Annotated in this window: 53 protein-coding genes and 1 pseudogene (2 of these 54 cut by a window edge); 53 read left to right on the top strand and 1 reads right to left on the bottom strand. The window is 36.8% G+C overall.

All coding sequences use genetic code 11. From position 1 onward, the window contains the following. The 45 genes from ACQKNZ_RS06750 to ACQKNZ_RS06970 form a co-directional block, all read left to right on the top strand. A protein-coding gene (locus tag ACQKNZ_RS06750) for a YlxQ family RNA-binding protein (RefSeq protein WP_144538092.1) crosses the window boundary here: on the top strand, window positions 1-300 show its 3' portion. The gene continues 21 nt to the left of window position 1, outside the view; 300 of the gene's 321 nt are visible here — the last part of the coding sequence; its start codon lies beyond the left edge, outside the window; the stop codon is at window positions 298-300. Between the two features lie 4 nt (window positions 301-304). Further along, on the top strand, window positions 305-2,680 hold the full coding sequence (gene infB, locus ACQKNZ_RS06755; protein ID WP_144538093.1) for a translation initiation factor IF-2: 2,376 nt from the start codon (window positions 305-307) through the stop codon (window positions 2,678-2,680). Then, window positions 2,680-2,958: a DUF503 domain-containing protein gene (locus ACQKNZ_RS06760; protein ID WP_144538094.1), complete on the top strand. Its 279-nt coding sequence runs from the start codon at window positions 2,680-2,682 to the stop codon at window positions 2,956-2,958. Before infB ends, ACQKNZ_RS06760 begins: the two co-directional genes overlap by 1 nt. A 22-nt stretch (window positions 2,959-2,980) precedes the next feature. Next, a complete protein-coding gene (gene rbfA / locus ACQKNZ_RS06765) occupies window positions 2,981-3,325 on the top strand; it encodes a 30S ribosome-binding factor RbfA (RefSeq protein ID WP_144538095.1) in 345 nt (114 codons plus the stop codon). 71 nt (window positions 3,326-3,396) lie between these two features. Continuing rightward, window positions 3,397-4,317: a tRNA pseudouridine(55) synthase TruB gene (truB, locus tag ACQKNZ_RS06770; protein ID WP_144538254.1), complete on the top strand. Its 921-nt coding sequence runs from the start codon at window positions 3,397-3,399 to the stop codon at window positions 4,315-4,317. A gap of 1 nt (window position 4,318) precedes the next feature. Further along, window positions 4,319-5,263: a riboflavin biosynthesis protein RibF gene (gene ribF, locus ACQKNZ_RS06775; RefSeq protein ID WP_144538096.1), complete on the top strand. Its 945-nt coding sequence runs from the start codon at window positions 4,319-4,321 to the stop codon at window positions 5,261-5,263. A 228-nt stretch (window positions 5,264-5,491) separates the two neighbouring features. Further along, complete coding sequence (gene rpsO, locus ACQKNZ_RS06780; RefSeq protein ID WP_053589935.1) at window positions 5,492-5,761, top strand: 30S ribosomal protein S15; 270 nt, start codon at window positions 5,492-5,494, stop codon at window positions 5,759-5,761. A gap of 343 nt (window positions 5,762-6,104) precedes the next feature. Further along, window positions 6,105-8,222 (top strand): polyribonucleotide nucleotidyltransferase, encoded by a 2,118-nt coding sequence (pnp, locus tag ACQKNZ_RS06785; protein WP_154311101.1) that lies wholly within the window; start codon window positions 6,105-6,107, stop codon window positions 8,220-8,222. Between the two features lie 210 nt (window positions 8,223-8,432). Further along, window positions 8,433-9,701, top strand: coding sequence for a pitrilysin family protein (locus ACQKNZ_RS06790; RefSeq protein ID WP_342578322.1), 1,269 nt, complete (start codon window positions 8,433-8,435; stop codon window positions 9,699-9,701). 432 nt (window positions 9,702-10,133) lie between these two features. Next, window positions 10,134-10,406 (top strand): YlmC/YmxH family sporulation protein, encoded by a 273-nt coding sequence (locus tag ACQKNZ_RS06795; RefSeq protein WP_144538099.1) that lies wholly within the window; start codon window positions 10,134-10,136, stop codon window positions 10,404-10,406. Then, window positions 10,403-11,200 carry an NAD(P)-dependent oxidoreductase gene (locus ACQKNZ_RS06800; RefSeq protein ID WP_340862894.1) on the top strand — a complete coding sequence of 266 codons (798 nt, stop codon included), beginning with the start codon at window positions 10,403-10,405 and terminating at the stop codon, window positions 11,198-11,200. The genes ACQKNZ_RS06795 and ACQKNZ_RS06800 overlap by 4 nt, the downstream gene beginning before the upstream one ends. Then, the gene (locus ACQKNZ_RS06805; RefSeq protein WP_151110509.1) at window positions 11,200-11,787 is read left to right on the top strand and encodes a dipicolinate synthase subunit B; all 588 of its coding nucleotides are present in this window, start codon (window positions 11,200-11,202) and stop codon (window positions 11,785-11,787) included. The genes ACQKNZ_RS06800 and ACQKNZ_RS06805 overlap by 1 nt, the downstream gene beginning before the upstream one ends. A gap of 80 nt (window positions 11,788-11,867) precedes the next feature. Next, window positions 11,868-12,905: an aspartate-semialdehyde dehydrogenase gene (locus ACQKNZ_RS06810; RefSeq protein WP_154311098.1), complete on the top strand. Its 1,038-nt coding sequence runs from the start codon at window positions 11,868-11,870 to the stop codon at window positions 12,903-12,905. 267 nt (window positions 12,906-13,172) lie between these two features. After that, entirely contained in the window at window positions 13,173-14,054 is an 882-nt protein-coding gene (gene dapA / locus ACQKNZ_RS06815; protein ID WP_340844320.1) for a 4-hydroxy-tetrahydrodipicolinate synthase, read from the top strand. 117 nt (window positions 14,055-14,171) lie between these two features. Then, window positions 14,172-15,839: a ribonuclease J gene (locus ACQKNZ_RS06820; protein ID WP_154311096.1), complete on the top strand. Its 1,668-nt coding sequence runs from the start codon at window positions 14,172-14,174 to the stop codon at window positions 15,837-15,839. A gap of 119 nt (window positions 15,840-15,958) precedes the next feature. Further along, window positions 15,959-18,268, top strand: a complete 2,310-nt coding sequence (locus ACQKNZ_RS06825; protein ID WP_404814863.1) for a DNA translocase FtsK — start codon at window positions 15,959-15,961, stop codon at window positions 18,266-18,268. A gap of 494 nt (window positions 18,269-18,762) precedes the next feature. Further along, window positions 18,763-19,491, top strand: a complete 729-nt coding sequence (locus ACQKNZ_RS06830; protein ID WP_144538105.1) for a GntR family transcriptional regulator — start codon at window positions 18,763-18,765, stop codon at window positions 19,489-19,491. A gap of 42 nt (window positions 19,492-19,533) precedes the next feature. Beyond that, window positions 19,534-20,610, top strand: a complete 1,077-nt coding sequence (locus tag ACQKNZ_RS06835) for a BMP family lipoprotein (RefSeq protein ID WP_144538106.1) — start codon at window positions 19,534-19,536, stop codon at window positions 20,608-20,610. 132 nt (window positions 20,611-20,742) lie between these two features. Next, window positions 20,743-22,290: an ABC transporter ATP-binding protein gene (locus ACQKNZ_RS06840; RefSeq protein ID WP_340844321.1), complete on the top strand. Its 1,548-nt coding sequence runs from the start codon at window positions 20,743-20,745 to the stop codon at window positions 22,288-22,290. Continuing rightward, window positions 22,280-23,326, top strand: coding sequence for an ABC transporter permease (locus tag ACQKNZ_RS06845; RefSeq protein WP_154311093.1), 1,047 nt, complete (start codon window positions 22,280-22,282; stop codon window positions 23,324-23,326). The genes ACQKNZ_RS06840 and ACQKNZ_RS06845 overlap by 11 nt, the downstream gene beginning before the upstream one ends. Beyond that, window positions 23,327-24,286 (top strand): ABC transporter permease, encoded by a 960-nt coding sequence (locus ACQKNZ_RS06850; RefSeq protein ID WP_144538109.1) that lies wholly within the window; start codon window positions 23,327-23,329, stop codon window positions 24,284-24,286. It begins immediately after the preceding gene. Window positions 24,287-24,503: 217 nt separating this feature from the next. Further along, complete coding sequence (gene yfmF, locus ACQKNZ_RS06855) at window positions 24,504-25,781, top strand: EF-P 5-aminopentanol modification-associated protein YfmF (RefSeq protein WP_144538110.1); 1,278 nt, start codon at window positions 24,504-24,506, stop codon at window positions 25,779-25,781. Then, window positions 25,774-27,078: an EF-P 5-aminopentanol modification-associated protein YfmH gene (gene yfmH / locus ACQKNZ_RS06860; RefSeq protein ID WP_427658689.1), complete on the top strand. Its 1,305-nt coding sequence runs from the start codon at window positions 25,774-25,776 to the stop codon at window positions 27,076-27,078. Before yfmF ends, yfmH begins: the two co-directional genes overlap by 8 nt. Then, window positions 27,071-27,802, top strand: a complete 732-nt coding sequence (gene ymfI, locus ACQKNZ_RS06865; RefSeq protein ID WP_427658691.1) for an elongation factor P 5-aminopentanone reductase — start codon at window positions 27,071-27,073, stop codon at window positions 27,800-27,802. Before yfmH ends, ymfI begins: the two co-directional genes overlap by 8 nt. A gap of 119 nt (window positions 27,803-27,921) precedes the next feature. After that, complete coding sequence (locus ACQKNZ_RS06870; RefSeq protein ID WP_144538113.1) at window positions 27,922-28,728, top strand: DUF3388 domain-containing protein; 807 nt, start codon at window positions 27,922-27,924, stop codon at window positions 28,726-28,728. Window positions 28,729-28,744: 16 nt separating this feature from the next. Then, a complete protein-coding gene (locus tag ACQKNZ_RS06875) occupies window positions 28,745-29,608 on the top strand; it encodes a helix-turn-helix domain-containing protein (protein WP_427658693.1) in 864 nt (287 codons plus the stop codon). A gap of 50 nt (window positions 29,609-29,658) precedes the next feature. Further along, complete coding sequence (gene pgsA, locus ACQKNZ_RS06880; protein WP_144538115.1) at window positions 29,659-30,237, top strand: CDP-diacylglycerol--glycerol-3-phosphate 3-phosphatidyltransferase; 579 nt, start codon at window positions 29,659-29,661, stop codon at window positions 30,235-30,237. A gap of 15 nt (window positions 30,238-30,252) precedes the next feature. Further along, window positions 30,253-31,509, top strand: a complete 1,257-nt coding sequence (locus ACQKNZ_RS06885) for a competence/damage-inducible protein A (protein ID WP_342578327.1) — start codon at window positions 30,253-30,255, stop codon at window positions 31,507-31,509. Between the two features lie 172 nt (window positions 31,510-31,681). After that, window positions 31,682-32,749, top strand: a complete 1,068-nt coding sequence (recA, locus tag ACQKNZ_RS06890; protein ID WP_225215853.1) for a recombinase RecA — start codon at window positions 31,682-31,684, stop codon at window positions 32,747-32,749. 601 nt (window positions 32,750-33,350) lie between these two features. Beyond that, complete coding sequence (rny, locus tag ACQKNZ_RS06895; protein WP_144538257.1) at window positions 33,351-34,904, top strand: ribonuclease Y; 1,554 nt, start codon at window positions 33,351-33,353, stop codon at window positions 34,902-34,904. A gap of 76 nt (window positions 34,905-34,980) precedes the next feature. Then, a complete protein-coding gene (locus ACQKNZ_RS06900) occupies window positions 34,981-35,778 on the top strand; it encodes a TIGR00282 family metallophosphoesterase (RefSeq protein ID WP_151110486.1) in 798 nt (265 codons plus the stop codon). Between the two features lie 86 nt (window positions 35,779-35,864). Further along, the gene (locus ACQKNZ_RS06905; protein ID WP_144538118.1) at window positions 35,865-36,131 is read left to right on the top strand and encodes a stage V sporulation protein S; all 267 of its coding nucleotides are present in this window, start codon (window positions 35,865-35,867) and stop codon (window positions 36,129-36,131) included. A 264-nt stretch (window positions 36,132-36,395) separates the two neighbouring features. Continuing rightward, on the top strand, window positions 36,396-38,150 hold the full coding sequence (locus ACQKNZ_RS06910; protein WP_154311087.1) for a 2-oxoacid:acceptor oxidoreductase subunit alpha: 1,755 nt from the start codon (window positions 36,396-36,398) through the stop codon (window positions 38,148-38,150). Then, the gene (locus tag ACQKNZ_RS06915) at window positions 38,137-39,003 is read left to right on the top strand and encodes a 2-oxoacid:ferredoxin oxidoreductase subunit beta (protein WP_144538120.1); all 867 of its coding nucleotides are present in this window, start codon (window positions 38,137-38,139) and stop codon (window positions 39,001-39,003) included. Before ACQKNZ_RS06910 ends, ACQKNZ_RS06915 begins: the two co-directional genes overlap by 14 nt. 1,081 nt (window positions 39,004-40,084) lie before the next feature. After that, window positions 40,085-41,632 (top strand): tRNA (N6-isopentenyl adenosine(37)-C2)-methylthiotransferase MiaB, encoded by a 1,548-nt coding sequence (gene miaB / locus ACQKNZ_RS06920; protein ID WP_144538121.1) that lies wholly within the window; start codon window positions 40,085-40,087, stop codon window positions 41,630-41,632. Next, window positions 41,632-42,066, top strand: a complete 435-nt coding sequence (locus tag ACQKNZ_RS06925) for a RicAFT regulatory complex protein RicA family protein (protein ID WP_144538122.1) — start codon at window positions 41,632-41,634, stop codon at window positions 42,064-42,066. Before miaB ends, ACQKNZ_RS06925 begins: the two co-directional genes overlap by 1 nt. A gap of 230 nt (window positions 42,067-42,296) precedes the next feature. Then, window positions 42,297-43,286, top strand: a complete 990-nt coding sequence (locus ACQKNZ_RS06930) for a TAXI family TRAP transporter solute-binding subunit (RefSeq protein WP_151110482.1) — start codon at window positions 42,297-42,299, stop codon at window positions 43,284-43,286. A gap of 72 nt (window positions 43,287-43,358) precedes the next feature. Further along, a complete protein-coding gene (locus tag ACQKNZ_RS06935; protein WP_229654108.1) occupies window positions 43,359-43,874 on the top strand; it encodes a DUF1850 domain-containing protein in 516 nt (171 codons plus the stop codon). Beyond that, window positions 43,858-45,882: a TRAP transporter permease gene (locus ACQKNZ_RS06940; protein WP_144538124.1), complete on the top strand. Its 2,025-nt coding sequence runs from the start codon at window positions 43,858-43,860 to the stop codon at window positions 45,880-45,882. The genes ACQKNZ_RS06935 and ACQKNZ_RS06940 overlap by 17 nt, the downstream gene beginning before the upstream one ends. 108 nt (window positions 45,883-45,990) lie before the next feature. Then, entirely contained in the window at window positions 45,991-47,028 is a 1,038-nt protein-coding gene (locus ACQKNZ_RS06945; protein WP_154311085.1) for a LytTR family transcriptional regulator DNA-binding domain-containing protein, read from the top strand. A 140-nt stretch (window positions 47,029-47,168) separates the two neighbouring features. Then, window positions 47,169-48,017: an ABC transporter ATP-binding protein gene (locus ACQKNZ_RS06950; protein WP_427658699.1), complete on the top strand. Its 849-nt coding sequence runs from the start codon at window positions 47,169-47,171 to the stop codon at window positions 48,015-48,017. Further along, window positions 48,014-48,721: an ABC transporter permease gene (locus ACQKNZ_RS06955; protein WP_427658701.1), complete on the top strand. Its 708-nt coding sequence runs from the start codon at window positions 48,014-48,016 to the stop codon at window positions 48,719-48,721. Before ACQKNZ_RS06950 ends, ACQKNZ_RS06955 begins: the two co-directional genes overlap by 4 nt. A gap of 337 nt (window positions 48,722-49,058) precedes the next feature. Continuing rightward, a complete protein-coding gene (locus tag ACQKNZ_RS06960) occupies window positions 49,059-50,252 on the top strand; it encodes an MFS transporter (protein WP_427658703.1) in 1,194 nt (397 codons plus the stop codon). A 119-nt stretch (window positions 50,253-50,371) separates the two neighbouring features. Further along, entirely contained in the window at window positions 50,372-50,827 is a 456-nt protein-coding gene (locus ACQKNZ_RS06965) for a helix-turn-helix transcriptional regulator (RefSeq protein ID WP_427658705.1), read from the top strand. Window positions 50,828-50,881: 54 nt separating this feature from the next. Then, the gene (locus ACQKNZ_RS06970; RefSeq protein WP_151110470.1) at window positions 50,882-51,658 is read left to right on the top strand and encodes a hypothetical protein; all 777 of its coding nucleotides are present in this window, start codon (window positions 50,882-50,884) and stop codon (window positions 51,656-51,658) included. Window positions 51,659-51,768: 110 nt separating this feature from the next. Here the strand turns inward: ACQKNZ_RS06970 and ACQKNZ_RS06975 are convergent, their stop codons facing one another. Then, window positions 51,769-52,221 carry an NUDIX domain-containing protein gene (locus ACQKNZ_RS06975; protein ID WP_427658708.1) on the bottom strand — a complete coding sequence of 151 codons (453 nt, stop codon included), beginning with the start codon at window positions 52,219-52,221 and terminating at the stop codon, window positions 51,769-51,771. 160 nt (window positions 52,222-52,381) lie between these two features. On the opposite strand from ACQKNZ_RS06975, the gene ACQKNZ_RS06980 reads away from it, so the two are divergent. The 8 genes and pseudogenes from ACQKNZ_RS06980 to ACQKNZ_RS07015 form a co-directional block, all read left to right on the top strand. Further along, window positions 52,382-52,708: a hypothetical protein gene (locus tag ACQKNZ_RS06980; RefSeq protein ID WP_144538132.1), complete on the top strand. Its 327-nt coding sequence runs from the start codon at window positions 52,382-52,384 to the stop codon at window positions 52,706-52,708. An 18-nt stretch (window positions 52,709-52,726) separates the two neighbouring features. Next, window positions 52,727-53,425: a class I SAM-dependent methyltransferase gene (locus ACQKNZ_RS06985; RefSeq protein ID WP_427658710.1), complete on the top strand. Its 699-nt coding sequence runs from the start codon at window positions 52,727-52,729 to the stop codon at window positions 53,423-53,425. Between the two features lie 53 nt (window positions 53,426-53,478). Then, window positions 53,479-54,315, top strand: coding sequence for an alpha/beta fold hydrolase (locus ACQKNZ_RS06990; RefSeq protein ID WP_427658712.1), 837 nt, complete (start codon window positions 53,479-53,481; stop codon window positions 54,313-54,315). A gap of 68 nt (window positions 54,316-54,383) precedes the next feature. Beyond that, window positions 54,384-55,184 (top strand): class I SAM-dependent methyltransferase, encoded by an 801-nt coding sequence (locus ACQKNZ_RS06995; RefSeq protein ID WP_427658714.1) that lies wholly within the window; start codon window positions 54,384-54,386, stop codon window positions 55,182-55,184. Between the two features lie 8 nt (window positions 55,185-55,192). Next, complete coding sequence (locus ACQKNZ_RS07000) at window positions 55,193-55,669, top strand: AraC family transcriptional regulator (RefSeq protein WP_427658716.1); 477 nt, start codon at window positions 55,193-55,195, stop codon at window positions 55,667-55,669. Window positions 55,670-55,805: 136 nt separating this feature from the next. Further along, window positions 55,806-56,476 (top strand): annotated as a pseudogene (locus tag ACQKNZ_RS07005) (AlkZ-related protein). 96 nt (window positions 56,477-56,572) lie between these two features. Continuing rightward, the gene (locus tag ACQKNZ_RS07010; protein ID WP_427658718.1) at window positions 56,573-56,926 is read left to right on the top strand and encodes a VOC family protein; all 354 of its coding nucleotides are present in this window, start codon (window positions 56,573-56,575) and stop codon (window positions 56,924-56,926) included. A 447-nt stretch (window positions 56,927-57,373) separates the two neighbouring features. Then, on the top strand, window positions 57,374-57,671 hold the start of the coding sequence (locus ACQKNZ_RS07015; protein ID WP_427658720.1) for a protein adenylyltransferase SelO. It continues 1,172 nt past the right edge of the window; the window shows 298 of its 1,470 coding nt (coding positions 1-298); it begins with the start codon at window positions 57,374-57,376; its stop codon lies beyond the right edge, outside the window.

The following is a 57,671-nucleotide window of genomic DNA, read 5'->3' on the forward strand; positions in this document are numbered from 1 at the left end:
ACTCAATTATTAGGACTTGCAACTAGAGCTAGAAAAACTATATCTGGTGAAGAGTTAGTCGTAAAAGAAATTAGAAGTAAAAAAGCAAAGTTAGTTATATTAGCTAATGATGCTTCACAAAATACGGCAAAAAAATTGAATGATAAATGTGCATCTTTTAACGTTGAGCTGCATGTCTTTGGAGACCGGCACGATCTCGGACATGCGACGGGAAAAGAGGCCAGGGTGGCAATAGCCATTATGGATGACGGTTTCGCTAAAAAACTGTCCGGCCTTCTCAACGAATATAACCGGGGGTGAGCTAATGACTAAAATCAGAGTTCATGAATACGCGAAACAAATTAATAAATCAAGTAAAGAAGTTATTGAGCAACTAGGAAAAATGAATATTACAGTTACGAATCATATGTCTACGCTTGAAGGGGATGCTGTAAGTAAATTAGACGGCGTTTATAAAAAAGGTGGCGCTGGAAATAATTCAGCTTCACAACAGACTAAACCTTCTAATCAAGGGCAACAAAGACCAAGTAACCAGAACCAATCTAGACCGTCTTCACAAGGACAACAGAGACCAAACAACCAGAACCAATCTAGACCGTCTTCACAAGGGCAACAAAGACCAAATAACCAAAATCAATCTAGGCCATCTTCAGGGGGACAATCACGTCCTTCAACCAATGGTCAATCACAACAAAGACCTGCAAATACGTCGAATAATCAAGGATCTAATTCTCAAGGTTCAAATAATCAACCAAAAGAGAAAAAAGTCTTTAATAATAATAACCGACCTGGAGGACAAAATCGTCCGGGTGGTCAAAATAGACCAGGGGGACAAAATCGTCCAGGCCAACGTCCAAACAAGCGTAGAAAAGGACCGACAACTCCTGTTCAACCACCAGTGCCAAGAAAAGAAAGAGAACTTCCAGAAAGAATTACTTTTACGGAATCTCTTACTGTAACAGAACTTGCGAAAAAATTAGGTCGTGAACCTGCAGAAATTATTAAAAAATTGTTCTTACTTGGTGTAATGGCAACAATTAACCAAGAGCTAGATAAGGATGCAATTGAACTTATTTGTGCAGACTACGGTGTAGAAGTGGAAGAAGAAATCAAAATCGATATTACTGATTTAGAAGTTCATTTCGAAGCTCCTGTGGAAGAAGATTCTACACACACAGTAGAGCGTCCACCAGTAGTAACAATCATGGGACACGTTGACCATGGTAAAACTACTCTGTTAGACTCTATCAGACACACTAAGGTGACAGCTGGAGAAGCGGGTGGTATCACTCAGCATATTGGTGCATACCAAGTAGTGGATAACGGTAAAAAGATTACTTTCTTAGATACTCCAGGGCATGCTGCGTTTACAACGATGCGAGCGCGCGGAGCAAAAGTAACTGATTTGACCATTTTAGTAGTTGCAGCAGATGATGGAGTAATGCCTCAAACGGTTGAAGCTATTAACCATGCGAAAGCTGCAGAAGTTCCAATCATCGTAGCAGTTAACAAAATGGATAAACCAGGAGCAAATCCTGATCGTGTAATGCAAGAACTTACAGAGCATGGTTTAGTGCCAGAAGCTTGGGGTGGAGAAACAATTTTCGTACCAATCTCTGCATTAAAAGGCGATGGTATTGATAACCTGCTTGAAATGGTTCTACTTGTTTCAGAGGTTGCTGAGCTAAAAGCTAACCCTAAACGTCTTGCTTTAGGAACAGTAATTGAAGCACAGTTAGACAAAGGTAGAGGTTCTGTTGCTACGTTATTAGTTCAAGATGGAACTTTAAAAGTTGGAGATCCAATCGTAGTAGGTCATGCATTCGGCCGTGTCCGTGCAATGGTTAATGACCTTGGCCGACGTGTGAAAGAAGCTGGTCCTTCAACTCCGGTTGAAATTACTGGATTAAACGAAGTTCCACAAGCAGGAGATCGTTTCGTTGTATTTGAAGACGAGAAAACTGCTCGTCAAGTTGGTGAAACACGTGCATCTCAAGCACAAGTGAGCCAACGTTCTGAAAAAGCACGTGTTACTTTAGACAACTTGTTTGATCAAATGAAACAAGGGGAAATGAAAGAACTAAACCTAATTGTGAAAGCAGACGTTCAAGGTACTGTAGAAGCAATGGCTGCTTCATTGATGAAAATTGAAGTTGAAGGTGTAAATGTTCGAATTATCCATACTGGAGCTGGAGCAATCACTGAGTCAGATATTAGCCTTGCAGCTGCTTCCAATGCAATTGTAATTGGATTTAACGTACGTCCTGATACAAATGCGAAACGTGCCGCTGAACAAGAGGGCGTAGATATTCGACTTCACCGTATTATTTATAAAGTAATTGAGGAAATCGAAGCAGCTATGACTGGACTACTTGATCCAGAATTCCAAGAGAAAATCATTGGTCAAGCTGAGGTTCGTGAAACATTCAAAGTATCTAAAGTGGGAACTATTGCTGGTTCGTATGTAATCGATGGCAAAATCACTCGTGATAGTGGCGTTCGCGTAATCCGTGATGGAATTGTTATTTTCGAAGGTGAGCTAGATACGCTTAAACGCTTCAAAGATGATGCTAAAGAAGTTGCAAAAGGTTATGAATGTGGTATTACGATTAAAAACTTCAATGATGTCAAAGAAAGCGATATAATCGAAGCTTACATTATGGAAGAAATTAAACGATAATGATTGTGTATGCAGAGTGTGAATTTCTCATCCCTACTGCACATTCATTGAAAGAAAAAAGAGCAGTATTACAGCGTATGCTCACTAGAACAAAACAAAAATTCAATGTTTCAATATCTGAGTTAGATCACCAAGACGTTTGGCAGCGTACTAAAATCGGAATAGTTGCCATTGCCTCTGACAAGCGTGCAGTGGAACGCGAGTTAACACTTGCCATTCGTTTTTTGGAATCTAACCCAGAATGGGAATGTATTGATATCAACAAAGAATATTTATGATAGAAGATGAGGTGTAGCAATTATGTCAATGCGTGCTAACCGAGTTGCCGAGCAAATGAAAAAAGAGTTAGGCGAAATCATAGGACGAAAATTAAAAGATCCTCGTATCGGTTTTGTCACAGTAACCGATGTAGCAGTTACAGGCGACTTACAACAAGCGACGATTTATATTACAGTGTTAAATGGTAACCGTAACGATACATTAAAGGCTTTAGAAAAAGCAAAAGGCTTTATCCGTTCAGAAATTGGGCAGCGTATCCGTTTACGAGTTACTCCTGAGTTATTGTTTGAATATGATGAATCTGCTGCTTATGGCAATCATATTGACGATTTACTAAGACAGATTAACAAATCTTCTGAGGAATAAAACACAAAAAAGAAGTCTGCTTATCCAATGAGCAGACTTCTTTCTTGTATTTTGAATATGGGGTGAATAATATGTACGAAGGCATACTTCCTCTATGGAAGGAAAAAGGGATGACCTCACATGATTGTGTCTTTAAATTACGGAAAATCTTGAAGATGAAACGAATAGGTCATACTGGAACACTAGATCCAAGTGTTGAAGGTGTGTTACCAATTTGTCTTGGTCAGGCAACTAAGGTGTCTGAATATGTAATGAATGAGGGAAAAACTTACGTGGCTACTGTTGCTATTGGAATTTCAACTACAACAGAGGATGCTGATGGAGATATAGTTTTAGAGGATAACTCGGAAAAGAAATTTTCTCGTGAGCAAATATTAAATGTACTGCAGCAACTTACGGGAGTCATTACACAAACACCTCCGATGTATTCTGCAGTTAAAGTAAATGGGAAAAAATTATACGAGTATGCAAGGGAAGGGAAAGAAGTAGATCGTCCCAGCAGACAAGTAACTATTAATGATTTAAAATTACTTGATGATGATTCCGTATTTTCTGGCCAACAAGTGTTATTCTCTATTGAGATTAACTGTAGTAAAGGCACCTACATCCGTACACTTGCCGTTCAAATAGGCGAGCTACTTGGATATCCGGCCCATATGTCATCGCTAGTGCGCACTGCTTCTGGAAATTTTACAAAATTGCAGTGTCTAACTCTTTCAGAAGTACAACAATCTTTGGAAAATGATGCTCTGGAACAAAGTATTTTACCGTTTAAACACGCATTATCCAAATGGCCATTCGAGGAACTAGATAATTCATTGAAAAAATGGATTACAAATGGCTCTGTATTGGAAATACATCCACTGCTGAATACAAATGACAAAATGGTCTTCACAGACAATGGGGAGCCAATTGCGGTATATATTAAACATCCAACAAAAAGTGGTATGATGAAACCAGAGAAAATGTTTTCATCAGATAAAGGAGAATAATATGAACGTATATCACTTATCTTATCCCAATCATTTATATAATGTTACTAACAATGAAGCTTATTCCCTAGCAATAGGATTTTTTGATGGTGTCCACACCGGACACCGTGCAGTTATCCAAGAGGCTTTAAATAAAGGTAAAGAAAAGAGTATCAAGACAGCTGTTATGACGTTTGATCCTCATCCTTCTCTTGTTCTAGGTGGGAGAAAAGAGCAAGTATTCTATATTACACCTTTGGAACAGAAAATCGAGATACTGGAACAAATGAATGTAGATGCTTTATTTGTCGTAAGGTTTACTTCAGACTTTGCGAAGCTCTCGCCTGCTCAATTTATTGACTCATTTATTAAGCATGCAAATGTTAAACATGTGACTGCAGGGTTCGATTTTACGTTTGGATCTTTTGGTAAAGGTACGATGCAGGATATGGAGGAGCTTTCTAACGGAGAATATTCCGTTTCTATAGTTGGCAAGCAAGAGCTTGCTGGCGATAAAATAAGTTCTACTAGAATACGTGAGGCACTAAAAGAGGGCAAAGTGGAAGTGGCAAAAGAGCTTTTAGGTCGTCCTTTTATGCTATCTGGTGTAGTTGTCCATGGTGATAAACGAGGTAGAACAATAGATTTTCCTACTGCTAATATCCAACCAAAGGAAGGACAATTTACTCCGGCTATTGGTGTATATGCAGTGAAGATACAGGTCCAGGAAATCTGGTATGAGGGAGTATGTAACGTTGGGTATAAGCCAACATTTAATAACCCGGAAGAAAAGAAATTATCGATTGAAGTACATATTATAAATTTCGACCAATCTATTTATGGAGAAGAAGTATCCGTGCATTGGTACAAGCGTATACGTGCCGAACAAAAGTTCAATGGGATTGACGAACTTAAAAAACAAATCGGGAAAGACAAAAATTACGCTATGGAATACTTTAAAATGTAAGCTTTTTATAATTTCTAATATCCAGAAGATAAATTTTTATGGTTATTAACCCTCTCGCTATTATTTTAAAGTAACAAATGGAATACCTTTCATAAAAGTTGCTTCGTATAAGAGATTATGCTATTCTTTATAAGTACAAAAATGTACTTAACCTTTCCTTGGCTTTCTCGATTCTCCAACGGCTGCTCAGGAACAGGGGATATTAAGATTTTTAGGAGGAAACCTATAATGGCAATTACACAAGAACGCAAAAACGAACTAATCGCTGAGTTCAGAACTCATGAAAGCGATACAGGATCTGCAGATATCCAAATCGCAATCCTTACTGAAGAGATTAACTCTTTAAACGAACATTTACGTACACATAAGAAAGATCATCACTCACGTCGTGGTCTATTCAAAATGGTTGGACGTCGTCGTAACTTATTAAAATACTTACGTGAAAACGAAGTACAACGCTACCGTGAACTAATCGCAAAACTTGGTTTACGTCGATAAGATACACCTAGGAAAGCGGGATTTATCCCGCTTTTTCTATTGGTATAAAATTTATTTCTAAGGGAAATTGTTATATATTAGTATTAGCGAGTAATTTTTGTTTTTTTTAGTAAAATATTTCGCATAGTTTCGATATTTTTGATACACTACTTATGATACATATAACCATTAGAACGTCCTTTTTTAAAGGCCGTGTTATATTTCAATTTGTACAGAAATAGCAGATAGTGAGCAAAAGAGCTTACATATACCTTTGGATATGAAAGATTTTGCGAAAATCATAGTAGAAAATAATCATCGCCTTATTTAAGGAGTTTTTTGAAGTCGAGAGGAGTCCAGAGCAATGAGTGAAAAGAAAGTATTTACACACGAATGGGCAGGCCGTCCATTGCAAGTAGAAATTGGACAACTTGCAAAACAAGCTAATGGAGCAGTATTAGTAAGATACGGAGATACTAGTGTATTATCTGTAGCTACTGCTTCTAAACAACCAAAAAATCTTGATTTCTTTCCATTAACAGTGAATTATGAAGAGAAGTTATATGCGGTTGGTAAAATTCCTGGTGGATTTATTAAACGTGAAGGACGCCCTTCAGAACGAGCTATTTTAACAAGTCGCTTAATCGACCGTCCAATTCGTCCATTGTTCCCAGATGGTTTCCGTAATGAAGTTCAAGTAATTTCTATTGTTATGTCAGTAGACCAAAACTGTTCCTCTGAAATGGCAGCGATGCTTGGCTCTTCCTTAGCACTAAGTGTATCGGATATTCCATTTGATGGACCGATCGCAGGTGTACAAGTTGGCTTAATTGGGGACGAGTTTATCATTAACCCAACAGTTGAGCAAATGGAAAAAAGCATGTTAGATCTAACTGTAGCTGGGACAAAAGATGCGATTAACATGGTAGAGGCAGGAGCTAAAGAAGTTTCTGAGGAAGTCGTTCTAGAAGCTATTATGTTCGGACACAGTGAAATCGTTAAGCTAATTGAATTCCAAGAAAAAGTGGTTGCAGAAATCGGGAAAGAGAAAAAAGAAATTCCTTTATTTGAATTAGATAAGGAGCTTTTTACGGAAGTAAAAGGGCTTTGCGAAGCTAAGCTAGTTCAAGCTATTCAAGTACAAGAGAAACATGCCCGTGAAGATGCTATATCTGAAGTGAAAACTGAAGTATTAGAACAATATACTGAAAAAGAAGCAACCGATGAAACTTTGAAGCAAGTGCGTGAAATTTTAGATGCTATGGTCAAAGAAGAAGTTCGTCGTTTGATCACAGAAGAAAAAGTACGTCCAGATGGTCGTGGCGTAGCTGAAATTCGTCCATTGTCTTCTGAAGTTGGTGTTTTACCTCGTACACATGGTTCTGGTCTATTTACGCGTGGACAAACTCAAGCTTTGAGTATTTGTACATTAGGGCCACTAGGTGATGTTCAAATTATTGATGGTATCGGCTTAGAGGAATCTAAACGTTTTATGCATCATTATAACTTCCCTCAATTTAGTGTAGGGGAAACGGGCCCAATTCGTGCTCCTGGTCGTCGTGAAATCGGTCACGGTGCTTTAGGTGAACGTGCATTAGAAGCAGTTATTCCAGATGAGAATGATTTCCCGTATACTCTACGTTTAGTTGCTGAAGTACTGGAATCTAATGGTTCTACTTCGCAAGCAAGTATTTGTGCTTCTACACTTGCTATGATGGATGCAGGCGTTCCACTTAAAGCTCCAGTTGCTGGTATTGCTATGGGACTTGTAAAAAAAGGTGAACATTATACAATCTTAACAGACATTCAAGGAATGGAAGACCATCTTGGAGATATGGACTTTAAAGTAGCTGGTACTTCTAAAGGTATAACAGCACTTCAAATGGACATTAAAATCGATGGATTGTCTAAAACGATTTTAGAGGAAGCTCTTGAGCAAGCTAAAATTGGACGTATGCAGATTCTTGAAAGTATGCTTGCTACTATTAGTGAGCCACGTGGAAAATTATCTAAATACGCACCAAAAATTACTGTTATCAAAATCAATCCTGATAAAATTCGTGATGTTATCGGACCTGGTGGTAAGCAAATCAACAAAATCATTGATGAAACTGGCGTAAAAATTGATACTGAGCAAGATGGTACAATTTATATCGCTTCACCAGATGAAGATATGATTGCTCGTGCAAAACAAATCATTGAAGACATTGTTCGCGTAGCTAAGGTTGGCGAATATTACCTAGGAAAAGTAAAACGTATTGAAAAATTCGGTGCTTTCGTAGAAATCTTTAATGGAAAAGATGGTTTGCTTCATATATCAGAAATCCAAGAAGAACGTACGAAAAACGTGGAAGACGTTCTTAAAATTGGGGACGAGTTATTAGTGAAAGTGATCGAAATTGACAATCAAGGCCGTGTTAACTTATCTCGTAAAGTAGTATTAAAAGAAGAAAAAGAACGTGCTGAACAAAAAGAAGATTAATTAATAATATATAATTACGTACAAGGTTGACCGTAGATCCAATCTACGGCAACTTTTTTTAAATAGTAAGAAAAGCGCAGGCACCTATGTTTGCCCCGACAAGCAAATGGGGAAAGTGAGGAGGCAGTTCCCCAGCCACCGGAGCTTTTTCCATTTGACCTCGAGGGGCAAGGTGCTGGAGCTAGACATTGACAAGAAACAAAAAAGTATATGCATAAATCGAAGAATAGATTAGATAGAGGTGTTATATTGATTAAGAAAACAACTTGTAAAAACGGATTACGTATTGTGTATGAACATATCCCACATGTGCGCTCAGTTGCAGTAGGGATTTGGGTGCAGGCAGGATCTCGCTATGAGCTGCCAGAGGAAAACGGGTTGACTCATTTCATCGAGCATATGCTATTTAAAGGAACTGCTACTCGTTCCGCAAGACAGATTGCTGAAGAATTTGATCGTATTGGTGGAAATATTAATGCCTTTACTTCCAAAGAAAATACTTGTTATTACGCGAAAGTACTCGATCATCATGCAAAATATGCTGTAGAGATTCTTGCAGATATGTTCTTTAACTCCACATTTGACCCAATGGAAATAGATAAAGAACGCCAAGTAGTACTTGAGGAAATCAAAATGGTAGAGGATACGCCGGATGATATTGTCCATGAATATTTATGGCAGGCTATGCTTCCTAATGATCCATTAGGTGCACCTATACTAGGAACGGAAGAAACATTAAATACATTTACTAGAGAATCCATTATTTCTTATATGGAAAAACACTACACACCAAAAAATGTAGTGATTTCTGTAGCTGGTAATATTTCAGAGGATTTATTGAGTCATATTGAAGCGTTATTTGGCGACTTTAAACAACCGTTAACAGAAGTGACACAGTTCAGTACTCCTACTATAAAACCTGTATATACAGAAAGTCATAAGGACACAGAACAAGCTCACTTATGTCTAGCATATCCAGGACTTAGTGTGAAGGCTGATAACATATACAGTCTGGTTGTGTTGAATAACATACTTGGAGGTAGTATGTCCTCAAGACTATTCCAAGAAATTCGAGAAGAAAAAGGGCTTGCCTATTCCATTTATTCCTATCATTCATCTTACGAGGACACAGGAGTAGTAGCTATATATGGTGGAACATCTTGCAATCAATTAGAAGAATTAAAGAGTTCAATCAATGAAACAATTCAAACTGTCATGGAGCAAGGTTTTACCGAAACAGAAATTTCGAATGCAAAAGAGCAACTTAAAGGAAACCTGCTATTAGGGTTGGAAAGCTCTAATTCTAGAATGAACCGTAACGGTAAAAACGAATTGTTATATGGCAAGCATCGTTCCCTAGATGAAGTAAGTGACACAATCGATGAAGTTACTCTTGAATCGGTAATGGAACTAACAAAAGAAATATTCTCTCATGAACCAGCGGTATCGGTAATCATGCCTAAAGACGTCGAGTGCTAATCGGCGTCTTTTTTTCGTTCTTAAAAAAGCATATACTTTTTTCAAGTGATTAAAGGGAATGATATAGGAGCTTTGTTGACTCAAAAGACTAAAAGAAAGCTAGCTCAAATACATACATTTTTTCGATTACGTCATCAAATATCTTCTGAAAGTTACAAAGCTTGCTTAGAATAGTTTGAGATGCTCCCGTAACCTTTATATTCTTTGTAATATTTACCTATACCACTTTTTCACACACCTAAAGTGAAAATTAGCAAATTATAATCCATGCTTTTTACCTATGTTTATAGGATGTATATATAGAACTACACAATTTAAATGAATCCTATGGGAAGTGTTCTATGCAACAGCCTTTTATTTTAATGGGATTTTAATTCACTTTGTTTTGAAAATGGCATATACATAAGTAGAGATGAACAAGGAGGGGACAGATTGTTACTTTCAGAACTTGCAGAAAAAGAGCTTATTCAAGTGAAAGATGGTACCAGATATGGGAGGCTTGCAGATACTGAATTACTTTTTAATCCACAAACCGGTAAGATACAAGGTTTTGAATTATTTCAAAAATCTTCGTCTTTCTTTCAATCCAATAAAACACCTAGAAAAAAAGAGTTTATATCGTGGGAAGAAATTATTCTCATTGGGAAAGATCGTATCCTTTTTAACGAAACAGACTCATCTATCGAAACCAGTGTATACCCATGAATAAAAAAATTGCGATAATTGGAACTGACCCACGCTTGAACTACTTGCAGCAATCTGTATCAGATTATTTAGACACCCAGCTCTATCCAACGATGACATGGGATAAAGAACTAAGGGAAACCGTCTTTTCATATGAACCAGATATAGTTTTTTTGCCAATCCAACCGATTCATACTGAAGGCCCTTTTGAATTACCTATAAGCTGTCAAACTGTTTTTATAGGGAAATCTACTGAAAGCATAGAGAAGGCAGTAAAAAAGGATAATATACAGACCTTTTATTATCTAGAAGATGAAGAATGGATATGGGACAATGCAAATTTGACTGCTGAGGGATTCATTAATTACTTCTACTCGCAAGAGAAACAAGTAATCTATAACAAAGAATTCATAATTACAGGTTATGGCCGGGTAGGTAAAAGGCTAGCTTTAGCACTGCACCATCTTGGAGCGAAGGTTATTATCTCGGTTCGATCCGAACATCAGCTCTATGAAGCGAAAAGCTATGGTTATCAAATATCTACATTAGATAACTTACTTGAAGAACAGATGAGACCTTCACTTTACATGATAAATACCATTCCGTCCAAATGGCTAAAAAATGAAAATGCTGTTTATTTTAAAAGAGTTTTTGACCTTGCATCAAATCCAGGGTGTCTGATAGATGTAGAAAACACCCCTCTTAATTATAGTCTCTCTACAAGCTTACCAGGAATGTATTTTCCACAAGATGCAGGGCAATTACTTGCCAGAGCTGTTTTAAAGCATCTGGCTTTCTTAGAGGAGGAAAAATAGTGTTAGAAGGTCTTCGAATTGGTCTTGGAATTACCGCTTCTCACTGTACTTATGAGGAAGTAATTCCAATGATCAAGCAATTTACGGATGTTGGTGCCACTGTAGTGCCCATCATCACGTATTCTGTTTTAACAGCAGCCACTCGATTCGGTACTGGAGAAGAGTGGGTAGAAAAAATAGAAGCTGCAAGTGGCAATAAAGTAGTTTCAAAAATAGTGGAGGCAGAGCCTTTTGGACCTACTAATCCACTAGACTGTATGGTGATAGCACCAATGACGGGTAATTCAATAAGTAAGCTAGCTAATGCGCAAACGGACTCTCCAGTATTAATGGCTGCTAAGGCTACGCTGCGTAACGGTAAACCTGTCGTTCTAGGGATATCAACTAATGATGCTCTTGGTCTTAATGGCATGAATATTATGAAGCTACTCTCAACTAAAAATATTTACTTTATCCCCTTTGGTCAAGACAGTCCTCACAAAAAACCTAATTCCTTAATAGCTGATTTTAAACAGATTGTGCCCACGGTTGAACATGCAATTGCCTCCAAACAAATACAGCCTTTACTCATAAATTATGAATTATAAATATTAATAATAGTGTATTTTTATAGTATGTATGATACAATATCGCCAATATGTTTTGATTTTTGAAAGGAGAGCTTTACATGTCACAAAAATTTACAACAGCAATTGTAGGGGCTACAGGTGCTGTCGGCCAAAAAATTATTGAAAAATTAGTTGAGAGAAGCTTTCCATTTGCGGAATTAAAATTGTTAGCTTCTAAGAAATCAGCAGGTAAACAAATTGAAGTAAACGGAAAAAACTATACAATCGAAGAAGCCACACCAGAGGCTTTTGAAGGTGTTGACATAGCATTTTTTTCTGCAGGAGGTTCGATTTCGAAAGCATTAGCTAAGGAGGCTAGTAAGAGAGGCGCCATAGTCGTGGATAATACAAGTGCATTTCGAATGGATCCAGATGTTCCATTAGTAGTACCAGAGGTAAATAAGCAAGCCTTGCACGAACAGCAAGGAATCATTGCTAACCCTAATTGCTCTACTATTCAGATGGTCGTAGCTTTAGAGCCAATCCGAAAGCAATATGGATTATCAAAAGTTATTGTCTCAACTTATCAGGCAGTATCAGGAGCAGGAGCGGCAGCTATTCATGAATTGACATCTCAGAGTGAGAGAATAGCAGAAAAGCAACCCACTTCTGAAATTTTACCTGTTAAAAGTGAAGAGAAGCACTTTCCGATTGCAGGAAATGTTATCCCACAAATCGATGTGTTCAATGAGGATGGATTTACATTCGAAGAACATAAAATGATGAATGAAACGAAAAAAATTATGTCTCTTCCAGATCTCTCTATTGCTGCTACTTGTGTGAGAGTGCCAGTAGTAACTGGTCATTCTGAATCGGTGTACATTGAGGTAGAAAAGGAAAATGTAACAGTAGCAGATATTAAGCAGCTCTTGGCAAGTGCAGAAGGTGTTACTCTGCAGGATGATCCTAGTGAGCAACTGTATCCTATGCCTTACTTTTCCGAGGATGAAGATGCTGTTTTCATCGGACGTATTAGGAAGGATCCTTCTAGTGAGTATGGCTTCCATATGTGGATCGTTGCTGACAATCTCTTAAAAGGTGCGGCTCTTAATTCAATTCAAATTGCTGAAGCTCTCATCGATGAAAAAATCTTATAATTAATATTATATATACGTTGGATAGGTTAGATAAACCTACCGACATATAAGAATAGTAATATAAGGAGAAAGATTAACTTTCTCCTTTTCTAACGAAGAAGAAAGTCTGTGCTTTTTTAATTGTCAAGCTCCAGCGCAAAGCTCGTCTCAAGTAAGAGGGTTGCGGTGGCTTAAGAACTGCCTCCTAGCTTTACCATTTGCTAGTCAGGGCAGACATAAGTGCTTGTGCTTTTATTAAAAGGCGAATTTGATAAGAGGTGTAATTCAATGAATATCGGAAATATTTCTACAGCAATGGTGACTCCGTTTCACGCAGACGGTACTATTGACTTTCGCGCAACCGAAGAACTTTTAGAACACTTGCTTTCAAACGGAACAGATTCCCTAGTAGTAAGTGGTACAACAGGTGAATCTCCAACACTATCGACAGATGAAAAACTAAAGCTTATACAATTTGTAGTAGAAAAAGTAAACAATCGAGTACCAGTTATCGCTGGAACAGGTAGCAATAATACAGCTGCATCTATAGAACTTTCTCAAAAGGCAGAAGCTCTTGGAGTTGATGCTTTAATGATTGTTACTCCTTACTACAACAAGCCGAATCAGCGTGGAATGATTGCACATTTTGAAGCAATTGCATCTGCGACTTCAATTCCCATTGTAGTATATAATATTCCAGGGCGTTCCGTTGTTAATCTGGAGCCTGATTCGATTGTGGCTCTAAGTAAAATTCCATCGATCCAAATTGTAAAAGAAGCTAGTGGCAGCTTAGATCAAATGACAAAAATTTTAGCGGATACGGATGATGATTTCCTTGTATATAGTGGTGATGACGGATTGACTTTACCATTGCTCGCAATAGGGGGATCTGGAATTATATCGGTTGCTTCCCATGTAATAGGGAAAGAAATGCAAGAAATGATACAACTGTTCCGTCAAGGCGAGCATTTGAAGGCTGCTAAAATACATCAACAAACGCTACCTGTGATTAAAGCGTTGTTCCAACATCCGAATCCAGTAGTAGTGAAATATGCACTTACTAAAATTGGAGTTGAAACTGGATCTTTAAGACTTCCATTAGTAGAAATGACAAAGGAAGAAAAGCTGGAATTTGATAATGTTTGGGAGAAATATTTAGAAGCCAAGTAATTACGTGAAAAGCTGAAGAATTCAACCTTCAGCTTTTTTTATTTGTGTGAAACGGTGACGTCCGATATAATAAAAAATAGTGGATGTTGGTCGGGTTAACAATTAGGAGGAAAAGAATTGGTAAAAGTTAAAAATGAACTTATTCGTATTATACCGCTCGGTGGAGTTGGCGAAATCGGTAAAGCGATGTACGTAGTAGAAATAGACGATGAAATCTTTGTAGTAGATAGCGGTCTTATGTTCCCGGAAAACGAAATGTTGGGTATTGATATCGTCATTCCTGATATTACGTATTTAGAGGAAAACAAAGATCGGGTTAAAGGAATCTTTTTAACGCATGGACATGAAGACGCAATTGGCTCTATTGCTTATTTACTGCAAAAGATTCAAGCGCCTGTATATGGCTCCAAGCTAACTATTGCTTTGGCAAAAACTCATGTAAAGGCAATGCCAGCAAAGCAACAAGTAAAGTATTTTGAAGTAACAAATAAAAGTCGAATGAACTTCCAAAACACACACGTAACATTTTTTCACACAACACATAGTATCCCGGATTCTTTAGGTATCGTATTCCATACTTCTGAAGGTGCTATTGTGCATACAGGAGAATTTAAGTTTGATCAATCTGCTAGAGGGAAATACCGCCCAGATATAGCAAAAATGGCAGGACTAGGAGAAGAAGGCGTGTTTATCCTCATGTCTGATTCAACAGAAGCAGAAAGACCCGGATATACAACATCAGAAGCAGTTATTGAAAACCAATTATCAGAAACATTCCACGCTGCTAAAGGTCGTATTCTTGTATCTCTTTATGCATCCAATTTTATAAGAATTCAACAGGTATTTGACAAAGCTGCTGAGACTGGCAAAAAAGTTGCTATTGCAGGAAAAAGCTTAGAGAATATCTTTGCTATAGGTTTAGACTTAGGTTATTTTACTGTCAAAGAAGAAACTATGATTCCGATAAAAGAAATCTCTAAATATAACGATGAAGATATTGTAATTATCGTTTCTGGTAATCAAGGAGAACCTTTAGAGGCTTTAGAGAAAATGGTTCGCAAGCATCATAAGGATATTAAGATTAAAGATACGGATACTGTACTTATAACATTTACACCATCTCCAGGAATGGAAGTTGGAGTATTTAATACGATGAATCTTATCGCAAAAGCTGGAGCAAAAGTTTTGACCTCTAGTAAAAATGTCCACGTATCAGGACATGGTAGTCAAGAGGATTTAAAAATGATGTTAAACCTCACAAAGCCTAAATACTTTATTCCAATTCAAGGGGAGTATCGTATGCTGATAGCTCATTCTAAATTGGCTCAGGACTTGGGGATGGCAAAGTCAGAAATATTTATAGCTGATAAAGGCGATATTGTAGAATACAAAAATGGAAAAATTAGAATGAGTGGAAGAGTACAAGCTGGCAACGTTCTAATAGATGGGATTGGCGTTGGAGATGTAGGTAACATTGTCTTAAGAGACCGTAAACTATTATCTCAGGACGGAATCTTTATCGTAGTAATTACACTTAACCGTGCTCAAAAGAAAATAGCTTCAGGACCTGAGATTCTATCAAGAGGTTTTGTATACGTAAGAGAATCAGAAGAGTTAATGGATGAATCCGCTAAATTAGTAAGAACAATTGTTGAAAAATATGTGAATAAAGAAACGTTTGAATGGACAAACATTAAACAAGAAATCCGTGATACGCTAAATTCATATTTATTCCAACAAACGAAGAGACGTCCGATGATTATTCCAATTATAATGGAATATTGATATCTAAAATCAGGATTTCCTTTCCCATTGTGGAAGGAAATCTTTTTTATCTTCTGAAGCTGTTATATTTTACCTGTTAAGTGCATGCTATTGGAAAAGATTATTTTTAAACAAAGTAGGTGACATTCGTGGCAAAGAAGAAAACTAAAAAGAAAGTCAAAAAAAACAAGAAAAAATCACTTCATCCATTAATGTTTGAAATTATAGGACTTCTCATATTGGGAATCGCTGTAATTTCTTTCTTTGAATATGGCCTAGTTGGCGAAGTTTTCGCGTATATAGGCTATTTCTTATTTGGTAACTGGCATATTGCAATACCGTTTATGTTCGTTATTTATGCTTTTATAATTATGATAAAACAAACGTTTCCACCATGGAATCATCGTTTGCTGTTAAGCGGTGCATTTATTTTGAGCAGTTTATTAATATTTAGCCATTTAGCACTCTTTGAGCAATTGTTTGAAGGAAAGGCATTAATGTCAAACTCTGTATTAAGGGAAAGTTATAGAGTATTAGTTGAAAGTGGAGGAATTTCAAACAGAAGTAGCTCACTTGGCGGAGGTATGATTGGTGCTATATTGTTTGCATCATTTCATGTGTTGTTTGACTCTGCAGGTGCTAAAGTTATTAGCTGGCTCTTACTTTTAATTGGTATCGTTTTATTAACTGGAAAAGCATTAGTTCCCTACTTAGTAGAGATATCACCTAAGATGGCAGAAAGCTTTAAGAAAAGAGCGAAAAAAGAAAAGCAAAAACCAGCAACAGAGACCAAAAGAGTTTCTCGTAGATCTCGTAAGGATGCAGTAGAGGAAGAGGCTGAGCAAGCTGTTACTATACATGACATGAATCCTGGGCAACAGGAAGAGCCAGAAGTAGCATCCGCTCCTATCATCTCTGCATTCACTGAAAGAATTACGAGAAGAGAAGATCCTGCTGAACAAACAGAACCAACTGAACCTATAGAGATTAACATGGATGCTGATGAACTTGAAAATGAAGATTATCAGCTGCCTAGCATTAATCTGTTGGATTCTCCAGAGCATAATGACCAAAGTGGAGAGTTAAATGCTATACAAGCAAATGCTAAAAAATTGGAGCAAACTTTCTTAAGCTTTGGTGTAAAAGCTAAGGTTATGCAGGTCCACCTAGGTCCAGCGGTTACTAAATATGAAGTTCTACCTGACGTAGGTGTCAAAGTTAGTAGAATTGTGAGCCTTCATGATGATTTAGCACTGGCGTTAGCAGCTAGAGATATTCGAATTGAAGCACCAATTCCTGGAAAATCTGCTGTAGGGATAGAAGTACCTAACAAAGAGGTGGCAATAGTCAGCCTGCGAGAGGTATTGGAAGCAAAAGAGAACAATAAGCCGAGCCAAAAGCTATTGATAGGTTTTGGCCGAGATGTAACAGGACAGGCGGTATTAGCCGAGTTAAACAAAATGCCCCATCTACTTGTGGCGGGTTCTACTGGAAGCGGGAAGAGTGTATGTATTAATGGGATTATTACAAGTATCATGATGCGAGCAAAACCGCATGAAGTGAAAATGATGATGATTGATCCTAAAATGGTTGAGCTAAATGTCTATAATGGCATTCCACATTTATTGGCACCTGTAGTAACCGATCCGCGAAAAGCATCACAGGCACTAAAGAAAATCGTTTCTGAGATGGAAAGAAGATATGACCTGTTCTCTCATACAGGAACTCGTAATATCCAAGGCTATAATGATCATATTGAAAAATGGAATGAGGAAAATGAAGAGAAGCATCCAAAGCTCCCGTTTATTGTAGTAATTGTAGATGAGCTGGCTGACTTGATGATGGTAGCTTCAAGTGATGTAGAAGATTCTATTACACGAATTGCACAAATGGCTCGTGCGGCAGGAATCCATTTAATAATAGCAACACAAAGACCAAGTGTTGACGTTATTACAGGTATTATCAAAGCTAATATACCTTCAAGAATTGCATTTGCAGTATCTTCATCCGTAGATTCTCGAACTATTCTAGATATGGGTGGCGCAGAAAAACTGCTTGGTAGAGGGGATATGTTATTTCTGCCAGCAGGAAGCTCTAAGCCGGTTCGAGTACAGGGAGCTTACTTATCAGATGCCGAGGTGGAAAGAATTGTCGACTTTGTAATTGAACAACAAAAGGCCAATTACCAAGAAGAAATGATTCCAGATGAAGTGGAAGAATCACAAGAGCAGCTGGATCGTGATGATTTATACGATGATGCTGCGCAGTTGGTTATGGAAATGCAAACGGCATCTGTTTCCTTAATACAAAGACGTTTCCGTGTAGGTTATTCTAGAGCAGCTCGAATAATTGATCAGCTTGAGCTGGGTGGAATCGTAGGACCTTATGAAGGAAGTAAGCCAAGACAAGTGTTAATATCGAAACAAGAGTATGACCAAGATACTCTGTGAGAAATTAATGCGTATAGAAGACTTATTTTAATGCTCGATTTTTATAATACGAAGCAAATTTTATTAAAAAACTAAAGAAAGATAATCGAGAGGCATTTTCTCGGTTATCTTTTTTATTTATGTTTTATATATAAGCACTATAGAAAAAATATGAAATTACTGAATCTATATTTCGATAAAAGTATACCTGTGATATTACTAACATCCAATTGAATTATAATTCTCTATCCAAAAAAACTTTTTTAGACTAAAATAAAGTAAAGAATACAAATATCGAAGAATTCAGTGTTTATAAGCTTTTTGGCAATTAGTATCACACATTAATCCATATATTATGACAAAATGATTACATTTATATAATATTAGTATAAATTCTTTTCTAATATTCGAAAATAAAGTATTTATTTAAAGGATTAAAAATGTTATAGTATGTACTGATTAGTAGGAAAGTTTTACATCAGAGGTCTGATCTCTTCATAATGGTGGTGTTTTAAATGACAATAAAAATGGATCAAAGGCATTTGTACCTACAAGTGATCGATCGTCTTAAACAAGACATTGAAAAGGGGATATTCAAAGAAAAGGAGAAATTACCTTCTGAATTTGAATTAGCCAAGCTCCTTGGGGTTAGTCGAGCGACTTTACGTGAAGCTCTACGTGTGCTGGAGGAAGAAAATATTATCGTAAGAAGACATGGCGTAGGAACCTTTGTTAACTCAAAGCCAGTTTTTACATCGGGGATTGAACAGCTCTCCAGTGTTTCGACGATGATTCGAAACGCAGGCATGGAGCCTGGTACTATTTACCTTAGTTCTATGGAATCAGCTGCTTCGGAGGATGATAGCAAACGTTTCCAATGTGTGGAGGATGCAACTATCGTCACGATGGAACGTGTCCGAACTGCAGACGATGAGCCAGTAGTGTATTGTGTCGATAAAGTTCCACAAGATTATTTGCCGACGGATTTTCTAATTAGAAAAGAAGGATCCATTTTTACTGCTTTGGAGGAAACAGGGGACATTCGTATTTCGCACGCAGTCGCTTACATTGATCCAGTGGGATATCATGAAGTAGCTACGCCGACTTTAAATTGTGAACCAGAGACTTCATTGCTAGTTTTAAAACAACTTCATTATGATGAGAATGATCGTGTAGTTTTATATTCGAAAAATTATTTTCGAGCTGATAAATTTAGCTTTCATGTAGTTCGGAAAAGGGTGTAGAAATAGTTCCTGCTAAGAAGAAAAATAATGGGGGTTTTCAAGTTGACAAAACGTAAATTTGGTTTAGGCTTATCACTTGTATTAGCTGCTGGTACTATTCTTGGAGCTTGTGGTTCTAAAGATGAAGAGAAGACTGACGAAGGTTCAAACACTGGCAGTGGAACAGAAGAAAAAGTAGATTTCTCTTTAGCAATGGTTACTGACGTTGGTGGAGTAGATGACAAATCATTTAACCAACTAGCTTGGGAAGGTATTGAAGCATTTGGTAAAGAGCATGGCCTTAAAAAAGGTGATGGCGGTTATGATTATCTTCAATCTCAATCTGATGCAGATTACATCAATAACATTACTAACCTAGTTCGTCGTGATTTTGACGTAGTTTATGGTATCGGTTTCTTGATGGAAAAGCCAATTGGAACTATTGCTAGTCAACAACCAGATGCTCAATTAGCTATTATTGACTCTATAGTTGATGCTCCAAACGTAGCTTCTGTAATGTTTAAAGAACAAGAAGGATCGTTCCTTGCAGGAGTTGCTGCAGCATTAATGTCTGAATCAAAACAAATTGGTTTTGTTGGTGGAATGGAGATTCCTGTTATTGAACGCTTCGAAGCAGGATTCCTTGAAGGTGTTAAAGCAGTTGATCCATCTATTAAAGTAGACGTTCAATATACTGGTAAGTTTGATGATGCAGCTCTTGGTAAAACAACAGCTAATCGTATGTACTCTTCAGGCGTAGATATTATTTTCCACGCAGCTGGTGGTACTGGTAATGGTGTATTTGCTGAAGCAAAAGAACGTAAAACTAAAGATGCTAATGCTAACGTATGGGTAATCGGAGTTGACTCTGACCAATACGAAGAGGGTGCAGTTGGAGATACTAACGTAACACTTACTTCTATGCAAAAACGTGTAGATGTTGCAGTACAAAACATTGCAAAAGAAGCAATGGATGGTAAATTCCCTGGTGGAAAAACAGTTACTTACGGTTTAGCTGAAGAAGGCGTTCAACTTGCTGATTCTCGCGGAGCTATTCCGGATGATGTTTTAGCAAAAATTGATGAGTATTCTAAAAAGATTGCTGCTGGTGAAATCGTAGTTCCTGAAACTGTAGAATAATTTGACTTAACATCATAAAGACCGACTTGCTCGGTCTTTATGATATTTTAAATTAGTAGAAGAAAGATTTTAAATATTTAAAGTCTTTCCTGTATTAATTTAGTACTAGTATTCAAGTAGGGAGTGAATTCATTGGATTATGTAATAGAGATGCTAGGCATTCGGAAAGAGTTTGGATCGTTTGTAGCAAATGATAATATAACCCTTCAATTGAAGAAGGGAGAAATACATGCTCTTTTAGGTGAAAATGGAGCAGGAAAATCCACTCTAATGAATGTTTTATTTGGTCTATATCAGCCTGAAGGCGGAGAGATAAAAGTTAGAGGTAATTCTGTAAAAATTACCGATCCAAATGTTGCTAATGATCTTGGAATTGGCATGGTTCATCAGCATTTCATGTTAGTAGAAAATTTTACAGTTACTGAAAATATTATTTTAGGTAACGAGCCGACAAGTGGCGGAGTAGTTAATATTAAAGATGCTGCACGTAAAATTGAACAGCTATCAGAAACTTATGGATTAAACGTAGATCCATATGCAAAGATTGAAGATATTTCAGTTGGAATGCAGCAAAGGGTGGAAATTTTGAAAACGCTTTATCGTGGAGCGGAGATCCTTATTTTTGACGAGCCAACTGCTTCACTAACTCCACAAGAGATTAATGAGCTTATACAAATTATGAAGCGCCTTATTAAAGAAGGTAAATCTATTATTCTAATAACTCACAAACTAAAGGAAATTATGGATGTTTCTGATAGAGTGACAGTTATTCGTAAAGGTAAAGGGATTGGGACTGTAATAACAGCAGAAACAAATCCAAATGAATTGGCATCTCTAATGGTCGGTCGTCAGGTCGAATTTAAAACAGTTAAGGGAGAAGCTACTCCTAAGGAAGAAGCGTTAATTATTAATGAGTTAGTGGTAACTGATTACCGTGGGATTGAAAAGGTAAAAGGATTAAACTTAACTGTTCGTAAGGGTGAAATTCTAGGACTTGCAGGAATTGATGGGAACGGTCAAAGTGAGTTGATTGAAGCCATTACTGGTCTTCGTAAATCTAAAAGCGGATCTATCTTTGTAAATGGACAAGATGTCACAAACAAAAAGCCTCGTAAAGTAACTGAGGCGGGAGTAGGACACATACCACAGGATAGACATAAGCATGGTTTAGTTTTAGATTTTCCAATCGGTCATAATATTGCACTACAAACCTATTATTTAGAGCCTATTTCTAAAAGAGGAATCATTAATTATAAAAAAGTTTCTAATTTAGCTCAAAAAATTATTAAAGAATATGATGTTCGTACACAAGGAGAGCACACATTAGCTCGATCCTTATCTGGAGGTAATCAACAGAAGGCTATTATTGGTCGTGAGGTTGTCCGTGATCCTGAGCTTTTAATTGCAGCACTTCCTACTCGTGGTCTTGACGTAGGAGCCATTGAATTTATTCATCAGCGTTTAATAGAGCAAAGAGATAAAGGAAAAGCAGTTTTACTTCTTTCGTTTGAATTAGATGAGGTAATGAATGTATCTGACCGTATTGCCGTTATTTATGATGGGCAAATTGTCGATACACTTTCTCCTAAAGAAACTACTGAGCAAGAGCTTGGTCTATTAATGGCTGGACAAACTAGAAACAAAGACAACAAACAGGGGGATGTAGAGCATGTCGAATAGAGTAGTAAATATACTTGTCCCTGTTATTTCTGTAATACTAGGGTTAATCGTCGGCGCGATTGTCATGCTAGTAAGTGGATATGATCCTATACTAGGATATTCAGCGTTATGGGAAGGTATATTTGGTGACGCTTATAGAATTGGTGAAACAGTACGCCAAATTACACCTTACCTATTATCAGGGCTTGCGGTAGCATTTGCATTCCGAACAGGTTTGTTTAATATCGGTGTAGAAGGTCAATTACTAGTAGGGTGGTTTGCAGCTACTTATGTTGGAATTGCATTTGACCTACCGATGTATATTCATCTTCCTTTAGCCGTTCTTGCAGCAGCAGTTGCAGGTGGGTTATGGGCTTTCCTTCCGGGGTTATTAAAAGCAAAGCTACAAGTTCATGAAGTAATTGTAACGATTATGATGAACTATATTGCACTCCATACAACTAATGCACTTATTAAAATTGTTGCGGATGGCGGAGACAGTACCGAAGCGATTAAACCAACAGCTTCACTTACATCCGCTTTCTTCCAAAGCATTACTGATTACTCTCGTTTACACTACGGAATTTTCATTGCGCTAGCAATGGTTTTAGTTATGTGGTTTATTTTAGAAAAAACAACTACTGGTTATGAACTGAAATCAGTAGGTTTCAACAAACATGCTTCAGAGTATGCTGGGATGAATGTTTCTAAGAATATTATTCTATCAATGGTTATCTCAGGTGCTTTTGCTGGTCTAGCTGGTGCTATGGAGGCATTGGGTACATTTGGTTACGCAAGCTCAAAGGGTGCCTTTACTGGTATCGGATTTGATGGAATCGCCGTAGCTTTACTTGGGGCGAATACACCTCTAGGAGTAATTTTTGGTGCTACATTATTTGGCTCGCTTAAATATGGAGCAACCAATATGCCGAACGCAGCGGGAGTACCAATAGAAATCGTATCGATCGTTATTGCGATTATTATTTTCTTCGTTGCATGTGGATATGTCATTCGCTATTTCCTTGAAAAGATTAGTAAGAAAAAGGAGGCGAACTAAATGAGCTTTTTAGACGTATTATATTTCATTATTCCATCAGCAATTTTCTATGCAGCCCCTTTGGTTTTCACAGCTATTGGAGGAGTTTTCTCTGAAAGATCAGGTGTGATTAACATCGGACTTGAAGGTATGATGGTTATGGGTGCCTTTATCGGGATTATTTTTAACTTAACGTTTGTAGATACTTTTGGTTCTATGACTCCGTGGGTTGCTGTAATTGCAGCAATGCTTGTTTCTGGTCTATTTGCATTACTTCATGCGGTGGCTTCTATTTCATTTAGAGCTGACCAAACGATTTCAGGGGTAGCAATTAACATGCTAGGTATTGCGATTGCCTTGTTTTCTGTAAAAATGATTTATGACAAAGGACAAACAGATTATATTGAAGAACGCTTTATCCGTTTTGATATCCCTGGTTTAAGTGAAATACCTATAATCGGTCCAATGTTATTTAAGGATGTTTACTCTACTTCTATATTAGCTGTTGCAGTAGCAATTCTTGCTTGGTTTGTTATTTATAAAACTCCATTTGGACTCCGTCTTCGTGCTGTAGGTGAACATCCGATGGCTGCAGATACAATGGGAGTTAATGTTAAGAAAATGCGTTATATTGCGGTAGTACTATCTGGTATGTTAGCAGGTATTGGTGGAGCTGTTTATTCTCAATCAATTTCTGGGGAATTCAGTCATACAACAATTAACGGTCAAGGATTCATGGCACTAGCAGCTATGATTTTTGGTAAATGGCATCCGCTTGGTGCACTAGGAGCAGCATTATTCTTCGGGTTTGCACAAGCATTAAGTATTGTAGGAGGTCAAATTCCTTACATTGATCAAATTCCAAGCTTTTATTTACACATTTTACCGTATGTATTAACTATTCTTGCTGTAGCTGGATTCATAGGAAAAGCTAATGCACCTAAAGCAAGTGGAATTCCATACATTAAAGGGAATAGATAAAAATATATTAGTTGAGTTATTTTCATATAATAATGACTTTTGAAATTGATTCAACTAGTAAGTTTTTAGGCATTAAATGGGACAACTAATAAAATAATCTTATTTATGTAAAAGGGACCAATCATTTGGTCCCTTTTGTTTGTATTGATATAATTAGAAGATGTATAGTGAAAAGGTATATGAGCAACACTAGAAAGAAAAAGGGGGAATTATTTTCATGTTTCAACATTTTGAATTAGCCAAAGGTGTTCAGCTTTATATAAGACCTACTGAGCAATTTAAGACCATTAATATTTCTTTTAAATGGAAAAAACCATTAACTGTAGAAACAGCAGCTATTCGTGCTGTCTTAGCAAATGTGCTGCAGTATAGTAATGCAGAATATCCTACCTACGCTTCTTTTAGAAAGCGATTAGATGAATTGTTTGGAGCTATTTTATATTTTGATACATCTAAAAAAGGTTTAAACCATATTTTTTCTTTAAATGCTGAAACGGTAAACGACGCATATTTGTCTAATGAAACTGTAGTTGATGAGGTACTTTCATTACTGCAGACAGTTCTTTTTAAACCGAACTTGGACAACGGGAAATTCGTAGAGTCAGTAGTAAAAAGAGAGAAAGAGCAAGTTATAGAGCGTATCCAGTCAATGTATGATGACAAAACCCGCTTTGCACAACAAAGATTACTTGAGAATATTTTACCCAACCATCCTGCCTCAATTAGTGCAAATGGTAATGTGGAAACAGTAAAACAAGTGACTAATGAGCAGCTAGTTGAAATGCATCAAACTTTGCTTACTAAAGAACCACTGTCAATTTATATTGTAGGAGATGTAAATGTAGAAGAAATGAAAGCTAAAATTGGAGAGTATTTCCCATTTGAAGGCCGTTCTGCAGACATCCCTAAAGAAACCGAAAGTGCTGTTTCAACTATCAACACAGATTTTGTCCATGAAAAACAAGACATGAAGCAGGGGAAATTACATATTTCTTATCGTACTCCAGTCACGTTTTACTCTAAAGAGTTTCCAATCATGCAAATTACTAATGGTATTTTGGGAGGCTTTGCACATTCAAAAATATTTATGAATGTGCGTGAAAAGGAAAGTATGGCATATTATGCTTCTAGTAGCTTTTCTTCTCTTTATGGCCGTATTTTTGTTCTTGCAGGGATTGATCCTACAGTAGAGGAAAAAGCAGTAGCATTGATAGACGAACAGTTAAAAGAGATGCAAAATGGAGAAATAACAGATTTAGAAATCAATCAAACAAAATCAATGCTTAAAAACCAACTAAAAGAATCCCTTGACTCTGCTAGGGCACAAATAGAAATCTATGATCAATATAAAGAACTTGATGAATCCTTCACAGTGGAGAACTGGACAGCTAAGTGGGAAAAAGTAACGAAGGAGCAAATTCAAGAGATGGCAACAAACATCCAAAAAGAATTTGTCTATTTCTTATCTGGTAAGGACGGTGCAGACAATGAATGAAACTCACTTTGAACAATTAGAAGAAACGCTCTACCATGAAGAACTTTCTAATGGATTAAATGTTTATATTTTGCCAAAGAAAGGCTTCTCTAAAACTTATGTAACCTTTACAACAAAATACGGTTCAATTGACCGAGAATTTATCCCACTTGGAAAAAAAGATCCTGTCATAGTGCCTGACGGAATAGCCCACTTTTTAGAACATAAAATGTTTGAAAAAGAAGAAGGGGATGTTTTCCAAAAATTTAGTGAAAACGGGGCTTCTGCTAATGCATTTACTTCCTTTACTAGAACCTCCTATCTGTTTTCTTCTACTGACAATATTTTAGAAAACACAAAAACTCTTCTTGATTTTGTACAGGAGCCATATTTTACTGAGCAAACGGTGGAAAAGGAAAAGGGTATAATCGGCCAAGAGATTACAATGTACGATGATCAGCCGGACTGGCGTTTATACTTTGGAACGATTGAAAATATGTATAAGGAGCATCCGGTGAAAATTGACATCGCAGGAACAATCGAGTCAATTAGCCATATTACAGCGGAACATTTATACGAGTGCTACAATACTTTCTATCACCCATCTAATATGGTGCTGTTCGTAGTGGGAGCAGTAGATCCTAAAGAGATGATGGAGTTTGTAAAAGATAATCAAGCGAAGAAGGATTTTAAAGCTCCTGAGGAAATTGTTCGTTTTTATCCAGAGGAGCAAACGCAGGTGGATAAAAAAGAGCGTACACTAAAAATGGATGTCCAAAAATCCAAGCTTCTATACGGTGTCAAATCGAGTAATGTTAATATTACTGGGGAAGAGATGCTAAACTATGAGTTGGCAATGCAAGTTGCTGTTGAACTTATATTCGGTAGAACCTCTGCCTTTTTCCAAGATGTATATGAAAAAGGATTAATAGATGAATCCTACAGTGCAGACTTCTCGATGGAAGAAGGGTATGGTTTTGCGATGATTGGTTCAGATACTGCTAACGTGGATGAACTTAGTCAGAGTATAAAGGAAACTATTAACAAGTTCGCAACAAATTGGACATTTGAAGAGAAAGACTTAAAACAAATTACAAGAAAAAAAATCGGGCATTTCTTGAGAGCCCTCAATTCTATTGAATATATTGCAAACCAATTTACGCGCTATAAATTTAATGATATGAATTTATTCGACGTAGTTCCTGCTTTAGAAAATCTGAAAATGGAGCAGGTTAAAACAGCTTTTGAAGCGTTTAAGGACGAAAATACACATACCGTATTTAAGATTATTCCTTCGAAAGAAATAAATAATGGATAAAAGATTTGCGTTAGTAGTAGGAGCATCTGGAGAGATAGGGATTGCAGTCAGCCATAGCCTGGCAGAGTTGGGATGGTCCTTATACCTTCATTTTGCTAGCAATAAAGAAAAAATGGATGAACTTTTAGCTACTTTGAATCTTGCTTATCCTGAACAGGAATTTATATCTATTCAAGCTGACCTCTCAGACTCTAATGCAATAGAAATAATGGCAAATTCTATATTCACATTGCAATCTGTAGTATTTGCCCAAGGGCATAGCTTGTATAAAGGACTGGAGGAAACTGCTTTAAATGAAATTCAGAAGCTTTTCCAAGTTCATATTGAGCATCCAATGTTTTTAGTTGGGAAGTTATCTCCGAAGCTACGTAAACATGAGCATAGCTCAATCATCTTTGTTGGCTCTATTTGGGGGGAGACAGGCGCTTCCTATGAAGTTGCCTATTCTGCTGCCAAGGGTGCTCAGCATGCTTTCGTTAAGGCTTATGCGAAAGAGGTTGCCATGCAGAAAACAACGGTGAATGTGGTCGCTCCAGGTTTCATTGATACGAAAATGAATGCTCATCTAGACGAAGAATCACGAAATCTTATATTAGAAGAAATTCCTTCAGGTGTATTCGGTAACCCACAGGACGTAGCGAATGTCATCGCCTTTTTGGCTAGTGAAAAAGCATATTATATTACCGGCCAAATTATCCGAGTAAATGGTGGATGGTATATTTAAGTAAAAGAAAAGAGAGAATTGCCTCTCTTTTCTTTTTTCCTTTTATTCAGGTATAAAATCATATATGATAGAACTATTAATGAAGTGAAAACGTCATTCTAAACAGGGAGGAATACATGATGGCAAGTGAGTGGTTTTTTGAATATGAAATTCAAGTAAATCGTCCCGGACTTTTAGGAGACATTTCTTCTCTATTAGGTATGTTACGAGTAAATATAGTTACAATTAATGGAGTGGACGAGGGTAGACGTGGTATGCTCATTAAGGCAGAGAAAAAAGAAAATATTGAACGCTTTGAGCACATCATTTCCACAATGGAAACGATTCATTTGACTAAATTCCGTGAGCCTAAGTTAAGAGACCGTTTAGCTGTTCGTCATGGAAGGTACATACAAAGAGATGCGGATGATAGAAAGACTTTTCGTTTTGTAAGAGACGAGCTTGGACTTCTTGTTGATTTTATGGCTGAAATTTTTAAACAGGAAGGACACAAGCTGATAGGTATAAGAGGGATGCCACGAGTTGGAAAAACAGAATCTGTAGTGGCGGCTAGTGTATGTGCGAACAAAAAGTGGATTTTCTTATCGTCTACCATGATTAAGCAAACTATTAGAAATCAGCTCGCAGGAGATGAATTCAGTGATCGTAATATTTTTATACTGGATGGTATTGTTACCCGAAAATCAAACGATGAAAAACATCTTCAGCTAGTAAGGGAAATGATGAGGATGCCTACTATTAAAGTAGTTGAGCATCCAGATATGTTCATCCAGCATTCAGAATATTCCATTGAAGATTTTGATTATATAATTGAGCTTCGCCATAGTCCTGATGAGGAAATAACGTATGAAATGATGGAGAAGAATCACGGTATGTCCGACAAGGGAATGGGTGGCTTTGGCGGATTTGGCGGATTTAATTTTTAACGGGTAGGTGTTTTATATGACTGAACTTGGAACTCGCTTAAAAGAAGCGAGAATAGCAAAAGGCTATAGTATTGAGGATTTACAAGAAATAACTAAAATACAAAAAAGATATTTGGCGAATATTGAAGAAGGAAACTATTCAACAATGCCAGGAGCCTTTTATGTGAGAGCTTTTATTAAGCAATATGCAGAAGCTGTCGGCTTAAATGGCGATGAACTCTTAGAAACGTACAAAGCAGAAATTCCAAGCCCTGCAAACGAGGAAGTTGCTAAAAGTATACCAACTACACCATCAAGAAGAACCTTAGGTGGGCGATCTTCGAATAAGTTTATGGAGATAGTGCCGATGATTATAGTTGCATTGTTTATTGTAGCGATTATTGTGATTGTATGGGTATTAAGACAGAATTCACCTGAAGCAGACGATTCAAGTGAATTGAAAACTGAAGAAAATGTAACGCTAGAAACGAACCGTCCTTCAACTGATCAAACAGCAGTAGATAACGAAGAGGAAGAAAAGGAAAAAGAGGCAGTAGTGGAGGAAGAGGAAGAGAAACCTACACCTGAGCAAGTGGTTACCTTAGTGGGAACCGAGGGAGAAACTACTACTTATACTGTCAGCGGTTCAGAGACTTTTAAGCTTAAAGTTGTGGCTAATAGTGCTAAAACTTGGTTAAACTTAAAAGATCAGGATAGTAATAAATTATATGATAGCTGGGTCAATTCAGGGACTCCATACGAATTGGATGTAACAGATAAGTCCCAAATCCGTGTTCGTGTTGGGGATGTTCTAATCAGCGAGGTATATATTAATGACCAGTTAGTAGAATTTCCAACAGAAAAAAGCCCACAAAATTTAGTTATACAGTTCAACAAATAGTCATCGATGAGATGGCTATTTTGTTTGAAAGATGAAAGGAGTTTTTCAAAATGAATATACCAAATAGAATTTCTATGTTTCGAATTTTTTTAATCCCAATTTTTATGATTTTTATGCTAGTAGACTTTAACTGGGGAGAAGTTAGCTTTTTAGGTGCAACAATCCCAACAAACCATCTAATAGGTGCAATTATTTTTATTATCGCCTCTATTACAGACTTTATCGATGGCTATTACGCTCGAAAATATAATTTAGTAACGAATATGGGTAAATTTTTGGACCCATTAGCAGATAAATTGCTTGTGTCAGCGGCATTAATAATTCTCGTGCAGTTTGGAGTTGCGCCAGCTTGGGTAGTTATATTAATTATCAGCCGCGAATTTGCCGTGACTGGACTACGATTAATTTTAGCTAATACTGGAGAGGTAGTGGCGGCAAACCAGCTTGGCAAGATAAAAATGTGGACACAAATAATTGCGATTTCATCCTTACTATTAGGAAATGTATTCTTTGAAATGTTCAACTTCCCATTCGATATGATTATGCTGTATGTTTGTCTATTCTTCACAGTATGGTCGGGATTTGATTATTTCTATTTGAATCGTAAAGTGTTACTTGACTCAAAGTAGGAAGGAAGTATAGGAATGAAAGCAGAGATTATTGCGGTAGGTTCAGAGCTATTATTAGGTCAGATTTCTAATACAAATGCCCGATTCATATCTTCCCAGCTTGCGGAGTTAGGGATAGACGTATATTACCATACGGTAGTTGGAGATAATCCCAATCGGTTATTAGACTCCATCAAAATCGCAGAAGAACGAGCAGACCTAATTATTTTTTCAGGAGGTTTAGGGCCTACTAAGGACGACCTAACAAAAGAAACAATTGCTAAACACCTTAACAAAAATCTTGTACTTGATGATCACGCGATTATGTATATAGAAGATTTCTTTAAAAGATCAGGAAGAATGATGACTGAGAATAACAAAAAACAAGCGCTGGTTTTAGAAGGCTGTACAGTCTTGGAAAACAAGCATGGGATGGCTCCAGGAATGCTTCTTTCAACAGAGAACCATGCATATATGTTATTACCTGGGCCCCCAAAGGAATTGGAACCGATGTTCCAATTTGAGGCTAAGCCACTACTACCTAAGTTGTTGTATAAAGAAAACGTTATTATGTCTCATGTAATACGCTTTTATGGAATAGGAGAAGCAGAGTTAGAGACACAGGTCCAAGACTTGTTAGACAATCAAACAAATCCAACTTTAGCTCCTTTGGCTTCTGATGGAGAGGTAACGTTAAGACTTACTGCGAAAGCAGACACTGAGGAAGAAGCATGGAAAAGCATTGAAATGCTACAGGCTGAAATTTTAAACCGTGTCGGTAAATATGTGTATGGCTATAATAACGAATCACTTGCCTCGAAGTTAAGAGATATTCTAATTGACAATGAACTAACAATATCTGCTGCAGAAAGTATGACGGCAGGTCTTTTCCAATCAGAGTTGGCAGCGGTCCCGGGAATGGGGGTTGCGCTAGTAGGTGGTGTTATCACTTACACTGAAGAAGTAAAAATCAATCAACTAGGTGTTAAGAAGGAAACCATTGATGAACACAGTGTAGTCTCTAGTCAGGTTGCCGAGGAGATGGCAATCCGTGTTAAAGAGAAATTTAATACAACAATTGGTGTAGGTATCACTGGAGCTGCAGGTCCAGACGGACATGGCGACCAACCGGCCGGTACGGTTTGGATTGGAATTGCCTATGGGGACGTTGCGCCAATATCCTATAAATTGAATCTTTCAGGCATGAGAAACACGAATAGATTAAGAACTGTGAAATTTGCAATCCATTATCTTATCCGTATACTCAGAGAAGAGGGACTTTCAAAAATTTAATTTTGACTATAAAAAACGGCCCAAAATACTATTTTGAGCTGTTTTTTCCTATCAAATTATGATAGTCTTAATAAATAAACGAATAGATGTTCGCTTTTTTCTTGTAAATTTCTCAAAGACCGAGTATACTAAAGATAGTAAAAAAAATGATAGTTTCTAGGAGGAAATACATTTGGCTAATGATCGTAAAGCAGCGTTAGAAATGGCTTTAAAACAAATAGAGAAGCAATTTGGGAAAGGTTCAGTTATGAAGCTAGGAGAGAAAACAGACCGTGAAATCTCCACTTCTTCAAGTGGTTCCCTAGCTTTGGATGCAGCTCTTGGAATAGGCGGATATCCACGTGGCCGTATTATTGAAATCTATGGACCTGAAAGCTCAGGTAAAACAACAGTAGCTCTTCACGCAATTGCAGAAATTCAAAAAACTGGTGGCCAAGCAGCATTTATTGATGCTGAGCATGCATTGGACCCTGTCTATGCACAAAAACTAGGCGTTAATATCGATGAATTATTATTATCTCAACCTGACACTGGAGAGCAAGCCCTTGAAATCGCAGAAGCTCTAGTTCGCAGTGGTGCGGTTGAAATCATAGTTATTGATTCCGTAGCAGCTTTAGTACCAAAAGCAGAGATAGAAGGGGAAATGGGAGATTCTCATATCGGTCTTCAAGCTCGCTTAATGTCTCAGGCTTTGCGTAAGCTTTCTGGTGTTATTAACAAATCTAACACGATAGCTATTTTCATCAACCAGATTCGTGAAAAAGTAGGCGTAATGTTTGGTAACCCAGAGGTAACACCAGGTGGTCGTGCGCTTAAATTCTATAGTTCCGTTCGCTTGGAAGTAAGACGTGCAGAAGCTATTAAACAAGGTACTGACATTATGGGTAACAAAACAAAAATTAAAGTAGTAAAAAATAAAGTTGCTCCACCATTTAAAACAGCAGAAGTAGACATTATGTATGGAGAAGGGATTTCTCAAGAAGGAGAAATCGTCGACATAGGTTCTGAATACGATATTATCCAAAAAAGCGGTTCTTGGTATGCATACAATGAAGAACGCATAGGTCAAGGGCGAGAAAACGCTAAACAATTCTTGAAGGAAAATCCTGCTATTAAAGACGAAATCGCATCAAAAATTCGTCAATCTTTAGGAATGACTTCAAATTCATTTGTTATTGCAGCACATGAACAAGAGGAAGAAGACGGCGAATTCGAGCTACTTTTAGATGATGAAAAATAAAAAGTTAAGCTTCTTCTTTTAGGGAAGAATTACAAAAGGTATTAAGAGTCTATCTCTTGATACCTTTTTTTAAAATAAAGTTTATAGCTGAGAACCCCGGGATGGCATATCATACCTACGGTGGAAAGTGTATATTCATCTATTATTCATTTTTCAAGGAAAATATTATTTGATAGCTTTATATAATGAGTAAGTTTGATCCAAACGATTTTTTAGGTGAAGACTCTTGGTTGTTGTTGGTGAGAAAGATAAGCTAGCATACAATGGCAATAATCGAAGGAGAAGGGTTATGCTTCCTTGTGAAAAGCGTCCATCTGAAGTAAAAATTAACCATATCTATCACATATCATAATATCAATAAAAAAGTATTTACCCAAAATCACCCTATACTTTTCTTTTGCTCTTTATAATATGAAGACCCCCCTCCCCTAAAACTAATAATATTCTCCCGTTTCCTTGACAGAGTATTTCTACATCTATACAATTAAAATTGTATAATTTCTTTATTAAATGATAAAAAGGCTGTACAAATATGCACTAATTATTGCATATTTGTGCCAACTGAAACTTAAAAGTATAGCAATAGGGGGTGTTCGAAATGATGGAAATTATCATCTCCGCTTTGCTTGGTCTACTTGTTGGTGGCGCTGTTGGTTACACTTATCTGAAAAAAGTGAATGATTCAAAAGTGACTGGTGCAAAACAATCTTCTGCGCTCATTTTAGAGGAAGCAAAGCGAGAAGCAGAAGCATTAAAGAAAGAAGCACTATTAGAAGCCAAAGATGAAACTCACCAATTACGAAATGAAGCTGAATCTGACATCCGAGAACGCCGCATGGAACTGCAAAAACAGGAAAATCGGTTATTACAAAGAGAAGAGAACCTAGATCGTAAAGATGATGCTCTAAACAAGAGAGAAGTAAGTCTTGAGCGTAAAGAAGATGCTCTAACACAAAGACAACAGCATATCGAACAGAAGGAAAGTGAAGTGGATGAATTAGTTGATAAGCAACAAAGCGAGCTTCAACGTATTTCTACGTTAACACGAGAAGAAGCAAAAACAATTATTCTTCAAGAGGTAGAAAACGAACTAGCAACCGATATTGCTGTGATGACTAAAGAGTCAGAAACAAGAGCCAAAGAAGAGGCTGACAAAAAATCTAGAGAAATACTTTCACTTGCTTTGCAAAGATTTGCGGCAGATCATGTTGCTGAAACAACTGTGTCAGTTGTAAATTTACCAAACGATGAGATGAAAGGGCGAATTATCGGACGCGAAGGACGAAACATTCGTACGTTAGAAACATTAACAGGTATTGATTTGATCATTGATGATACGCCAGAAGCTGTTATTCTTTCTGGATTCGATCCTATTAGAAGAGAGACTGCTCGACTTGCTCTAGAAAAATTAGTACAAGACGGACGTATCCATCCAGCTCGAATCGAAGAAATGGTAGAGAAATCTAGAAGAGAAGTAGATGAACAAATTCGTGAAATTGGTGAACAGACTACATTTGACGTAGGTGTTCATAATTTACACCCAGATTTGATGAAAATTTTAGGTCGTTTAAGATACCGTACAAGTTACGGACAAAACGTACTAAAACATTCCACAGAGGTTGCATATTTAGCTGGACTATTAGCAGCTGAACTAGGGGAAGACGTTACATTAGCTAGACGTGCTGGCTTACTACATGACATTGGTAAAGCTATTGACCATGAAGTAGAAGGTAGTCACGTAGAAATTGGTGTAGAACTTGCTAGAAAGTATAAAGAACATCCAGTAGTGATTAACAGTATCGCTTCCCACCATGGTGATACAGAGGCTACATCTGTTATTGCGGTATTAGTAGCTGCTGCAGATGCATTATCCGCAGCAAGACCAGGTGCAAGAAGTGAAACATTGGAAAACTATATTCGCCGTCTAGAAAAGTTGGAAGAGATTTCAGAATCATATGATGGTGTTGAAAAATCTTTTGCTATTCAAGCGGGTAGAGAGATTCGCATAATGGTACGTCCAGACCAAATCGATGACATTACAGCACATCGCTTGGCTAGAGATATCCGTAAGCGAATCGAAGAAGAGCTCGATTATCCTGGTCACATTAAAGTAACAGTAATCAGAGAAACAAGAGCTGTCGAGTATGCAAAATAAGTAAAGAAAAAATGAAATTGAAATTAAAAGGCTTCGAAATGAAGCCTTTTTTTCGTGAAGGGAAGTTATTAAAATAATGAAAATTTTATTTATTGGTGACATTGTTGGATCTATTGGTAGAGATACGTTAGAAAGCTACTTGCCAAGATTGAAAAGAAAATATAATCCAGATGTAGTAATTGCAAATGGAGAGAATGCAGCAGCAGGTAGAGGCATTACAAAAAATATTTTTAACTCCCTTTTACATATGGGGGTAGATGTAGTAACTATGGGAAATCATACATGGGACCAAAAAGAAATTATGGATTTCATTGATGATACAGATTATTTAATTCGCCCAGCTAATTTTTCAGAAGAGGCACCTGGAAAAGGAATGACCTCTGTTACAAAAAACGGTCATACTATTTCAGTTATCAATATGCACGGCAGAACCTTCTTGCCGCCGCATGAAGATCCATTTAAGATGGCAACGGAAATGGTAGAGGAAGCAAAAAAGCTATCGCCAATCGTATTTGTAGACTTTCATGCAGAAGCGACAAGTGAAAAGATTGCTTTTGGCTGGCATTTAGACGGAAAGGCATCTGTCGTTGTTGGTACTCATACACATGTACAAACAGCAGATTCTCGTATTCTGCCTGGTGGTACTGCTTATATTACAGATGTAGGGATGACAGGACCTTATGACGAAGTATTAGGTATGAAAAAAGAAGATGTCCTGTACCGTTTTCAAACAAATATGCCAACTCGCTTTGAAGTGCCAAAGAGTGGGCGTTCGGTACTAAGTGGATTTTTCGTAGAGGTAGATAACAAAACAGGTAAAGCGATACATCAGGAAAGAATTTATATTAACGAAGATTATCCATTTGAGGCTTAAAAATGTCTAAATAATTTCTTCCGAGCATAAGTTAGTTTATGAACGAAAGCAAGTTCATAAATATAGCGATAAAAGGAGAAATGATAGTGGATTCTTTAAAAGTATCTTCTCGTTCAAACCCAAATTCAGTTGCTGGTGCATTAGTTGCAGTTATAAGAGAACAAGGTTATGCAGAAATGCAAGCAGTAGGCGCAGGAGCATTAAACCAAGCGATAAAAGCTATTGCTATAGCAAGAGGATTTGTTGCTCCAAGTGGCACAGACCTAACTTGCTCCCCGGCTTTCACAGATATTGTTATCTCTGGTGAAGACCGAACTGCTTTGAAATTACTGGTGGAAAAGAAAACAAAATAATATATTGTTGCAAATCGTTCTCCATAAGGAGACTTTGCGCTCTATATAAAGTTATGCAAAAAGTCGCTACTTATTATAAGTGGCGGCTTAAATTTTGGGGAAAGTACATACAGTACTAATTTTTTGAATAATTGGTGACGAAGCATTTCCGTCAAAGGTCTGAAATTCTATAAAAAAACAGGGAATACATAGTGAATATCCCTACTTCGTGATAAACTAATGAAGGAAAAAAGCATTTAAAGAGAATAGTAAGGAGATGTTTATATGTTGCAACAGCTTTCTTGGAAAGTAGGAGGGCAGCAAGGAGAAGGTATTGAGAGTACGGGCGAGATTTTCTCTATGGCTATGAATCGCCTAGGATACTACTTATATGGATACCGTCATTTCTCTTCTCGAATTAAAGGTGGACATACTAACAATAAAATTTGTGTACGTCCTACTCAAGTACGTACCATTCCAGATAACTTAGATATTTTAGTGGCGTTCGATCAGGAAACCATTGATGTAAATTATAAAGAGCTTACAGAACAGAGTGTAATACTAGCTGATGCTAAATTTTCACCTGAGGCACCAGAGGACTGTCTAGCACCAATGTATATCGTACCTTTTACAGAGATTGCTTCTGAGCTTGGAACTTCTCTTATGAAGAATATGGTGGCAATTGGGGCAACGTCTGCTTTATTAAACTTAGACAAAGCAGTATTCCAGAGCGTTGTCGATGAAATTTTTGGTAAAAAAGGGCAAGAAGTTGTAGAAAAAAATATGCAAGCTATTCAACAAGGCTATGACACTATGGCACAGCAGCTTGGCGACCGTTTAGGAGAATGGGAGGTAGCTCCTGCTGATGGCAACCGTCGTCTATTCATGATTGGAAACGATGCAATCGCTATGGGAGCATTAGCCGCTGGAGTACGCTTTATGGCAGCGTATCCAATCACACCAGCCTCTGAAATAATGGAATACATGATTAAAAAGCTACCACTATTCGGTGGAGCAGTTATTCAAACAGAGGATGAAATTGCTGCAGCAACAATGGCAATTGGTTCTAACTATGGTGGTGTACGTGCATTCACTGCATCTGCAGGTCCTGGTTTGTCTCTAATGATGGAGGCAATCGGATTATCAGGTATGACCGAACAACCATTAGTGGTGGTGGATACTCAACGTGGTGGCCCATCTACTGGATTACCAACAAAACAAGAACAGTCCGATTTGATGCAAATGATCTACGGCACACATGGTGAGATTCCAAAGGTTGTTATTGCACCAAGTACTGGTGAGGAAGCGTTCTACGATACGATACAAGCATTTAACATTGCAGAAGAGCTCCAACTACCTGTAATTATTCTTTCGGACTTACAATTATCACTTGGTAAGCAAACAGTAGAGCCTTTTGATTATTCTAAAATTGAAATTCGTCGCGGTCGCTTAATGATTGATGAAGAGCTTCCAGAAACTGAAGATAAGGCTTACTTTAAACGCTATGAAGTAACAGAGGATGGTATTTCTCCTCGTGTATTACCTGGCATGAAGCATGCTATCCACCACGTAACAGGGGTAGAGCATGACGAAACTGGTAAGCCTTCAGAGGCAGCCTTAAATCGTAAGGCCCAAATGGATAAGCGTATGAAAAAGCTGAACTACGTTAACTTCGACCAACCGGTGTATGTCAACGCGCCTCATGAAGAAGCAGATATTTTATTTGTAGGCTTTAATTCTACTCGTGGAGTATTAGAGGAATTACAACAAACGTTAAACGAAAACGGAGTTAAAGTGAATCATGCACATATTCGCTTGATACACCCTTTCCCAACAGCAGAAATGCAGCCTTTAGTATCAAAGGCTAAAAAAGTAGTGGTTGTGGAAAATAACGCAACAGGACAATTGGCAAACATTATTAAAATGAATGTTGGCGGTCATGACAAAATAGTGAGTGTCTTAAAATACGACGGCACCCCATTCTTGCCATTAAGCCTTGCAAAACAAGTAAAGGAGATGCTAACAGATGGTAACATTTAAAGATTTTCGTAACAATGTAAAACCAAACTGGTGCCCAGGATGTGGTGACTTTTCTGTACAAGCGGCTATACAACGTGCAGCAGCAAATGTCGGCATCCAACCGCATGATTTAGCAGTAATCTCTGGAATTGGATGTTCAGGACGTATCTCAGGATATATCCATTCTTACGGCTTCCATGGTATTCACGGAAGAGCTCTACCAATCGCCCAAGGGTTAAAAATGGCCAATAAGGATTTACACGTTATCGCATCTGGCGGTGACGGAGATGGATTTGCAATCGGTATGGGGCACACGATTCACTCGATTAGACGTAATATTGATTTAACATACGTAGTAATGGACAATCAAATTTATGGGTTAACAAAGGGACAAACGTCTCCTCGTTCAGCAGAAGGATTTAAAACAAAGTCAACACCGGGCGGAGCAATAGAACCTTCCGTTAAGCCGCTTGAGCTGGCACTTACATCTGGAGCTACATTTGTTGCACAGGGCTTCTCATCAGATATAAAAGAGCTGACAGCTATCATCGAAGCTGGTATTCAGCATAAAGGATTCTCCTTTATCAACGTTTTCAGCCCATGTGTTACTTATAACAAAGTAAACACATACGACTGGTTCAAAGAACATTTAACGAAGCTATCCAACGTGGAAGGATACGATTCAACTAATCGTGAAGAAGCACTACGAGTAGTTATGGAAAACGAAGGGTTAGTAACAGGTATTATCTATCAGGACGAAAACGCACCATCCTACCAAGAACAGGTACCAGGATATGCACCAACCCCACTTGTTGATCAAAACTTGAAGATGAGTGAAAAAGAATTTAGCACATTGTTAAAAGACTTTATGTAATAACAGAAGGCTCCTGGACTTTTAATGTCTAGGAGCCTTTTATTTGTGGTTTATCAATCATGCTTGAATAGTTTCTGTCTAGAAATTCAGTGGTAAAGTGGTGTTGGACCCCTGAAGTAGGGTGATAGTGTCTCGTAAATAGAAGCAAAGTGCTCCTAAATCAGTGGAACGCCCATAAATAGTAGAGAAGCGCCCCTAAATAGCTGGAACCCGCCCCTAAATAGGCGAAAGTGTCTCGTACATAGAAGCAAAGTGCTCCTAAATCAGTGGAACGTCCATAAATAGTAGAAAAGCGCCCATAAATAGCTGAAACCCGCTCCTAAAGTAGGAGAAAGTGTCTCGTAAATGGAAGTAAAGTGCTCCTAAAGCAGTGGAACGCCCCTAAAAAGTAGAAAAGCACTCCTAAATAGCTGAAACCCGACCCTAAAGTAGGCGAAAGTGTCTCGTAAATGGAAGTAAAGTGCTTCTAAAGCAGTGGAACGCCCCTAAAAAGTAGAAAAGCGCCCCTAAATAGCAGAAACCCGCCCCTAAAATAGGAGAAAGTGTCTCGTAAATAGAAGTAAAGTGCTCCTAAACCAGGGGAACGCACCTAAAAAGTAGAAAAGCGCTCCTAAATGGCTGGAACCCGCCCCTAAAGTAGGAGAAAGTGTCTCGTAAATAGAAGCAAAGTGCTCCTAAATCAGTGGAACGCCCATAAATAGTAGAGAAGCGCCCCTAAATAGCTGGAACCCGCCCCTAAATAGGCGAAAGTGTCTCGTAAATAGAAGTAAAGTGCTCCTAGACAAGTGGAACTCCCCTAAAAAGTAGAAAAGCGCTCCTATAACAGGGGACGCCCATAAATAGCTGAAAACTACCCCTAAGTAATGTAAATCTTATAATATGGAAATATATAAGCAAATAACGTATCCCAGTTTCTCTAAGCCTATCTAATTCTATGTAAAATATCACATAAACCTCAAAATCCTTATATATTTTGTCTAAATAAGAACTTTTAAGCTTAATACCTTGTAGCAATGGAGCACTATTCAGTATAATAGGATGGATATACGGATTTTGGCGAATGAAAGAAAGGGGAGTTCTTATGAACGAGGAATCACGTTTACAAAGTACTCAAATTAAAGAAACTACTTCTCCAGAAAAAAAAATGGAGAAAGATTATAGTAAATATTTTCAAGCAGTTTACACTCCCCCGTCCTTAAAAGATGCAAAAAAACGTGGGAAAGAAGAAGTGGCTTACCACAACGACTTTTCAATTGCAGATGAATTCAAAGGGATGGGACAAAATCGTAAATTTTATATACGTACCTACGGATGTCAAATGAATGAGCACGATACAGAAGTAATGGCTGGTATTTTCATGCAATTGGGATATGAGCCGACTAACACAGTGGAAGATGCCAACGTCATTCTACTAAATACATGTGCAATTCGTGAAAATGCGGAAAACAAAGTATTTGGTGAGCTTGGGCATTTAAAGCATTTAAGAAGAAGCAATCCTGATTTACTTATTGGTGTTTGTGGCTGTATGTCACAGGAAGAATCAGTTGTGAAGAAAATATTAAAAACCTACGATCAAGTAGATATGATTTTCGGTACACATAATATTCATCGTCTACCTAATATTCTAAACGAAGCATACCTATCAAAAGAAATGGTAATTGAAGTTTGGTCTAAAGAAGGAGATGTAATCGAGAACCTTCCACGTGTGCGTAAGGGATCTATTAAAGCATGGGTAAACATCATGTATGGTTGTGATAAGTTTTGTACATATTGCATCGTACCGTATACACGAGGTAAGGAGCGTAGCCGTCGACCAGAGGATATCATTCAAGAAATCCGTCATTTGGCAGCTCAAGGATATAAAGAAATTACCCTTCTAGGTCAAAATGTAAACGCCTATGGTAAAGATTTTACTGACTTAGACTATCGTTTTGGAGATTTGATGGATGATTTAAGAAAAATAGATGTAGCAAGAATTCGCTTCATGACTAGTCATCCCAGAGACTTTGATGATCATTTAATCGAAGTGTTAGCAAAGGGTGGAAATTTGGTAGAGCATATTCATTTACCAGTTCAATCAGGTTCAACAGATATTCTTAAAATCATGGCTCGCAAATATACAAGAGAACACTACCTAGAGCTTGTAAGAAAAATCAAGGCAGCTATTCCAAATGCTTCATTGTCTACTGATATTATTGTTGGTTTCCCTAACGAAACTGATGAGCAGTTTGAGGAAACGCTTTCTCTTTATAAAGAAGTAGGATTTGAAATTGCTTACACTTATATTTATTCTCCACGGGAAGGCACACCTGCAGCTAAAATGATTGATAATGTGCCTATGGAAGTTAAAAAAGAACGACTTCAACGCTTAAATGCTTTAGTAAACGAAATGTCTGCCACTGCTATGAAAAAGCATGAAGGGGATATTGTAGAGGTATTAGTAGAGGGGGAAAGTAAAAACAACCCTGATGTACTTGCTGGATATACTCGAAAAAGCAAGCTAGTAAATTTCGTTGGACCGAAGGATATTATTGGTCAGCTTGTTAAAGTCAGAATTACAGATGCTAAAACATGGTCACTGACAGGTGAACTAGTAGAAGCGACAATTGAAGAAAAGGTGGGTATATAATGGCTACTAAATACACTAGAGACGATATTATTGAAAAGGCTAGAGAAATTGCTACAATGATTGCAAACACGGAAGAGGTTGACTTCTTTAAACGTGCAGAAGCACAAATTAATGAAAATCAATCCGTTCGTGAAAAAATTGCTAGCTTAAAGAGCCTACAAAAACAAGCGGTTAACTTCCAGCATCTTGGTAAAGAAAAAGCACTAAAGATGATTGAAGGTAAAATTGCTGCAATAGAAGAAGAAATCGACAATATTCCTATTGTACAAGAGTTTAAGCAATCCCAAGGCGATGTGAATAGTTTGTTACAGTTAGTTGCTAATTCAATCTCTAACAATGTTACTAACCAAATTATTGAATCGACCGAAGGAGATTTACTTAGAGGTGAAACTGGCTCTAAAGTAAAAAATACTACTTACGATAGCTGTTCATAATTATTAACGACAAAACATACATTGTATCGACAAGATACAATGTATGTTTTTTGTTTGGTATCATTTTACAATCATATGAGAAAAATTTAGCTTACGTTAAGGTTATTTCGTATTATCTTGTGTTGAATTGACGGAATTTATGCAATTGATTGACAAAGTGATGAGAAATTGTGATAGAATTATAGAGAACATTGGGGTATTTTTATATAAAAAGGGAGGAATTGTAAAATATGAAAAAGAGACAAATGAAATGGTTAGCTGTCTTAAGTATTTTTCTAATACTTTTTTTAGCAGCATGCGGAACAGATGAGTCAGGAAGTGGATCAGGTGACGACTCAGGAAAATCAAAAGATCCAAAATTTTTAAGTATTCTAACTGGTGGGACCCAAGGAACGTATTATCCACTAGGTGGTACTTTTGCTGAATTAGTTTCTGAAGAGACAGGTATAAAAACTACTGCAGAAGTATCTCAGGCATCTGCTGCGAATATGACAGCTTTACAGGAAGAAGAAGGAGATATTGCCTTCGTACAAACTGACATAGCTTATTATGGAACTGAAGGCACAGAAATGTTCGAAGGAAACAAGTTAGATACAGTAGTGGCTCTTGGCGCTCTTTACCCAGAAACTGTACAATTAGTTACCTTAGCAGACTCAGGCATTAATTCTTTTGAGGATTTAAAAGGTAAGAAGGTTTCTGTAGGGGCTCCTGGTTCAGGGACTTACGCAAACGCTGAGCAGCTTTTAGAAATTCATGGTCTATCTATAGAAGATGACATTCAAGCTCAAAACTTGGACTTTGGAGAATCTACCGATGGTTTATCGACTGGTCAAATTCAAGCAGCTTTTATTACAGCTGGTTATCCAACATCAGCAGTTGAGGCTTTAAATGCTACAAACAAAGTTAACATTATCCCAGTAAGTGAAGACAAAGCAAAAGAACTTATCGAAAAATATCCATATTATGCAGTAGATGCAGTGCCTAAAGGAACTTATGGTCTTGCAGATGAGGTACCAGCAGTATCCGTATTAGCGATGCTAGCAGTTAAAAAAGACCTTTCGGAAGATTTAGTCTACAAAATAACTAAAGGTATTTATGGAAACACAGATAAGATCAGTCACGCAAAAGGTGAGTTTATCAAAGCAGAAACAGCTCTTGATGGTATTGGTATAGATGTTCATCCAGGTGCACAAAAATACTTTGATGAAGTGAACAAGTAACGTTTAGTGAAAAGAGGCTCTGATGCGTACAGCTTCGAGTCTCTTTTCTAGTTAAGTGAGGTTTCAAACTTTGTGAAAAATAAAGTAATATTTGTCTTTATACTGATAGCGGTCATATTTATTTTTATACCGTTCATACCTGCATTTTCGTTTACAGAAACTCGTACAGATTCGCCAGTTTCATATTATCTATTGATAAACGAAGAAAATAACTTTCAGATTGTATTTACTCACACTATACATAAAACAGATGTGATTGAAAACTATCAAATAATGGACAGTGAGATTCTATTACAGTCAATGGAGTATAGTGATGTAGCAATTGGGATGCCAAGTTATGCAGAAAAAGGGCAAACTCTGATTTATAAAGAAGGTACATATACTTTGTCAAATGATGAACCAGTTGTTTTGCCTCATTTTACTTTGTTTATCGGAGATGTGAAGGATAAATTGTATTTTAAATATGGATTAAAAAAATATGATTTAAAAGAAAAATTAGAAAAAGGGAAATCTTATAAAGTCGAAGTGAAAAAGCTATCCTTAGTAGAAGTAATGAAAGGAGTTAACCTGAATGAAAGAAAACCATGATGACAAAACGAAGCAAAACACTGAGTCCAGTAATTTTCAGGAGCTATCAATAGAGGAGCAACAAGCTCTTTTAGAAAAATATGATCCAGAATCCAATACGCGTAGTATAGGTGGCAACTTGAAATACCTTATTTATATAGGCTTGTTGGCATTTTCATTATTTCAGCTTTACACTGCTATATTTGGGCAATTTCCTGCACAAATTCAGCGTACTGTCCATTTAGGATTTGGTTTATTATTTGTATTTCTTTTATTTCCTGCACGAAAGAAACTATCTAAAACGAAAATTCCCTTTTATGACTTCATATTAGGGGCGGGAGCGATTTTTGTTGGGAGCTATTGGGTTATAAACTATGAAAGACTTGTCCAAAGCCTAGGAAGTTTGGGTACGTTAGATTTTATAGTAGGTTTAATTGCTATAATATTAGTTTTAGAGGCTGCACGTCGAGCAGTAGGTTTACCAATAACTATTATAGCAGCATTATTTTTACTTTATGCATATCTGGGGGAGTACTTCCCAGCCTTTATGGCTCATCGAGGTCAAAGTTTGGATAATATCGTTAATTTAATGTTTTTCTCTACAGATGGTATTTTAGGAACACCTTTAGCGGTTTCCTCTACTTATATTTTTGCGTTCCTGTTATTTGGAGCCTTTTTAGTTAAAACTGGGGTTGGACAATATTTTAATGATCTGTCAGTTGCAGTAGCCGGAAAACTCATTGGTGGTCCAGCAAAAGTAGCGATTTTCTCATCTGCACTACAAGGGACTATTTCAGGAAGCTCCGTTGCAAACGTAGTTACATCAGGGGCGTATACGATTCCGATGATGAAATCTCTAGGATACAAGAAAGAATTTGCTGGAGCAGTTGAGGCCTCCTCTTCAACTGGTGGACAATTAATGCCACCAATCATGGGGGCTGCTGCTTTCTTGATGGTTGAATTCATCGGACGTGGAGTGACATACTGGGATATTGCCAAAGCAGCAGCTATACCAGCACTTCTATACTTTACTGGGATTTGGATTATGACTCACTTTGAAGCAAAGCGTTTAGGTTTGCGCGGGTTGACAGATGAACAGATGCCGGATCGTAAAGAGATTTTTAAGAAAATTTATTTAATCTTGCCTATTTTCTTAATCATAATTTTAATGATGGTTGGAGTTCCAGTAATTCATTCAGCATTATATGGTATTCTGGCATGTATCGTAGTCGGCTGGATTAATAAGGACACGCGCCTTGGTCCTAAAGAAATAATGGATGCATTAGTGGATGGAGCTCGTACAGCACTTAGTGTAGTTGCGGCTACGGCTTGTGCAGGTATTATTGTAGGAGTTGTTGTAAAGACAGGTCTTGGTCTAAGTCTGGCAACTAGTCTTGTTAAACTTGCAGGTGGTAGTATTATTCTTACATTATTCTTTGTAATGATTGCCTCCCTGATTCTAGGGATGGGAGCTCCAACAACTGCCAACTATGTTATCACATCGACTATTGCAGCGCCTGCAATCATTGCGTTACTAGCACCAGATACAGCGCAAAATGCAATTCCGATTGTTGTTTTACTATCTGCACATTTCTTCGTATTTTATTTTGGGATAGTCGCAGATATAACACCGCCGGTTGCCTTAGCCGCCTTTGCTGCATCAGGAATATCGGGTGGTGACCCAATTAAAACGGGGATTCAATCCTCCAAACTGGCAATTGCCGCATTTATCATTCCATATATGATTGTATTCTCGCCAACCCTGTTGATGATAGATACAACATTATGGCAAGTGTTATGGGTGACCTTTACTGCCATCATTGGAATGCTAGCGATTAGTGCTGGTATGATTGGTTATTGGTACCGTAAAGTGAATCCTGTTGAAAGGTTGTTTGCAATTCTCGCAGGACTATTGCTTATTTACCCAGAAGGCTATTCAGATATGGCTGGCTTAGCTTTATTCGGTATTCTGTTAGCAATTCAACTTGCTACTCGAGAAAAAGACAATAAAAAGGTAGTTACACTATAAGGAAAACCATGGGCCTAAAACGGCTCATGGTTTTTGTTTGTATATAGAAAAACATGAATATATTGGTATAATATAGTTATTAGAATACATAGAATAGAGGATTTATTAATGACTTTGAAATTTATACAAGCAGAAAAACATACAAATGATATGGTGCTCTTTCCTGAATTCAATTTAGACATAATACAAGGAGAGGTTACCGCCATTGTTTCTACTGTTAATGTGAAGGAGCAGCTGTTAAATACTTTGTTAGGAAAAACAAGATTATCTAATGGAAAAATTGATTATATTCCTGAAAACAAAATTGGGTTTTTCTTTTTGCATGAGGGAGGATATGAACGACTGACGGTCTTGGAAAACTTAAAATTTTATAAAAAACTATATAACTCTCCTGAACAAATAGACAAAATCATGCACTCCGTACAACTTGGTGCCCAAAAAAATAAAAAATTAATGAATTTAACGTATTCTGAAAGAAAACGCGTTCAGCTAGCATGGTTACTTATTCACAGTCCAGACATTTACATAATGGAAGAGCCTGATCAAAATTTAGATATTGAATCGAAACGTATTCTTTTATCCATTTTAAGAGAGCTTCGTCTAGCGCAAAAAATTATATTAGTATTAACAGGTCAAGTGGAGAGTGGGGTTGCTTGCTCGGATAACGTTTACCGATTAAATGAAAAAGGACTTCATCCAATTCACACAAAGGAAGAAGACAGTGAGGAAGTGAAAGAAATAGAGTCACCTACCGCTAAGATTACAACAACCGATGAATCAGTGGAAGAGAAATTAATTCAGCCTATTCGCTTTGAAAAAATACCAACTAAAGTAAATGAAAAAATTGTATTGTTTGATCCTCCAGAGATAGATTACATTGAAAGCACAGAAGGACAAACTTATTTACATATAAAAGGAGAAAGCTTTGCTTGTTCCTTTACATTAAATGATCTAGAAGAAAGATTATTAGCCTTTGGTTTCTTCCGATGCCATCGTTCATATATCGTGAATTTACAAAAAGTGAGGGAAGTTATTACGTGGACACGAAATAGCTACAGCTTGGTACTAGATGATACAGAAAAATCATCTGTTCCACTTTCTAAGACTAAGATGGCGGATTTAAAGGGAATGTTAGGACTTAAATAAGCTCCATTCAACTAAAATAAGAGTCCACTCACCCTAAATTTGACTCCTTTCACCGGAAATATAATGTTTTCGATTTAAATATCTCATAATCTTAGGTTGTAGATACGAAATGTTCAACCAAACAATTAGGAGGTTTTCAAATGGAAAATGTAATTGAAGTAAAAGGTCTAGCCAAATATTTTTCAAATTTTAAGGCAGTAGAGGATGTTAACTTTCAAGTAAGAAAAGGTGAGATTTTTGGATTTCTTGGCCCAAGTGGTTCAGGGAAAACAACTACTATTAAAATACTAACGGGTCAGTTAGACCCAACAGAGGGGGAAGCGCTTGTTTTTGGTGAAAAAGTATCCAACTTCAAGAACCCTAATGAAAGAAAGCGGTTCGGTGTCCTTACTGATAATAGTGGACTATATAGTAGATTGTCTATTTTCGAAAATTTAAAGCTATATTGCGAGCTATATGATTTGCCAATTTCCAAGGTAGATGAGGCATTAAATTTTGTAAACCTAACGGAGGCACGCAAGAAAAAAATATCTGAACTATCTAAAGGGATGATTCAGCGAGTAGTACTTGCGAGAGCCATTCTTCATGAACCGGAGCTATTGTTCTTAGATGAACCAACCTCTGCTCTAGACCCAGTAAACACATTGCATATTTATAACGGCTTACGTGCTTTGAATGAAAAAGGAACAACCATCTTCTTAACAACCCATGATATGCAAGAAGCAGATACGCTTTGTGACCGAGTTGCTTTTTTAAATAAAGGGAAAATTCAATTACTAGATAAACCTAGTGAGCTGAAGAAACAGTTTTCGGATGGAACGATGACAATAGAGCTAACTAATAACGAAACGGTAATACTCAAAAGAGATGAAGCTGGAGCAGATAAGATGTTCCAATTGATGAAGGAGAATCGTATTTCCACTGTACATTCCAACGAACCATCATTAGGTGATATTTTTGTTAAAGTGACTGGAGGAGAATTAATATGACATTTTCATGGAAACGCGTAAACGCAATCTTTCAAAAGGATTTTAAAGAATTTACTAGAAACATGGCAGTCTCAATGGTTATATACTTACCTGTTTTAATGGCCGCTATTTTTAGCAGAATGGGAATGGATCCATTAGTCAATAGTAATTTCACAATAGGCTTTGCTTTTACTATGGTAGGCTCGTACGTTCAATGTTGTTTAATCGCAGAAGAAAAAGAAAAAAATACACTGCGTGGATTAATGCTATCTCCTGCAAATACCTATGAAATTCTTGGTGGAAAAAGTGCATTATCATTCGTTTTAACAATGGTTGTAGCTGTGGCTAGTGTTATGCTTGCTGGGTATACTCCAGCCAACATACCCGTTTTGGGATTAGGATTAGCTCTATGTGCAATATTCTTTATAGGCTTAGGAACGTTATTAGGGTTAATAGCTAAATCCGTAATGGAATCATCAGTAATTGTATTACCAGTTATCTTTTTGTTCTCCACGGGATCAGGAATCCTTAGCTTTAGCGAAAAGTATCCGATTTTTAGTGTAATCGAATATATACCCAACCTTCAGCTGCTTGAAATGGCAACGAAAGTAGATGCTGGAGCTGGATTTGGAGAAATATGGAGTCATTTAGGTATAATCGCTTTATGGTCAGTAGTAATCTATATTATTACAGCTGTCGTTTATAAAAAACAAATGGTAGATTGACGATGATTCATTTTCGCTCTACTCGGTTGCTTTATAGCCTATGATCGATAAAGCCATCACAGTCGAATTCATCCGATTGTGATGGCTTATCTAACTTCAATCTAGCTTTTACGCGTCCTGCTTAAATTTACAGAATAATAGATGTTCTTATATTAAAGGTAATCTGTTAATATGAAATTAACTCATTTAATTTAAAATAGTGCTCAAAGAAAGGAAAAGTTTGTAATCCCCCAGAACTTCTCCAATTAGCACATCAAAAGGAGGCTTCAATTTATGTCTTGTCCAATTTAATCCATAACCTTATTAAATAAAACGAAATTTAATATGGGGGATTAAAATGAAAAAAAATAAAAATTTTCTATTGTTACTGACTGGTCAATCGTTCGCGAATCTAGGGGACGTATTTTATATAGTTAGTGTAATCAGTGTCTTATATAGTTTAACTGGCTCTGCAACAATCTCATCAATTGTGCCTTTTACTATTACTTCTGCAATGTTTGTATCGAGTTTATTTACACCTTTATTTCTTGGGAAATACAAATTGAAGACATTGCTCGTTTGGTCACAAATGGGAAAAACTATCCTATTAATAATGCTAGGGATTTTTCTGTTTATGTTTATGCAATCGACCAATTATTGGATTATTTTTGTGCTCATCGCAGGGATAGCACTTCTTGATGGATGTGCTAATCCTATAATGCGGGCTTTTCTACCTCATTATGTTGCAGATGATAAGCTTGTAAAAGCTAATAGTACTGTGGAAACGGTTAACCAGATAATACAAATTGGTGCTTGGTTGTTTGGAGGATTGTTACTTCTTTTATTTAATCCTTTTTGGTTGATCATAATAGTAAGTGGCTTGTTTTTAGTTTCAAGTATTTTGACTTACCTTTTAGACCATGTGAATCACGTAGAAAAAAAGGAAGAGTCTCTTTTCACACAGCTATCAGTAGGCTGGATAAGTATAATGGATACACCAGTTCTTAGAAAAATTATACTAATTGATATTTTGGAGACAATCGCTGGGACTGTGTGGATAGCAGCTATTCTCTATATATATGTGGAGCAGGCACTGAAAGAAGGAGAGCATTGGTGGGGGTTTATCAATGGAGCGTTTTTTGTAGGATTACTTTTAGGTAGCATTATTTGTATAAAATATTCTCACTTAGCAGATACCTATAAGCACTATTTTATCGGTTTTGGTGCTTTGTTGAGCGGTGTGCTTACTATTTTGTTCGGCTCTATAAGCTATCCTTTACTTGCTCTTGTCCTATCAATAGGAATCGGTCTGTTTGGTCAATTAAAAAACATACCACAGCAAACTGTTATTCAAAGAAGTGTGCCCTTAGAAAAATTAGTAACTGTTTATACATCTCTTGGGACGGTGGGTACTGGATTGTTTGGTATATCTTCCTTAGCAGTAGGTGTTGCTGTTGATTTAGTCGGTGTAAGAGTCGTGTTTATTATTTCAGGTGCACTATTACTACTAGTAAGCTTAATAGTTTTGCGGCACAAACGATTGTTTATTTAAGAACGAGTAAAAAGAGCATTAATTTTTCGTTTAAGAAGCTCAGTTATCCGACTGAGCTTTTGGTATTTTATTTAGTATATTTCAGTTATAATTAGTGTAAAATTACACGAGGTGAGCCCATGGATCGTGATTTCTTAATACATATAACTTCTCAAAGTCTTAAGCTTATTAGAGTAGAAAATGACTATACACAAGATAAAATGGCCGAACTCTTAGGCATCTCAAAGAAAACTTTGGTTCAGATAGAAAAGGAAAGGACTTTTGCAAATTGGACGACTACTATCGCAATATGCGCTTTGTTCCGTGATAGTCCTACGCTACAAAATCAAATTGGGGGAGATCCAATGGAGGTCATTGAGCTCACTGCCCATGATGTAATTATAAGACCAAAGGATAAAACGCTTGGCGGCTATATTTGGTGGAAAAATGTAGAGGAGAAAAAAGGTTTTCGTCTTCAACAAAATGTGCTCAGCAAGCACTTTCGAATAGTGGATGAAGAAAATTACCGTATACTTAGCACCTTTGATGAATTGGTAGCCAGAGAAAAATGGAGTATTATTAGTCAAAAAATATAATGTTGTTCAAACCTCCCTTTTAGTGTAATATTACACTAAAAGGGAGGTTTAGTTATGAGGGAAATAAAAAAATATATCCTGATACTTTTGTATTTAGTTGCGTTGGTGTTTAATTTCATGCCTGCTATTAAATTTCCAGATGGCAATTTAAACTTTTATCATTTAGTTATTTCTATATGTCTTTTGGTAGGGTTATTAATTTACACTGGCAAAAAGATGTTGAGGATTTGGATATTAATAGCTTTTGGAGCATCATTGACTGTATTCGGTATAAATAGTTTGGAAAATCAATTTTTGCATTTTTCCTTTTTAGACGTAATTGCGAATATACAATATCCACTGTATATGTTTTTCGTTATTCCGTTGTTTGGATTAAACAAATTATTGAATTTGAGCTATGGGAGTTTTTCGTTGATCGTTTCTCTAATATATTTAGTCATTCTGGCAAGTAACTATGCCCAATATAAGTGGAAGAAACAAAACGTAGCTTTTATTATTTTAGTTCTTATGTTTTATTGTTTCCCATTTGGATATTATGCAATGTATTTAGACTTTACGAAAGGAACGATGATTGGATACCTAATTATGATTATAGGGACAATAGTTCTTGCCTACATATGTAAGTCGTTTCTCTTTATTTCAGTCCTGTTAATAGGAAATATATTGTCAATTATCAGTTCTTTATATTTTATTCATATGATGAATACGACTGTAGACTGGGGATATTATTTTAAACCATTCCGTCCCTATACTGTATTTTTTATAAGCTTCCTCTTAAACTGTATTCCTCAATGGATTATCAGTAAATCAGTTAAAAGGAGGTCTATATAAAGACAAAAAAGGCTGACTTTCTTTAGAGCTATTGGAATCCATGTATTACTAATACAAATTTGAAGTGTCAAATTCTGTTTGATAATAAAATGAATTAATAATTTACAATTTCACCTAGTGATCCATTGCATGTCCATCGCTTTTTTCTTTGCTAGTTGTAAAATTTGAAGTCTAGGGGCATATTTGTTTTCAAGTTGTGTGATAAGCAGCTCGAAAGTTAAGAAATTACTTATAAGATAACCGGTTTTTTCGTTTTGAAAGTCATATTTTCCAAGTGTTTTTACTTTAGAAAGGTACCAAACTGTATATGTATCTGTAGAAGACCAGTACCAGGATGCAAATGGTATCTTTTCCTCCATTAATGTAATACCTACTTCCTCCATTACTTCTCGAACCAAAGCTTCCTCTAAGGTCTCGCTATTTTCAACTCGACCACCAATAGTGGTGATTAGCTGTTCATCTTTGTCCCAAGCAAGCATAATCATACCTTGCTCATTTATGGGGATACAATGAACCCCAGCAATTTGTTTATCGGTTGGTAGAGTATCGATAAAATTTAGCATGAAATTTCCTCCTTCGTTTTTAAAAGTATTCGATAATAATTGTAAAATACCTCTTAAAATAAAATACAGAATAATTAAAAATCTATTATTATATTTACAAATTTTGGTGTATAATTTAGTAGAAAGCCTATTTACAGTTCTCATAAAAGGGGGTCTAAGGTTGAAAAATTTATACGTAATAGTTGCTACTTTACTTGTGGAAACTGCATTAATCTGGGGTGTTTCTATCTTATTAAATTGGAAGATGGTTGATATAATCTTTCTTGGAGGATTAGCTTTATTTGGACTAATTTGGTTTTTTCAACTTAATTCAAATAGACAAAGCAATGCTGAAAATGCACATCTGAAAGGCTGGAATGGGCAGAACGGTGGAGCGATTACTCCGTTTCAGTTTAAGAGTTCTCCAGTAATTATTGGTCTATTACTTTTTATTGTAGTGAGCTTTTGTGTCACAGCATTTACTTATTATCCTTACTTTATTGATTAAACGAGACGGGGTCTAATAATGCGGAGGTTAGTTACTGAACCAGAAGATTTATATCTATTGTTAGATAGTCTATTAAGAGAGCCAAAATTATTTTGGAATGGGTTTTATAGTGATCGAAAAAAAGATATTCCTTTCTTTAGTAACGTACCCGATGAAAATTTAGTCGATTATATAGATTGCGGTATATTTAAGCCGGGGAGAGTATTAGAGCTAGGCTGTGGCCCGGGGCGAAATGCTATTTATCTTGCCAAAAAAGGATATGTAGTAGATGCCGTTGATATTTCGAGGGAAACTATAAACTGGGCTATCGAGCGAGCTAAAATAGAACAAGTAGATATCAATTTTAATTGTCAAAATATTTTTGAACTGAGTTTTCAGGAAGGAAGCTATGATATCGTGTATGATTCTGGCTGTTTTCACCATATTGCACCCCATCGACGAATAAGTTATATCCAATTAATAAAGAAAGCTTTAAAAACAGGTGGTTATTTTGCTATCACATGCTTTGCACCAAATGGTGAGTATGGCGGGTCTACAATTTCAGACATAGAAGTTTATCGGACTCAAAGTTTAAAGGGAGGGCTTGGCTATGATGAAGAGAAATTAAGAGCTGTCTTTAAAGACTTTGAGGAAATAGAGATAAGACAAATGAAAGAAAGTGATCAGTCAGTACTAGGCCTGGCTGGTTTTATGACAGCAATTTTTCAAAAGAGATAGATGGTAAGTAAAATTTTGAGCATTAAAGTGATAAAGAGTAAGGAGAAGTTTCAATGTCTAAATGGTTAAGACAAATGGTAACAACTAGTCGAGGGGTTTTTGAAGTGTTTATTAAGGGAGAAGGGGAACCAGTTTGCGTTACCCATCTTTACTCAGAGTTCAATGATAGTGGTGACTATTTTGCAGATGTTTTTACAAGTACAAACAAAGTATTTCTTGTGAACCTGAGAGATGTGGGTAGCTCGGACAAGCCTAAATTTCCACACGAATTAAGCATGATAGATGCAGTTCTTGATTTAGAAGCAATCCGTCAGGCATTTGGATATGACAAGTGGACCTTTGCAGGACATTCAACAGGAGGGATGCTGGGTTTAATATATGGCATTCATTTTTCCTACTATTTGAAATCTCTTGTAGTAGTTGGATCCTCTGCAAGGGAGTATAGCTCCACCTCTCCTAAATGTATCTATAATGAGGAACACCCAAATTATAAAAGAATGCAAGCTTTAATGGAGCTGTTAAAAAAACCTGATCTTACTAAAGAAGTAAGACTTCAACTCTCAAAAGAGAGGACACAATTTTCTTTGTACCACCCGGAAAACTATGATGAATTGTTTTCATGTAATATACATAAGAAAATATCTGCAAACAGATTAAACTTCTTTGGAAGAGAGGTTTTAATCTATGATGTGACTCGCCAGCTTGATAAAGTTGAAACTCCTGTACATATTCTTTGTGGACGACATGATGTTCAATGTCCTGTAGAACTTTCTATAGAGATGAAAGAGCTATTGCCGCACGCATCCATCCATATATTTGAACAGAGTAATCACTATCCATTTTTAGAAGAAAAAGAGTTATTTATTCAAACTATTAATGAAGTTTTATAAACGAAAGAAATTTAGTTTAGTATCAATCGTTAAATGATTTATTTTCAATGAAGGAAGGGCATGAGTATATGAGAAGCTATGGAAATGATTTGTTTTCAGGAACAGCTAGATATTATTCACTTTATCGACCACTTTACCCTGATACTCTTATCAGATTTTTAATACATAAATTTGCTTTAGATGGTACAGGACAGATGTTGGATTTAGGTTGCGGTGATGGAAGATTGGCATTAAGATTTGTCGATTGGTTTGAAACGATAGTAGGGGTAGATCAAGAACCAGAGATGATTGAAGAAGCTAGATATCTACAGAAAGAATCTAGACATGACAATATTGAATGGTTTACAGGTAATCTTGAAAAATTTAACGCTCAGCAAAAAAAGACGTTTAAGATGATAACTATTGCAAAAGCTTTTCACTGGATGGAACGAGAAAAAACGCTTGAAATGTTATTTGACATGTCATCACTAGGGGGAGGGATTGCAATTGTCGACCCATGTTCTAAAAAAAATGAACGTTCTTTATGGCAAAACAAAGTGGATGAGGTTATCAAGCATTGGTATGGTTCAGAGCGAAGGGCAGGAAATACAATTTACCAATCCCCTAGTGAGAATTATGAGCAGCTAATTGAACGTTCTAAATTTAAATTGGACAAAGTGGAGCTTCCACCCTATGAACAAAGGTGGAGCATAGATTCTATTATTGGCAATATATATTCTACATCCTATGGAGCAAAACACTTTTTAGGTGACAATGTTCATTTATTTGAAGAACATTTAAAGAAGGAGTTATTGGCAATAGAACCAACTAATACTTTTAAGGAAAATATACATCTATCAGTCATTCTAGCACTTAAACAAGGAGAGTAGGTTGAAAAATGAATATAACTATAGTGGAATTGCCTAATTATGAAGTAGCATATATAAGACGTTTTGGCAGTTATTTTGAACCTAATACACACTGGGGAAGACTAATGGAATGGTCGTTCTCCGAAGGTCTTTTTCCGCCTGCGCAAGATTTCATAGGAATCTCATTAGACAACCCCAGCCTAGTAACCCCAGACAATTGCAGACATGATGCTTGCGTAACTTTACCTAGCAATTTTAAAAAAGGAGAACATAAGGAAATAAAGTACCAAACGTTAGAAGGTGGATTATTTGCCTTATGTTCCTATTACGGAGAACCTCAAAATTTACATATTGCTTATGATCAAGTATACGGGCAGTGGCTTCCAGCAAGTGATTTCGAACCAGATTTTAACCGAACCAATTTGGAATTTAGCCGAAATAACCCTGCAGAAGACTCAAAAAGATATGCTAAGGTAGATCTTTATGTACCTATTAAGGAAAAGTAACTGAACTTCAATGTATACGGTGATTATGATCAATAAGAATCTAATACAGCTTCCTGTTGAACATCTGCTGCATACAATTTTATAGATGTTTAACCAAAACATATAAGTAAGAAGATTTTAAAGGAGGGTTAAATGTATGGAAAAACAAATTAAATCATATGAAGAAGCTGTTCTGATAATAGAAGAAATAGGGTTATTACCCCTTGCCCCCTTAATACCCGATTATCCCTCACTTAGTAGTGTAACACCTAAAGATAGCTGGCATTCTGATACGGCTTTCGATCCATGGATATGGCGAACAAAATTTTCAACGGATGGAGTAGCAGGATACGGAAAGTTTATTAAGAAAAAATCTGTGCTAATTTCTCGTGAGCTTCTCCCATATTTTAAAAAGGTACTAGGAGAGGTAGCATCAATTGAAAAACGTTTTGCAGATGGAAAATTATCAAGAGAGGCATTAGCAATCTTTCATTTAATTGAAGACGAACAGGGTATAGATACTAGAGTTTTAAGGAAAAGGGCGGGACTTTCACATAAGGATCAGAAGAAAATATTTGAGAATGCTTTATTAGAACTCCAAGGAACGATGGATATAGTTATAGCAGGAATTCAAGAAAAAAAGATGAGCATGGAGAGAAAACTGGCTGGAATAGTACTGCATTTGAAACCTATGAAGCATGGACTGAAAGAAACAGTATAAAGAATCTAGAACTTAGTAAAAGGGAAGCTATAGATTTTTTGATTGCTCATTTTGAAAACAAATGCAATGAGAATGCGATGAAGAAGCTAATGAAAATATTGACATGAGTTTGTCTAGAGCAATATCCATGGGATTTTATAGTACTTAAATCTGAAGAGCAATTGGATTGAAAAATCGATAAAACAATAGAAAGTGGGTAAAAGATGGGTAAAGTTGTAGGCTTTGAGATGAACAGTCAGGAACCAGAAAAGGCTGCGAAATTTTACGCAGAAGTATTTGGATGGAAGGTACATGAACCAAGTTGGGATTATTGGCCGGTCACTACAGATGAAAACACTGAAAGTAATCATCTGCAAGGTGGTATCAGTAAAGGACCTCATGATTATCCACATGGCACTAGAGTTCAAATTGAAGTAAATTCGATAGATCACTCTTTATCCAATGCTGTTGCAAATGGAGCTATGGTACTGAGAGAAAAAATGGAATTTGATGATTTCTATCTTGCTTATCTTGTTGACCCAACAGGAATCGGTATTGGTTTAATAGAGAATAAATGAAAAATAACAAGAAGGAGCGGTGTGTGCCAGCTCCTTTTTATAATTCATGCTCAACTCCCCTATTCCATGCGATTTACTACACCCTCCTTTATTTTTACTACAATTAACGCGTCGTTTACGACAAGAATCTCAAATTTTACGACAATCCGAAATATGAACTATCCATTAAAATAGTTCGGTCTTTATCACTCATTAGCGAGCATTTGTCACTCGGAGCTCCAGCGATTTGGCCTTCCTTATTGCTCACATTGCTAAAAAATGTCTATCTATAACTGAATTGAATTTTGCTTCATACTCTTTTCTGTTCTTCATATAAATTATACATATGTAAAACACCGATCAAATAAAGGTAAGTCATTAACTAGCGTATTACCCTACAATGAAGGGTATAATGAGAACAATAAGTAGAAGATAACTATTAAATGCTAGAGAGGAAAGGAAGATAGGATGTCAGAACAGAGAAAACAAGCTGGATGGAATTTAGACAACAGTTATGCAAGTCTTCCACCAATATTTTATACAATAATAGAACCTAATCCTGTTAGGTCACCAAAGCTAGCTATCTTGAATGAATCGCTTGTAGCTGAGTTAGGATTAGATGCAAATCTTATGAAAAGTGAACAAAGTTTACAAATCCTTGCAGGTAACAAAGCACCTAAAGGTAGCGAGCCTCTTGCTCAGGCATACGCAGGACACCAATTCGGCAATTTTACTATGCTAGGTGATGGACGTGCATTATTGTATG

This window comes from Psychrobacillus sp. NPDC093200 (assembly GCF_050280345.1).
GTDB lineage: Bacteria > Bacillota > Bacilli > Bacillales_A > Planococcaceae > Psychrobacillus > Psychrobacillus faecigallinarum.

Coding starts and splice junctions, on each gene's coding strand:
- pnp (WP_154311101.1), top strand. CDS start 6,105: ATGAGTGAAAAGAAAGTATTTACACACGAATGGGCAGGCCGTCCATTG.
- pgsA (WP_144538115.1), top strand. CDS start 29,659: ATGAATATACCAAATAGAATTTCTATGTTTCGAATTTTTTTAATCCCA.
- ACQKNZ_RS06850 (WP_144538109.1), top strand. CDS start 23,327: ATGAGCTTTTTAGACGTATTATATTTCATTATTCCATCAGCAATTTTC.
- ACQKNZ_RS06875 (WP_427658693.1), top strand. CDS start 28,745: ATGACTGAACTTGGAACTCGCTTAAAAGAAGCGAGAATAGCAAAAGGC.
- ACQKNZ_RS06810 (WP_154311098.1), top strand. CDS start 11,868: ATGTCACAAAAATTTACAACAGCAATTGTAGGGGCTACAGGTGCTGTC.
- ribF (WP_144538096.1), top strand. CDS start 4,319: ATGAACGTATATCACTTATCTTATCCCAATCATTTATATAATGTTACT.
- ACQKNZ_RS06870 (WP_144538113.1), top strand. CDS start 27,922: ATGGCAAGTGAGTGGTTTTTTGAATATGAAATTCAAGTAAATCGTCCC.
- ACQKNZ_RS06830 (WP_144538105.1), top strand. CDS start 18,763: ATGACAATAAAAATGGATCAAAGGCATTTGTACCTACAAGTGATCGAT.
- ACQKNZ_RS06800 (WP_340862894.1), top strand. CDS start 10,403: ATGAATAAAAAAATTGCGATAATTGGAACTGACCCACGCTTGAACTAC.
- ACQKNZ_RS07000 (WP_427658716.1), top strand. CDS start 55,193: ATGAATATAACTATAGTGGAATTGCCTAATTATGAAGTAGCATATATA.
- truB (WP_144538254.1), top strand. CDS start 3,397: ATGTACGAAGGCATACTTCCTCTATGGAAGGAAAAAGGGATGACCTCA.
- rpsO (WP_053589935.1), top strand. CDS start 5,492: ATGGCAATTACACAAGAACGCAAAAACGAACTAATCGCTGAGTTCAGA.
- ACQKNZ_RS06965 (WP_427658705.1), top strand. CDS start 50,372: ATGGATCGTGATTTCTTAATACATATAACTTCTCAAAGTCTTAAGCTT.
- ACQKNZ_RS06910 (WP_154311087.1), top strand. CDS start 36,396: ATGTTGCAACAGCTTTCTTGGAAAGTAGGAGGGCAGCAAGGAGAAGGT.
- ACQKNZ_RS06985 (WP_427658710.1), top strand. CDS start 52,727: ATGCGGAGGTTAGTTACTGAACCAGAAGATTTATATCTATTGTTAGAT.
- miaB (WP_144538121.1), top strand. CDS start 40,085: ATGAACGAGGAATCACGTTTACAAAGTACTCAAATTAAAGAAACTACT.
- ACQKNZ_RS06955 (WP_427658701.1), top strand. CDS start 48,014: ATGACATTTTCATGGAAACGCGTAAACGCAATCTTTCAAAAGGATTTT.
- ACQKNZ_RS06925 (WP_144538122.1), top strand. CDS start 41,632: ATGGCTACTAAATACACTAGAGACGATATTATTGAAAAGGCTAGAGAA.
- rny (WP_144538257.1), top strand. CDS start 33,351: ATGGAAATTATCATCTCCGCTTTGCTTGGTCTACTTGTTGGTGGCGCT.
- ACQKNZ_RS06900 (WP_151110486.1), top strand. CDS start 34,981: ATGAAAATTTTATTTATTGGTGACATTGTTGGATCTATTGGTAGAGAT.
- ACQKNZ_RS07010 (WP_427658718.1), top strand. CDS start 56,573: ATGGGTAAAGTTGTAGGCTTTGAGATGAACAGTCAGGAACCAGAAAAG.
- ACQKNZ_RS06930 (WP_151110482.1), top strand. CDS start 42,297: ATGAAAAAGAGACAAATGAAATGGTTAGCTGTCTTAAGTATTTTTCTA.
- ACQKNZ_RS06940 (WP_144538124.1), top strand. CDS start 43,858: ATGAAAGAAAACCATGATGACAAAACGAAGCAAAACACTGAGTCCAGT.
- ACQKNZ_RS06915 (WP_144538120.1), top strand. CDS start 38,137: ATGGTAACATTTAAAGATTTTCGTAACAATGTAAAACCAAACTGGTGC.
- ACQKNZ_RS06975 (WP_427658708.1), bottom strand. CDS start 52,221: ATGCTAAATTTTATCGATACTCTACCAACCGATAAACAAATTGCTGGG.
- yfmH (WP_427658689.1), top strand. CDS start 25,774: ATGAATGAAACTCACTTTGAACAATTAGAAGAAACGCTCTACCATGAA.
- ACQKNZ_RS06990 (WP_427658712.1), top strand. CDS start 53,479: ATGTCTAAATGGTTAAGACAAATGGTAACAACTAGTCGAGGGGTTTTT.
- ACQKNZ_RS06995 (WP_427658714.1), top strand. CDS start 54,384: ATGAGAAGCTATGGAAATGATTTGTTTTCAGGAACAGCTAGATATTAT.
- ACQKNZ_RS06885 (WP_342578327.1), top strand. CDS start 30,253: ATGAAAGCAGAGATTATTGCGGTAGGTTCAGAGCTATTATTAGGTCAG.
- yfmF (WP_144538110.1), top strand. CDS start 24,504: ATGTTTCAACATTTTGAATTAGCCAAAGGTGTTCAGCTTTATATAAGA.
- ACQKNZ_RS06945 (WP_154311085.1), top strand. CDS start 45,991: ATGACTTTGAAATTTATACAAGCAGAAAAACATACAAATGATATGGTG.
- ACQKNZ_RS06960 (WP_427658703.1), top strand. CDS start 49,059: ATGAAAAAAAATAAAAATTTTCTATTGTTACTGACTGGTCAATCGTTC.
- ACQKNZ_RS06760 (WP_144538094.1), top strand. CDS start 2,680: ATGATTGTGTATGCAGAGTGTGAATTTCTCATCCCTACTGCACATTCA.
- ymfI (WP_427658691.1), top strand. CDS start 27,071: ATGGATAAAAGATTTGCGTTAGTAGTAGGAGCATCTGGAGAGATAGGG.
- dapA (WP_340844320.1), top strand. CDS start 13,173: ATGAATATCGGAAATATTTCTACAGCAATGGTGACTCCGTTTCACGCA.
- infB (WP_144538093.1), top strand. CDS start 305: ATGACTAAAATCAGAGTTCATGAATACGCGAAACAAATTAATAAATCA.
- ACQKNZ_RS06970 (WP_151110470.1), top strand. CDS start 50,882: ATGAGGGAAATAAAAAAATATATCCTGATACTTTTGTATTTAGTTGCG.
- ACQKNZ_RS06845 (WP_154311093.1), top strand. CDS start 22,280: ATGTCGAATAGAGTAGTAAATATACTTGTCCCTGTTATTTCTGTAATA.
- ACQKNZ_RS06790 (WP_342578322.1), top strand. CDS start 8,433: ATGCATAAATCGAAGAATAGATTAGATAGAGGTGTTATATTGATTAAG.
- ACQKNZ_RS06950 (WP_427658699.1), top strand. CDS start 47,169: ATGGAAAATGTAATTGAAGTAAAAGGTCTAGCCAAATATTTTTCAAAT.
- rbfA (WP_144538095.1), top strand. CDS start 2,981: ATGTCAATGCGTGCTAACCGAGTTGCCGAGCAAATGAAAAAAGAGTTA.